The 57,671-nt window shown below is 51.1% G+C and carries 49 protein-coding genes and 2 pseudogenes (2 of these 51 cut by a window edge); 30 read left to right on the forward strand and 21 right to left on the reverse strand.

Features of this window, described 5'->3' with window-relative positions; translation table 11 throughout:
* Both KB236_11450 and KB236_11455 read left to right on the forward strand, forming a co-directional pair.
* Nucleotides 1-1,284, forward strand: the 3' portion of a protein-coding gene (locus KB236_11450) for a MucBP domain-containing protein (protein UIF29112.1). 1,356 nt of this gene lie to the left of the window's left edge; the window shows 1,284 of its 2,640 coding nt (coding positions 1,357-2,640); the start codon falls outside the window, past its left edge; it ends in the stop codon at nt 1,282-1,284.
* Between the two features lie 231 nt (nt 1,285-1,515).
* Nucleotides 1,516-3,612 carry a MucBP domain-containing protein gene (locus KB236_11455; GenBank protein UIF30369.1) on the forward strand — a complete coding sequence of 699 codons (2,097 nt, stop codon included), beginning with the start codon at nt 1,516-1,518 and terminating at the stop codon, nt 3,610-3,612.
* 92 nt (nt 3,613-3,704) lie between these two features.
* Here the strand turns inward: KB236_11455 and KB236_11460 are convergent, their stop codons facing one another.
* On the reverse strand, nt 3,705-4,703 hold the full coding sequence (locus KB236_11460) for an IS30 family transposase (GenBank protein UIF29113.1): 999 nt from the start codon (nt 4,701-4,703) through the stop codon (nt 3,705-3,707).
* Between the two features lie 456 nt (nt 4,704-5,159).
* On the opposite strand from KB236_11460, the gene KB236_11465 reads away from it, so the two are divergent.
* The 4 genes and pseudogenes from KB236_11465 to KB236_11480 all read left to right on the forward strand — a co-directional run bounded on the left by KB236_11465 (nt 5,160) and on the right by KB236_11480 (nt 11,130).
* Nucleotides 5,160-7,517, forward strand: a complete 2,358-nt coding sequence (locus KB236_11465; protein UIF29114.1) for a MucBP domain-containing protein — start codon at nt 5,160-5,162, stop codon at nt 7,515-7,517.
* A gap of 244 nt (nt 7,518-7,761) precedes the next feature.
* Nucleotides 7,762-8,124 carry a KxYKxGKxW signal peptide domain-containing protein gene (locus tag KB236_11470; GenBank protein UIF29115.1) on the forward strand — a complete coding sequence of 121 codons (363 nt, stop codon included), beginning with the start codon at nt 7,762-7,764 and terminating at the stop codon, nt 8,122-8,124.
* Between the two features lie 68 nt (nt 8,125-8,192).
* Nucleotides 8,193-9,182, forward strand: a pseudogene (locus KB236_11475) (IS30 family transposase).
* Nucleotides 9,183-9,387: 205 nt separating this feature from the next.
* On the forward strand, nt 9,388-11,130 hold the full coding sequence (locus KB236_11480; protein ID UIF30370.1) for a choice-of-anchor A family protein: 1,743 nt from the start codon (nt 9,388-9,390) through the stop codon (nt 11,128-11,130).
* 74 nt (nt 11,131-11,204) lie between these two features.
* Here KB236_11480 and KB236_11485 read toward each other — a convergent pair whose 3' ends face one another.
* Entirely contained in the window at nt 11,205-11,948 is a 744-nt protein-coding gene (locus tag KB236_11485; protein UIF29116.1) for a sulfite exporter TauE/SafE family protein, read from the reverse strand.
* Between the two features lie 133 nt (nt 11,949-12,081).
* On the opposite strand from KB236_11485, the gene KB236_11490 reads away from it, so the two are divergent.
* Nucleotides 12,082-12,804: an SDR family oxidoreductase gene (locus KB236_11490; GenBank protein UIF29117.1), complete on the forward strand. Its 723-nt coding sequence runs from the start codon at nt 12,082-12,084 to the stop codon at nt 12,802-12,804.
* A gap of 87 nt (nt 12,805-12,891) precedes the next feature.
* Here the strand turns inward: KB236_11490 and KB236_11495 are convergent, their stop codons facing one another.
* Together KB236_11495 and KB236_11500 are read right to left on the reverse strand one after the other, a co-directional pair.
* Nucleotides 12,892-13,593 carry an SDR family NAD(P)-dependent oxidoreductase gene (locus tag KB236_11495; protein UIF29118.1) on the reverse strand — a complete coding sequence of 234 codons (702 nt, stop codon included), beginning with the start codon at nt 13,591-13,593 and terminating at the stop codon, nt 12,892-12,894.
* Between the two features lies 1 nt (nt 13,594).
* A complete protein-coding gene (locus tag KB236_11500; GenBank protein ID UIF29119.1) occupies nt 13,595-13,825 on the reverse strand; it encodes a hypothetical protein in 231 nt (76 codons plus the stop codon).
* Here KB236_11500 and KB236_11505 point away from each other — a divergent pair.
* A complete protein-coding gene (locus KB236_11505; GenBank protein UIF29120.1) occupies nt 13,824-14,687 on the forward strand; it encodes an SDR family oxidoreductase in 864 nt (287 codons plus the stop codon). The two genes, KB236_11500 and KB236_11505, sit on opposite strands and share 2 nt — an antisense overlap.
* 68 nt (nt 14,688-14,755) lie before the next feature.
* Here KB236_11505 and KB236_11510 read toward each other — a convergent pair whose 3' ends face one another.
* The 3 genes from KB236_11510 to KB236_11520 form a co-directional block, all read right to left on the reverse strand.
* Nucleotides 14,756-17,071 (reverse strand): bifunctional glycosyltransferase family 2 protein/CDP-glycerol:glycerophosphate glycerophosphotransferase, encoded by a 2,316-nt coding sequence (locus KB236_11510; protein UIF29121.1) that lies wholly within the window; start codon nt 17,069-17,071, stop codon nt 14,756-14,758.
* Between the two features lie 10 nt (nt 17,072-17,081).
* Nucleotides 17,082-18,014 (reverse strand): hypothetical protein, encoded by a 933-nt coding sequence (locus KB236_11515; protein UIF29122.1) that lies wholly within the window; start codon nt 18,012-18,014, stop codon nt 17,082-17,084.
* Between the two features lie 417 nt (nt 18,015-18,431).
* Nucleotides 18,432-18,794 (reverse strand): helix-turn-helix transcriptional regulator, encoded by a 363-nt coding sequence (locus KB236_11520; protein UIF29123.1) that lies wholly within the window; start codon nt 18,792-18,794, stop codon nt 18,432-18,434.
* Nucleotides 18,795-18,917: 123 nt separating this feature from the next.
* Between KB236_11520 and KB236_11525 the strand changes: the two genes are divergently transcribed.
* Together KB236_11525 and KB236_11530 are read left to right on the forward strand one after the other, a co-directional pair.
* Nucleotides 18,918-20,123 (forward strand): MFS transporter, encoded by a 1,206-nt coding sequence (locus KB236_11525; protein UIF29124.1) that lies wholly within the window; start codon nt 18,918-18,920, stop codon nt 20,121-20,123.
* 175 nt (nt 20,124-20,298) lie between these two features.
* Entirely contained in the window at nt 20,299-22,425 is a 2,127-nt protein-coding gene (locus KB236_11530; GenBank protein ID UIF29125.1) for a hypothetical protein, read from the forward strand.
* 194 nt (nt 22,426-22,619) lie between these two features.
* On the opposite strand, the gene KB236_11535 is transcribed toward KB236_11530, so the two are convergent.
* On the reverse strand, nt 22,620-23,177 hold the full coding sequence (locus tag KB236_11535; GenBank protein UIF29126.1) for a TetR/AcrR family transcriptional regulator C-terminal domain-containing protein: 558 nt from the start codon (nt 23,175-23,177) through the stop codon (nt 22,620-22,622).
* Nucleotides 23,178-23,270: 93 nt separating this feature from the next.
* Here KB236_11535 and KB236_11540 point away from each other — a divergent pair, with 93 nt between their 5' ends.
* The 5 genes and pseudogenes from KB236_11540 (at nt 23,271) to KB236_11560 (ending at nt 26,465) form a co-directional block, all read left to right on the forward strand.
* Complete coding sequence (locus KB236_11540) at nt 23,271-24,983, forward strand: MFS transporter (protein UIF29127.1); 1,713 nt, start codon at nt 23,271-23,273, stop codon at nt 24,981-24,983.
* A pseudogene (locus KB236_11545) lies at nt 24,950-25,039 on the forward strand (transposase). Before KB236_11540 ends, KB236_11545 begins: the two are co-directional and overlap by 34 nt.
* Before the next feature lie 21 nt (nt 25,040-25,060).
* A complete protein-coding gene (locus KB236_11550) occupies nt 25,061-25,204 on the forward strand; it encodes a hypothetical protein (protein ID UIF29128.1) in 144 nt (47 codons plus the stop codon).
* Nucleotides 25,173-25,409 (forward strand): hypothetical protein, encoded by a 237-nt coding sequence (locus KB236_11555; GenBank protein ID UIF29129.1) that lies wholly within the window; start codon nt 25,173-25,175, stop codon nt 25,407-25,409. Before KB236_11550 ends, KB236_11555 begins: the two co-directional genes overlap by 32 nt.
* A 12-nt stretch (nt 25,410-25,421) precedes the next feature.
* The gene (locus KB236_11560; protein ID UIF29130.1) at nt 25,422-26,465 is read left to right on the forward strand and encodes a transposase; all 1,044 of its coding nucleotides are present in this window, start codon (nt 25,422-25,424) and stop codon (nt 26,463-26,465) included.
* 27 nt (nt 26,466-26,492) lie between these two features.
* On the opposite strand, the gene KB236_11565 is transcribed toward KB236_11560, so the two are convergent.
* From KB236_11565 to KB236_11575, 3 genes are all read right to left on the reverse strand, one after another.
* Nucleotides 26,493-27,146, reverse strand: coding sequence for a TetR/AcrR family transcriptional regulator (locus KB236_11565; GenBank protein ID UIF29131.1), 654 nt, complete (start codon nt 27,144-27,146; stop codon nt 26,493-26,495).
* A gap of 306 nt (nt 27,147-27,452) precedes the next feature.
* Entirely contained in the window at nt 27,453-27,719 is a 267-nt protein-coding gene (locus KB236_11570; protein UIF29132.1) for a hypothetical protein, read from the reverse strand.
* Between the two features lie 436 nt (nt 27,720-28,155).
* Nucleotides 28,156-29,106, reverse strand: a complete 951-nt coding sequence (locus KB236_11575) for an aldo/keto reductase (protein ID UIF29133.1) — start codon at nt 29,104-29,106, stop codon at nt 28,156-28,158.
* A gap of 367 nt (nt 29,107-29,473) precedes the next feature.
* On the opposite strand from KB236_11575, the gene KB236_11580 reads away from it, so the two are divergent.
* From KB236_11580 to KB236_11610, 7 genes are all read left to right on the forward strand, one after another.
* The gene (locus tag KB236_11580) at nt 29,474-30,232 is read left to right on the forward strand and encodes an ABC transporter ATP-binding protein (GenBank protein ID UIF29134.1); all 759 of its coding nucleotides are present in this window, start codon (nt 29,474-29,476) and stop codon (nt 30,230-30,232) included.
* An 11-nt stretch (nt 30,233-30,243) separates the two neighbouring features.
* Nucleotides 30,244-32,064: an FtsX-like permease family protein gene (locus KB236_11585; GenBank protein ID UIF29135.1), complete on the forward strand. Its 1,821-nt coding sequence runs from the start codon at nt 30,244-30,246 to the stop codon at nt 32,062-32,064.
* Between the two features lie 38 nt (nt 32,065-32,102).
* Nucleotides 32,103-32,474, forward strand: coding sequence for a GntR family transcriptional regulator (locus tag KB236_11590; protein UIF29136.1), 372 nt, complete (start codon nt 32,103-32,105; stop codon nt 32,472-32,474).
* Between the two features lie 477 nt (nt 32,475-32,951).
* On the forward strand, nt 32,952-33,356 hold the full coding sequence (locus KB236_11595) for an iron-sulfur cluster biosynthesis family protein (protein ID UIF30371.1): 405 nt from the start codon (nt 32,952-32,954) through the stop codon (nt 33,354-33,356).
* A gap of 208 nt (nt 33,357-33,564) precedes the next feature.
* On the forward strand, nt 33,565-34,917 hold the full coding sequence (locus KB236_11600; GenBank protein ID UIF29137.1) for an LPXTG cell wall anchor domain-containing protein: 1,353 nt from the start codon (nt 33,565-33,567) through the stop codon (nt 34,915-34,917).
* Nucleotides 34,918-35,052: 135 nt separating this feature from the next.
* Nucleotides 35,053-36,846, forward strand: a complete 1,794-nt coding sequence (gene cadA / locus KB236_11605) for a cadmium-translocating P-type ATPase (GenBank protein ID UIF29138.1) — start codon at nt 35,053-35,055, stop codon at nt 36,844-36,846.
* Nucleotides 36,847-36,981: 135 nt separating this feature from the next.
* A complete protein-coding gene (locus KB236_11610) occupies nt 36,982-38,517 on the forward strand; it encodes a multicopper oxidase domain-containing protein (GenBank protein ID UIF29139.1) in 1,536 nt (511 codons plus the stop codon).
* 272 nt (nt 38,518-38,789) lie between these two features.
* Here KB236_11610 and KB236_11615 read toward each other — a convergent pair whose 3' ends face one another.
* Nucleotides 38,790-39,128 carry a metalloregulator ArsR/SmtB family transcription factor gene (locus KB236_11615; protein ID UIF29140.1) on the reverse strand — a complete coding sequence of 113 codons (339 nt, stop codon included), beginning with the start codon at nt 39,126-39,128 and terminating at the stop codon, nt 38,790-38,792.
* A 70-nt stretch (nt 39,129-39,198) separates the two neighbouring features.
* Between KB236_11615 and KB236_11620 the strand changes: the two genes are divergently transcribed.
* On the forward strand, nt 39,199-39,816 hold the full coding sequence (locus KB236_11620; protein UIF29141.1) for a cadmium resistance transporter: 618 nt from the start codon (nt 39,199-39,201) through the stop codon (nt 39,814-39,816).
* Between the two features lie 701 nt (nt 39,817-40,517).
* Here the strand turns inward: KB236_11620 and KB236_11625 are convergent.
* Nucleotides 40,518-41,561, reverse strand: coding sequence for a putative sulfate exporter family transporter (locus tag KB236_11625; protein ID UIF29142.1), 1,044 nt, complete (start codon nt 41,559-41,561; stop codon nt 40,518-40,520).
* Between the two features lie 113 nt (nt 41,562-41,674).
* On the opposite strand from KB236_11625, the gene KB236_11630 reads away from it, so the two are divergent.
* The 5 genes from KB236_11630 (at nt 41,675) to KB236_11650 (ending at nt 47,204) form a co-directional block, all read left to right on the forward strand.
* Nucleotides 41,675-42,550, forward strand: coding sequence for a LysR family transcriptional regulator (locus KB236_11630; protein UIF29143.1), 876 nt, complete (start codon nt 41,675-41,677; stop codon nt 42,548-42,550).
* Between the two features lie 101 nt (nt 42,551-42,651).
* Nucleotides 42,652-43,857: an MFS transporter gene (locus tag KB236_11635; protein UIF29144.1), complete on the forward strand. Its 1,206-nt coding sequence runs from the start codon at nt 42,652-42,654 to the stop codon at nt 43,855-43,857.
* A gap of 294 nt (nt 43,858-44,151) precedes the next feature.
* Nucleotides 44,152-44,346, forward strand: coding sequence for a hypothetical protein (locus tag KB236_11640; protein UIF29145.1), 195 nt, complete (start codon nt 44,152-44,154; stop codon nt 44,344-44,346).
* A gap of 241 nt (nt 44,347-44,587) precedes the next feature.
* A complete protein-coding gene (locus KB236_11645) occupies nt 44,588-45,448 on the forward strand; it encodes an AraC family transcriptional regulator (GenBank protein UIF29146.1) in 861 nt (286 codons plus the stop codon).
* 130 nt (nt 45,449-45,578) lie between these two features.
* On the forward strand, nt 45,579-47,204 hold the full coding sequence (locus KB236_11650; protein UIF29147.1) for an ATP-binding cassette domain-containing protein: 1,626 nt from the start codon (nt 45,579-45,581) through the stop codon (nt 47,202-47,204).
* Nucleotides 47,205-47,470: 266 nt separating this feature from the next.
* On the opposite strand, the gene KB236_11655 is transcribed toward KB236_11650, so the two are convergent.
* Both KB236_11655 and KB236_11660 read right to left on the reverse strand, forming a co-directional pair.
* Nucleotides 47,471-48,415, reverse strand: coding sequence for a DMT family transporter (locus tag KB236_11655; GenBank protein ID UIF29148.1), 945 nt, complete (start codon nt 48,413-48,415; stop codon nt 47,471-47,473).
* A 101-nt stretch (nt 48,416-48,516) separates the two neighbouring features.
* Nucleotides 48,517-49,458 (reverse strand): nucleoside hydrolase, encoded by a 942-nt coding sequence (locus tag KB236_11660; protein ID UIF29149.1) that lies wholly within the window; start codon nt 49,456-49,458, stop codon nt 48,517-48,519.
* A gap of 181 nt (nt 49,459-49,639) precedes the next feature.
* Here KB236_11660 and KB236_11665 point away from each other — a divergent pair, with 181 nt between their 5' ends.
* Nucleotides 49,640-49,858, forward strand: a complete 219-nt coding sequence (locus KB236_11665; GenBank protein UIF29150.1) for a hypothetical protein — start codon at nt 49,640-49,642, stop codon at nt 49,856-49,858.
* Nucleotides 49,859-50,518: 660 nt separating this feature from the next.
* On the opposite strand, the gene KB236_11670 is transcribed toward KB236_11665, so the two are convergent.
* The 6 genes from KB236_11670 to KB236_11695 all read right to left on the reverse strand — a co-directional run bounded on the left by KB236_11670 (nt 50,519) and on the right by KB236_11695 (nt 57,013).
* Nucleotides 50,519-51,412, reverse strand: coding sequence for an IS3 family transposase (locus tag KB236_11670; protein ID UIF29151.1), 894 nt, complete (start codon nt 51,410-51,412; stop codon nt 50,519-50,521).
* On the reverse strand, nt 51,409-52,086 hold the full coding sequence (locus KB236_11675; GenBank protein ID UIF29152.1) for a transposase: 678 nt from the start codon (nt 52,084-52,086) through the stop codon (nt 51,409-51,411). The genes KB236_11670 and KB236_11675 overlap by 4 nt, the downstream gene beginning before the upstream one ends.
* Before the next feature lie 205 nt (nt 52,087-52,291).
* Nucleotides 52,292-54,010: an aryl-sulfate sulfotransferase gene (locus tag KB236_11680; GenBank protein ID UIF29153.1), complete on the reverse strand. Its 1,719-nt coding sequence runs from the start codon at nt 54,008-54,010 to the stop codon at nt 52,292-52,294.
* Between the two features lie 319 nt (nt 54,011-54,329).
* On the reverse strand, nt 54,330-54,605 hold the full coding sequence (locus KB236_11685; GenBank protein ID UIF29154.1) for a helix-turn-helix domain-containing protein: 276 nt from the start codon (nt 54,603-54,605) through the stop codon (nt 54,330-54,332).
* Nucleotides 54,592-54,951 (reverse strand): type II toxin-antitoxin system RelE/ParE family toxin, encoded by a 360-nt coding sequence (locus KB236_11690; protein UIF29155.1) that lies wholly within the window; start codon nt 54,949-54,951, stop codon nt 54,592-54,594. The genes KB236_11685 and KB236_11690 overlap by 14 nt, the downstream gene beginning before the upstream one ends.
* A gap of 346 nt (nt 54,952-55,297) precedes the next feature.
* Nucleotides 55,298-57,013, reverse strand: a complete 1,716-nt coding sequence (locus KB236_11695; protein ID UIF29156.1) for an aryl-sulfate sulfotransferase — start codon at nt 57,011-57,013, stop codon at nt 55,298-55,300.
* A 239-nt stretch (nt 57,014-57,252) separates the two neighbouring features.
* Between KB236_11695 and KB236_11700 the strand changes: the two genes are divergently transcribed.
* Nucleotides 57,253-57,671 carry the 5' portion of a DUF975 family protein gene (locus KB236_11700; protein ID UIF29157.1) on the forward strand. 295 nt of this gene lie beyond the right edge of the window, so only the first 419 of its 714 coding nucleotides appear in the window; its start codon is at nt 57,253-57,255; its stop codon lies beyond the right edge, outside the window.

Consider the following 57,671-nt stretch of genomic DNA (forward strand, 5'->3'; position numbering starts at 1 on the left):
CTGGATCCCCTGATGGTCAACGATGATGACCGGAAAGGCCACTTGCAAATCCAATGCGTGACGATCACGGGAGAAGTGGTGACGTTAACGACGGGGATGGCGATCGCTGAGCCGATGTTCTATACCACTGAAGCGGGGCATACGTACCATATTTACTATACGGGCGGGAACCCGAAGCCGGATGGTCAAGGTGGGGTTTACTTTACCAACATTCAAGACCAGAAGCCGGGGGCAACGAGTTTCCCAGGTGCACCGAACGTGGATGTTTTACAGGATTACTACTACCTGACCGGGTCGTATAAGCCGAGTGCCGGCGTGGTGGACTTCGCCGTGGTTCAGCCTTACGTGATCTCTCACGCGGCGAACAGCGTGACGGTCCATTACAATGATCTGGATGGTAATGCGATTGCGGATGATGTGGTCCTAGCGCCGGGCATGGTCGGTGAACACTACACGACGACGGCGCCTGAGATTCCGGGCTACACGTTGATGGTGACACCAGAAAATGCCAACGGAACGTACGGTGATGCGGCCATTGACGTGACTTACGTTTACACCCAGTCAGAATCCGACAGTGGTGACAGCGATGGGAACGGGGAAAATCCAGATGGTGGTGGCAACACGGAAAATCCTGGCGGCGGTCACCCAGGTGAGACCCCAGATGGTGGCGGCAACACGGAAAATCCTGGCGGCGGTCACCCAGGTGAAAATCCAGATGGCGGCGGCAATACGGAAAATCCTGGCGGCGGTCACCCAGGTGAGACCCCAGATGGTGGCGGCAACACGGAAAATCCTGACGATGGTCATCCGGGTGAAACGCCAGGTGGTAGTGGAGAACAGCCAGGAACCGGTAACCCAGATGGCAACGGCTCTGAAGGTGACGGCGCTAATCCAGGAACGCCGGGAGGTAACCAGCCTGGCACGCAACCGGGTACGAGCCAACCGGAAGCTCCGGTGGAAGATGATGAATCGACCGAAACGGGGACTGAAGGCGATACGGCTGCGTCTGAAACTGGTACGACAGGTTCAGGTAGTACGGGTGCGGCAACGACAACGACTCAGGCAACTGGTGGACATCCCGTTCAGTTGACGATGAACCACGAGGCGGCAACGGCTGCTTCCGAGTCAACAGATGGTGATCAACCAGTCAAGGTCTTGGCCAGTGGTCTGGCACCGGCTGCATTACCGCAAACCGACGAACAGATGACCTCACCGGCATTAGGCTTGGCACTGTTAGCTGGATTATTCGGACTCTTTGGCTTTAAGTTGAAACGTAAACGGTAATTGATACTTTGAAATCGCCTCTCCGGGAAACTGGAGGGGCGATTTTTGTTTAGAAATCAGACAGCTAATAAAAATAATAAGATATAGAATTGAGCAAAATCAGATTTTAAACAATTAATATCGCTTTTTGACTTTTCGCCTAATCAGTAAAGTCTTTTGCTTATACTGAATTTAGGTGGTTAACCACCTTGGATCATTTCCGAAAACAACGATAACTTGGGGAGTTTGGATATGTCAAAGAAAATGAGACACCATGTTCAGTATAAGAATGGTAAGAAATGGGTAATTGCCGGTGCCGTAGGGGGCTGTTTGGCGTTGACCTTCGATGGTTCGACGGCTCAGGCCAGTGATGATGGGGAAGCACGAGTGAAAACGGCGGTTGTGGCGAATTCATCAGTCACACCAACTAACACTGTGTCGTTATCCGGGCAATCTGATGGTGGGACTGACGATGCCAAGGTACCCGTTGAAGTGCCGCCCACAGTGGCTGAACCAGTCGACCTCACTATTCAGAATGCGGAAAAGCCAGTAGTGCCACAGTCAAATGAGCCGGTATCAACAGATACTTCGTCCCAGACCTCGGGGACGTTTTCTTCGGAGTCAGCTGAGCGACCAACCGTGGATTCGGAGTCTACAGCATCTGCCGAAGGCGTGACGGAGCAGCCTATTCGGCCAGATCACGCTAAAGAGACTACCACAATGGGCGCCAGCCATGCAGTTCCCGCCGTGGCCTTGGTCCAAACCGAAGTGACTAAACCGATGACGGTGGCTGTCGCAACCGCACCGGTTATCTCGGATATTGACCAGTGGATGCCGAATAAACGGTTGCAGGAGGTGATGTTGCTGGCGTTACAGAGTTTTCGTTTAGAGAACTTAAGTAATGTGACAAAAAATTGGCAGAGTGTCGCGGATATCACAAAAGAAGACTTAGGTTTGCTCAGCGAAGTTATAGCAGTTAATTATAGAAAGGATACCTATATTGACGGCCACACTACTTATTCACTAGAAGGGTTGCAATACGCGGTTAACCTCGAGAAACTGATATTGAGAACCTCGACAGATAATTTTTCACATCATACGTATGGTGATATTGTTGATATTACGCCCTTGGCCCATTTGCAGAAGTTAAATGAAGTCGACCTTACGGGTAATCGAATTGAAGACGTGACGTCCTTAGCTAATTTAAAAAATATAACGATACTGGATCTTACATCCAATTATATTCGTGATTTCTCACCACTCAAAGATTTGGAATTATCCCAAAATTATTGGACTAATCAACTAGTGATGTTGGATCCGATTATCGTTGATGTGGCTAAGCGAGAATATCATATGCAAGTTCAATGTATTAACCGGAATGGCGAAGTCCTAGACCTATGGGCTAATGATGACGATGAAGTCTCTCCGCTGGTCTATACTGAGGGTAACGAATTTAGATATCGTATCCATTTTACCGGTGGTGTTGCAAAGTCTGATGGTCATGGTGGCCTTTACTATACGCGTATTCGTGATCAGAAGGAAGGCGCCAAAACGTATCCGTGGCCGGAGGAAAATACGGTCGAGTGTTTTAAAACAATAGAACCAGAACCATATAAGTATTATTTAACTGGTATATATGGGAATAATGATGCCACCGTTCTCCAGCCCTACACACTGTCGCATACAGCCGGCCCAATCACCGTTCACTATCAAGACCAGCAGGGCAAACCGGTCGCTGACGATGTTACCTTGCCGCAAGGTTTGGTGGGGGCGCCCTACACCGCCCATGCGATCGATATTCCGGGTTATACGTTAGTCACCACGCCGAAGAACGCAACGGGAACTTACGGCGATACAGCAATTGACGTGACCTACGTCTACACGTTAACAGAAGCGCCGGGTGGTCATCAGCCCGGAAAACCTGGAACGCCAGGTAATTCTGGAAACACCAGCAATCCGGGGAATCCCGGAAATCCTGGCACACCAGACGTTAGTAAACAAGATACGGGCTCGGATCATGCTGGCGGTAATAACACCGCGACGCCCGATGTCCCATCGACCAGCGATCAATCAGGCACGTCAGAAACGGAGGAGGGTGAACAGCCAACTGTTTCCCCTGAACTGATTGTGAGCGACACAGACGATACGGCGGTGCCCCCGACGCAGCTGACTGATGGGCAACCGGCCCAATTAGCCACTACCATTCACCCAGTTGAGGAATCCACGTCAACTACGCGGGCTAAGCGAACACTGCCACAGACCAATGAACGGTCCACCTCATCATTATGGGGCCTGGCCTTATTAACGGGGCTGCTAGGTTGGGTAAGTATCCGAAAGAGACGTGAGTAAACGACTTGTTCGATAGTTGCCTGAACAAACCAAAATCCTGGTAAACTAGGAACGATCCGTCTTCGATGGGTCGTTTTTTAAGGGACGAATTGTCAAGTCAAGCGCAACTTTATTCCAAAGAAAATTTCTGATGGACTCTTCCAGCCTAAGACCTTACGTGGTCGGTTATTTAATGTTTCAATGAACTGACAAATATCTTGGTCAGTGAGTTGATCTAAATCAGTTCCTTTTGGGAAATACTCACGAATAAGACCATTTGTATTCTCGTTAGTTCCCCGTTGCTGTGGTGCGTGTGGATCTGGAAAATAGACCGGAATACCTAGCTCTTGACTAACTTCACGATATCTTGCGAATTCAGTCCCACGATCCGGCGTAAGCGTACGAACTCGTTTGGGCGTCACAGTATGCAATAAGTCAATCATAGCTTGTGTAACGTTCTTGGCGTTTACTTTGGAAACTCGTTGAGATAGTAAGTAACGTGATTTACGGTCCACCAACGTAACTAAAGCTGAACGTCCAGTCTTACCTCGAACGGTGTCACCTTCCCAATGGCCAAACCAGCTCCGGTTATCACACGACACTGGCCGCTCATGGACTGAAGGAACATCATTAAACCGCCCCCGTCGTTCATTGATTGTTCCTTTGACCTTGCGAGTTTTGCCACGATGGCGGAGTTTACGGGCAAAACCACGAGCGCCACGACTCTTACGTTTAATTCCCAAATTATCACGTTCAATTCCGCGATAAATGGTGTTGTAACTAATTCGCCATCCACTATTTTCGTGAAGTAAACGCCCTGAGATTTGTTCGGGAGACCATTGGTATTGAACGATGCAGCGAAGGACAAAATCTCGTAATTTCAGGTCAGTTAGGAGTCTAGGACGGCGGCTCTTCAGTCGGCGCCTTTGGTAGCTCTCTTGTGCTTTGACAGCTGAGTATGCATCACGACCGCCATTGCGTGTAACTTCACGTGATACAGTGGCTTTAGAACAGCCAATTTTCTCCGCAATAACTTGATAGCTATCGTTTAAAGTGACGCCTAACAGTATGCATTCTCGGTCTTTTAAGGTAAGATGTTTGTACGAACTCATAGCCTAAAATCTCCTTTAAATGATTGTTGTGGTGACTTCATTTTACAGGACTCAGGCTATGAGTTCCTTTTTTATCTTCTTACTTGTTGCACTTCAATTGTAAATTCGTCGGTCATAAAGTGACGGATTTAGTAATGTGAAACAGTAATATTGGCATAAGTGGTAGTTAATTAATGTTTTCCCCGGTGAAATAACTGACGGGTAAAACAATATTGTGGTTATGAATAGTTGCGAATTGGCGAGGCTTACAACGTTTTACCAGAATAGACGCGCCCTAACCTTTTTAGGCACTCAACATGTTCTTTAGTCAACTGGTCAGGAAACAACCTATCATTTCCGAATGAATCCGGTTACAATGAACTTGTATATAAATATACTCATATTAAAAGATGTGTAACATAAAAAGTAACTGATAAATAAATCAGTAAGGTTATAAAAAATTGGGGAGAAAATAGCATGCGTAACTGGGTAGGCGACACGAAAGTTCATTACAAGAGCTATAAGGCAGGCAAGCACTGGGTCGTTGCCAGCATTACGGTGGCGACACTAGGTTTAGGCATGATGGGGGCTACCGGCACGGCGCAAGCGGATACGACAACGACCGATGCGGCAGCTGAAGAAACATCGTCTCAACAACCGGCAACACCGGCGGGGCAGGCGACTTTGAAGGAGCAGCCGAGTCAAGTTGAAAATGTTAAGGACGAAAAGACAACGACACCGCAGAATGATGAAAATGAATCGCCCGCTAACGGCGAAATAGAAGATTCCGAGGAACCGGGTACACCGTCTGGCGAAGAAAATACGTCTGACGTCAATGAAAACGCCGTGAATCAACCAGCATCGGACGATACGTCAGATGGCACTGGGAATACACCTCAGCCGCAAGTCCCAAGAACACCACAGACTGAAATGGAAGATCTCGGGAATGATGACACTGACACGCCAACTCCAGGACCAGAAAAAGCACCGGCACCACAGCCTTTAGTAGCACCGGCAGCAAACGTCAAGTCATCGCCGATTGACGGGGTCGATGCTAGCGTATGGCTTCCGGATGCCTTGTTACGCACTGCGATTATCAATCAGCTCAATCGAGAAACACATGTTACGCACTATATTGCCGATGAAAGCAATCTTTACCAACATGTTGGGGACTTAACGACTCTATATGATTACAATATGTCGGGGACGGTGAATAGTCTTGAAGGCTTATCCTACTTCACGAATCTCCATTCAATTACTTTCATGAATATGAAGGTGTCCTCTACCGGCCTCATTGATTTATCAGCGTTGCCATTGCTCCGTGACATCCAAATGAGTTTAGCCGCTGATAACGGTAATCATGACTTTGCAACAATTATGGATACCTATTTTAGTCAGAACCTGAATCTGGGGTTCATCCGGATGGGAGATAGTCATTTAACGGGGAACATTCCCGACTTGAGTAAGTATTCCAAGTTGGAAATGGTCTATTTGGCGAACAACGACTTGACCGGCAGCATTCCCGACTTGAGTAGTATTCCTGGTCTGTGGTCCCTCATGCTCAGCAATAACCAGCTGACCGGTTCACTGCCTGACCTTGCGCACTGGCCGGCTCTTAAAGATCTCGATGTCTCTCACAACCAGCTGTCCGGGAATTTACCAGATATTGGTAATTGGCCACTAATCGAAGATCTCAACGTTTCTTATAACAATTTCACTGGCGCTCTGCCCGACATGAGTCATTTCCGTGGTATATTCACCTACATGTTCAATCACTTCACCAATGGGGTAGTCACGTTACTGAATAAAGGTGACCAACCTATCGTAAATTATGGCGTCTACCAACGTTTGAACGGTAAGACTATCAAACTCAGCAAGGACAGTCCGACCTTTGATCCCGTAAGCGGCGTGGTCATGCGGATGCAAGACATGACCACTGGCCAACCGGATGAGAATGAAGGTGTGAAGGTAGCACAGTTAGGTGGCAACGTTTCCGTGGCTTATGGTAACCTAGATCCAAACCTGCCGACGACGGACATCCCAACCTGGGCCGCTAACACGGCCGAAGACGCCACGGGTTGGTTTGAGATTAAGCGTTACAGTGACAAATGGGGGCTGACGTTTACGCCGAAGCAAGATGTTCCGGATGGTATGTACACCATTCAAGTGATGAACCAGAGCTTTGGGGCCAACTGGGGGTACAGTGCCTACATCACCTTCAAGATTGAAAACGAAGTGCCCGTTGATCCCGGTAATCCCGACCCTGGCAATCCGGATCCCGGCGTGACGACGGGGACCGTCACGGTTGTTAATGTCGATCAAGACGGCAACGTCATCAGTCAATCGCAACAGACCGGGAATGTTGGCGACGCCTTCACCATCAATGCGCCAACGCTTGATGGGTATCGGCTAGTCGGCGATAGCGTAGCCAATGGTACCTACACGGCGGCCAATCAGACGGTTACCTTCACGTACCAAGCCGTTGAATCTGGCGGTGATGGCGACGCGGTCGATCCCGATCAACCAACCGTTGATGATACGGACAACGGTGGAAACGGTAATGTCGTTTCCGGTGGCGATGGCGACCAGATTGCGACGGGTGATACGACCGCACAGACTGGCAAGCACGTCACGGCTACACCATTGGTAGCCAAGACGGGGACAGCTGCTAATCAGGCCAAGACTGACTCTCAGCGGACCAATGCCACTGCCAAGTCAGCGACGACCCTGCCACAGACGGACGAAGCCACGGTTGCCCCTTGGGCTGGCTTGGCCTTACTTGTTGGTAGTCTCTTAACTGGATTAGGTTTGAAACGTAAGCGCAACCATGAATAAATTAATTTAACGCAGCGGTGTCGACGATCAGTCGGCACCGTTTTTTTGTGCTGAAATTATGGGGTGGTAGGGAAATTTTGAGGCGAGGCGTGTTGACTTTTTGACCAAACTATTGTCGTAACTGAACGGTATCTGCGTTAATTTGTTAATTTAAAAAATAATTTCAAAATAACGTTGAATGTTGACTTCCAGAGGACGAAAATAGAGATGGATTCTTTAGATGAAAGGTAGGGATTTAGTCGATATGGAATTGAAACGGACGCATTTTAAAATGTATAAAGTTGGGCGTAAGTGGGTCTTCGCCTGTGCGGTCGTGCTCGCCATGGGGAGCGGCGCAACGCTAACGGCTAATGCCGATGCTGCTAACAGTAGTAGTAACAGCCAGCCACGGGTTTCGCAGTCGAGTCAGAGTGGTAGCGGCAGTGAGTCGGGGCAATCCGGGAAATTAGGTTCGGATACTCAGGATTCTGTGGCAGACAAGACGATTCAGAAGACTGGAACCAGTGATAATGGCGAATCGTCTGGTAGCAACGTAAACAGCGATTCAAATAGCAATTCAAACAGCGCCCGATTTAAAATTGAAGTGCAACACCCCTTAAGACATTAAGGGTAAACAAATAGGCCATGGAGACCTATACTTTTAAGCGACCAAACCAAAAAGAAAGAGGTATCTCCATGACCCAGTCAAATCATACCACTACCATTACTTACCAACAACTCTCTGCCGAAGAGCGTGGCCAAATTGAAGCGTTCTTGAAGGACCACCAATCTGTTCGCCAAATTGCTCGTAATCTTCATCGAAATCCCAGTACTATCTCACGCGAAATCAAGCGTGGCACGGTTCGCCAGCTTAACTCCGACTATCTGCCATACTATCAATATTTTGCTGAAGCAGGACAGGCTGTCTATGAAAAAGACCGCCTTAAATGCCATTCTAAGGGTTTACTAAAGCGTTGCTGGCTCTTCTTCAAGCTGTTAGTCCAAGCACTCAAAACCAAGATTAGAGTCGATAGTGTCGATAGCTTCGTCCACCGATTCCATCAACTTTATCCGGACAAGCCGTGTCCATCGACCCCCACGGTTTATCGGTACATTGATTTAGGTTATCTCGACCTCTGTAACGCTGATTTACCAGTCAAGCTTCGTCGCCGAGTAAAGAGCACTCGTCGAACTCGCTCCCGAAAGAATAAGAAGATATTGGGTAGCTCAATCGATGAGCGACCAGCTATCGTCGACCAACGCATCTTGGTGGGTGACTGGGAAGGAGACCTAGTTAAGGGCAAGCGGGTTGCTAGCGAGCCCGCACTGATGACATTAACCGAGCGTGTCAGTCGTTTTGAAATCATCGTTAAGATTCCTGACTACCACGCTGACACTTGCCGCCAGGCACTTCAAGGGGTCATTACGGCCTATGGTCCTAAGAACTTCCAGTCAATCACATTTGACAATGGCAGTGAATTTGCCGAGCTAGATCAGGTCCAAGGAACCAAAGTTTACTTCGCTCATCCTTATACGCCCTCTGAACGAGGGTCTAATGAGAATCTCAACGGTCTCATCCGTGAGTACATTCCGAAGGGCATCTCTCTCAAGAACTTTGATCTACCAACGATCCAAGCCATTCAAAACGCACTTAACCATCGCTTACGTAAATCCCTGGGCTATGCTAGCGCCGCCCAGGTCTTCAAAACACAGGTCTTCAAGAACATGCATCCGGTTATGCTTACGCCTTACTGTCCTGTGTTGCACTTGATTTGACAATTGGGGCAATTCAAACAGCGGTTCAAACAGTGATTCAAATAGTGATTCAAGCAATGAATCGACCAGCAGCGAGAATAGCAATCGCTCAGGTGATTCGAACGGCCAAAAGAAAATTGTTGCCGAAAATGAATCGCTCACGGATGATTCGTCTTCTGTCAATAACAACAAGACGAAGAAGCTGGGTAAACAGTCAATTAAGACCAAGAAGCTTGCCAAAAGCTACCGACACACACCGTCTAGCGCAGCGGCTTTGCTCGCCAACCAAGCTGCCAAGAAATTGACTAGTGAACAACTCAAGTCTAAGGTCAATGCCTTGATTGAAAAGGCCCAAGCCAAGCTACCAGCGACCACCACGGCGCTGGAGCCACTGGCCGAAGCTGAAATCCAATCTGGCGGGACCGTTTACGATGACTTTCCAGATCTGGACAACCTACTGGGCGTCTCCTCTGTCTTCCACATCTTCGCGCGGGAAGCTGAGTTGAATGCGCATACCAACGGAAACGTTGCCGTTCAGAACCTGATTGGAAACGTGAACTTTGGGACCAATGTGATTGAGGAACTACTGGACAAGGATATTTCTTACATACAAAATATCACCAACATTGCGGGAAGTTCCTTCGTGTCTAAGGGTGATACGCGTGAAAACAAGGTCGTCTTCGGCGATGGCATTACCATCGACATCAGCAATCCAAACCGGCCAATGGTCAATGGCGTTTACATCGACCATTTGCTGGCTTCCGAAGTCTATCAAGACCAGAATGGCCAGACGTACATCGACTTTGACGCTGAATTTGCCAAATTAAAGGCCTTAAACGAATCACTCGCGGGTAAGCCAAGCGAAGCGACCTACAGCAACAGTGACTTCGCCGACCAAAATAGTCGGGTCATTGACATCAGCGATATGACGCCGAATGCCAACAACCAGATTGTGTTGAACCTGTCGCCCGACGTTCTGAACGGCAATACACCGCTGACGATCAAGGGCTTGTCGCCTGACGCTGAGGGTACCACGGTTATCATCAATGTCGATACCGGTGGTCAAGCGGACTACGACGTTAATTCGCAGATCAAGCTGATTTACAGTGATGGTAGCGAACGGGATAACCAAGAAACCGAACACTTCGGGGACAACCACTTGCTGTGGAACTTCTACGACAGCACTGCCAGTGACAAGCAATACGGCGGGACCATCAACGTCAACGCGCCATTCCAAGGCAGCATGCTGGCACCGTCTGCCACGATTGTTGCTAACCAGAATATCGATGGGAACCTGATTGCCGATAAGGTTATCGTCAAGGCCGAAACCCACCGCTGGGACCTGCAAGGCAACGGCGATGAAGACATCGAGGAAGAGGAATTCGAAAAGCCAATCCATCCCGGTATCGACGTTGAAATGCCAAACATTGAAGAGCCCGATACGGAAGAGCCCGACACGGAGAACCCCGGAACTGAAGAGCCTGGAACCGAGGAACCTGATGGGGAACTACCTGACGAGGGTGGTGACGAGGACTTGACCTACGAGCATGAACACCCGGATTATGCTGAGGATGAAGAGACCGCAGACTTGTGGGATGATCTGATTGACGCCGAATCCGAGTCACCAGCCGCAGCGCACGCCGATGAACAAGCGCTGTTGAACCGGGTTGACCAAGCGATTACCAACGCCAAGGCGCAGGGCAATACCGCTTTGGTTGCCAAGTTAGAAGCTATCCGGAGCCGCATCTTAGGTGACTTGGGTGGCCTGCCACAGACTGGTGAAGCTCAGAATAACTGGGCACCGGCCGTGGGAGCAGCCCTCTTGGCTAGCCTATTGGGAACCTTGGGCGCGGTGAAGATTAAGAAACGCCGGAACTAATTCTTTCTAAAATAAAAGCATGACTCAACCGATTGTGGTGGGTCATGCTTTTTTGCGGTCAGTTAGAGGGAGACTTAGAGGACCATTTTTACCGCCATCACCATGATGAGGAGCCCCATGAAAGGCTTGAGGTAGGCGTTGAGCTTCTGCGGGTCGGCATGCATCAGCAGGCGGGGCGCATAGAAAGCCCCCAGCATGGCGCCAACCATCAGGCTGATACCGATGTTCCAGTTGACGCTGTTGGCTGACATGTGGAAGATTAGCCCGATCAGCGTGGTGCCAACCAGCACGTAGGCGGAGGTCGCCGCGGCCGGAATCATGTCCAGCCCCAGGACCAGAAGTCCCGCGATGATCGGCCCTCCGCCGGACAATCCGGCAACGCCGACCATTAGGCCGCTGATGATGCCGTAGCAGGCCGCCTGGAGTCCTTGGTGCCGAGCTGGCTTGGCTTGACGGTGGCTAAATCGTTTAACCAGGATTTGAGTGCCCAGTAAAAATAAAATAATAGCCACCAACCAGGTGTAGATCCTGATGGGAATATACGGCGAAATCAGTGCGCCGACGATGGTTGCGGGGATGGCCGGAATCAGCATTTGATTGCCGACCTTAAATTGAATCTGGCCGGTTCGGTAGTGGCCATAAGCCCCGACCAGTAGTGAGGGAAATGCCGTGAATAGTGACGTGGCGGCGGCCGATCCCGGGGCGAGGTGGAAGACGGTGGTCAGCAGTCCCAGATAGATGGCGGCTCCGCCACCCCCGGTCGAAATGACCAGTAGCCCAACGATAAACCCCGTAATTAGTAAAATTAACCATGTCATTAACTGACACATCTCCTTAGCCGATAAATAGTCTGATTTCAGTGTACAAGTTGACGTTCAGGGCGTCAATTTTTCCGGCGCCGCGGCGATCTTGCGGTATGATAAGGACTAGATGAAGGTAGGAGGTCCTCATATGAAGTTAGCACAACAACGTTTGGCCATTGTCGGTGGGACATCTGGATTCGGTGCGGCGGTGGCGGCACAAGCCCTTACTCAGGGCGCCAGGGTTCACGTGATTGGCTACAGTCAGACCCACGTGGACGCCGCGGTGACGCAGCTTAGTCAAGTCAGCGATACGGTGGCTGGTACGGCGCTGGACGCCCAAGATGGTCAGCAACTCACCGACTTTTTCGCGCGGCAGGGCCAGTTCGACCATGTCCTGTCATTTCTCGGCGGGGCCATGGGTGGCGGCTTCTTAGACAACTCGGTAGCGGCAATTCGCCAAGCGGTTGAAGATAAATTCTTCGCCAATCTTCAGTTGGCCCAGATTGCAGCCAAGCAGCTGAAGCCCCATGGGTCGCTGATCTTTACGTCGGGTGCGGGTGGTCATCCCCACGATGCCTCCGGTGCCATCGTGGGCAATCAGGCGATTAATACGATGGTGGCCGGTCTGGCGGTCGAGCTGGCGCCAGATTTTCGGGTGAACGCGGTCGCCCCCACCTGGACACCCACCGGTCTCTGGCGGCATTTAACGTCCGAACAGGTCCAGCAACAAGCCGCTGACTTTGCGCAGGGTGTCCCGTTGAACCGGGTGGCCACGCGAGATGAGGTGGCCTCGGCCTACCTTTACCTGATGCAAAATGACTTTGTCACCGGACAAGTGCTACACGTGGATGGCGGCGTGGACTTGGCGTAGGGGTGATAAGTTAAGCGCGACGAAAAAGCTCCCCGCCATCAACGACACCGTTGATGGCGGGGAGCTTTGTCATGACAGACGAATTGTTTAAAATTTTACTGGAACTACCACGCCGTTGACGTAGCTGGCGGCATCGGAGCACAGGAACAGCGCTGTCTGGGCGATCTTATTGCCACTTGGTGAGGTTGGAACCGTAATGCCTAGCGGCGACTCGGTATCCTTACTGCCGGGGGCGATGGCGTTGGTCCGAATTCCGGCGTTCTGGTACATGAAGGCCGTGTTCTTGGTCAAACCAACGACGGCATGCTTGGACGCCGCGTAGGCCGCACTGGCCCGGTCGCTGGTGTCACCTTCGACGGACGCGATGTTGAGAATAACGCCGGCATCCTGTTGGGTGAACTGCTTGAGGGCTTCTCGCGTGGCCAACATGACGCTGGTCGTATTGACCGTCATCACGCGATCCCACAGCTCATTGGTTAACGTATCGGCGGGCGCCAATTTATCCAGCATGCCGGCATTGTTGACCAGAATGTCGAGGTGGCCGAAGTGGTCAACTGCGAGTTGAACCATGGCCGTGACGTCCGCGTCCTTGGTGACGTCGGTCACGGCGGCAATGGCCGTCCCACCGGCCGTCGCGATGCCATCAACTACGGCATTTACCGCCTCGGCATTACTGTCGGCGGCGACGACTTGGGCGCCTTCCTTGGCAAACAGTTCGGCGATGGCTTGGCCCTTACCAGATCCGGCCCCCGTGACGATTGCAACTTTTTTCGATAATTGTTGTACCACGTTACTCACTCCTCATAGCAACTAATTTAGGAGGTTGAAAGGTTGGTGGGTCAGCCACGATGTCGATGATTTCCGGCACGCGGGTCACCACGCCTTCCCGTCTCCTCATCTTCATTATAGGCGTTTGCCGAGCGGCCGCGGCGATTTTTTTCAAGCCGTGACGAAATGAATTGACGGGAGTCATAGCTGGTGTTACTTTTAAAGCAACAACAAATAAAGGAGTTTTTGCCATGAAATATGTCGTTACCGGAGCCACGGGTCATTTAGGAACCCAAATTGTTGAGGCCTTAGCCCAATTGGTGACACCGAGCACCATCACGCTGGGCGTTCACACGCCAGCCAAGGCTACGGCGTTTGCCCAGCAGGGGATGACCGTTCTGCCATTGGACTATCGTCAGCCGGCGACGGTGACGGCAGTGTTGGACGCGGCCGATGTCGTGATTTACGTCCCCAGCAAGAGCCATGACAGTTTTAGTCGGGTCATGGAGTTTGAAAATGTCCTGACTGCCGCGAAACAGGCGCGGATTGGCCATCTGGTGGTGATGGGATTTATTGCCGATCAGGTGAATAATCCGTTTGACCTATCGGCATTTTACGCCTACGTGCCGCGGCGTCTGGCGGCTAGTGGCTTGTCCTACACGATTTTACGCAATGCGTTGTATGCCGATCCATTGGTGCCTTACCTGCCAGAATTGATTGAACGGCACAACGTCATCTATCCGATGGGGGATGCCTCGCTCAGCTTCATTAGCTTAGCAGATAGTGCGGCAGCCTTTGCTAAAGTTGCGGTGAACCCGGCACTGTGGCGGCAACCCAGCTACACGTTGACCCAAGAGCACTCCTACACGATGCCAGCGCTGGCTGAGGTCTTGAGTCAGGTGTCCGGTCAGTCGATCGGGTATGCCCCGGTCACACTGAGCAAATTCGCTGAGCTGTATAACCAGGGCAATGAGGGCCACATGCTGGCGTCCATGTATGATGCCGGTGCGCGGGGATTATTGGCCACCGTGACGGACGATTACCAGACGATCATGGGCCATCCCGCCCAGAGTCTCCCAGACTTCTTGACCGCGCAACTGGCCAGTTCAAACTAGATTGTAAAAAAGCCCCTGTAGCGACCATTTGGCCGTTACAGGGGCTTTCACATTGTCATTTAAATGTGTTACTTCAGGTCATCCTGATCGAAGAAGGCGTCGACCACCCGTTGCGTGGCGTGGCCGTCTTCCCAGGCGTTGAAGCGCTGACTGAAACGGTCGTAGGCCGCCACGTAATCCTGCGTGACCTGCGGCAGGTGATGTAGCGCGGCCAAGACATCGTCATTGGTTTTCAGTAAGGGGCCCGGCAAGTCCTTTTCCATATCGAGATAGAAGCCTCGCAGCACGCTGCCGTATTTCTCGTAATCGTAAACGAAGTATAGAATCGGCCGCTTGAGGATGGCGTAGTCGAAGAAAACGCTGGAGTAGTCGGTAATCAGGACGTCCGAGATCAGGTATAGCTCGGCGATGTCGTCGTAGCTGGATTCGTTATAAACGAAATCGCCGAAGCCGGTAGTGTCCAGATGTTCGGTGATAAAGTAGTGGGTCCGTAAGACCAGCACGTACTCGTCGCCCAGTTCGCGTTTCAACCGGTTAATGTCCAGCTTCAACGTGAACTTGTAATCGCCCACGCCGTAGTAGTCATCGTCTCGCCAAGTGGGGGCGTAGAGGATAATCTTCTTATCTTGGGGAATGCCCAGTTTCTCCTTAATCTGGCGGGCACGAGCATCACGGTTCGGCGCGCTGAGGATGTCGTTACGCGGATAGCCGGACTTCAACATCTTCGCGACTGGGTACATGAAGGCGTGTTCAAACACGTCGACGGAGAACTGGTTGGCCGTGACCAAGTAGTCCCATTGCCGGGATTGTTGGAAGAAGATCTGCTTGTACAGCGGATTGGCACTGGCGACGTTGTCCATGTCGAAGACCAGGTGCTTGAGGGGGGTTCCGTGCCAGGTCGCGAGAAACTTGGTCCCCGGCCGCTTCACGAACCACTTGGGTTGCCGCATGTTAATCACTTGAAATTTCGAGGTGGCGAGGTAGTACATGTACCGCCAGCCAAACCGTTTTACCACTTTGGTATCCGGCTGGTTGGTCGGCATTCCCGTCACGCCGGGATTGGAGATCCAGACGTGTTTAAATTGTCCAGGATAGGTCGCCTGCAGGTAGTTGTAGACGGCCTTGGGACTGTCTGAAAAGTTCCGGCCAAGGAAGGATTCGTAGAGAATCGTCTTAGGCTTAATCGGCAACTTGGTGAACCACCACAGATACGAGAGACGGGTAATGCCACGACCGTGGTGCTTGATGACCCGGCCCAGCTGTCGTAAGTGAACAATTCGGTTGATCGCGCGTTGGGGACGAGTGGGATGTTGCCGGATGTGCTTGAGAATTCGCCGACTAAGCAGTGAAATTTCACCGAGAGCCGTCTCGTCGACCTGCTGTAAGAAGACGTGGAGCTGGTCCATTAAGCTGGGAACATCGTGCACCGAGGCATCCTCGGCGGTCGCACCGGTGGCTAAGGCCATGTAAAGAAACCGGTGGAGTCGATGGAGACAGTAACGGCTGAACGCCAGATGTAGGTCGGGCGTCGTGATGGCGGTGAGACTAGTCTGCCAAGCGGCGATCCGTTGTTGCCAGCGATCGGCCACAGCCAGTTGATGTAACGACGGCTGGTTCACGGGATCGTTGTGTTTGACCCGGATGTAGGTCGGGTCGGCCAGACGTAGGTAGCGGCTGGTCCGCGCCATGACCTGCGTTAAGAACGTGTAGTCAGGATACAGTGCGTTGGTTTCGTCAAATTTCAGCTGGTTACTTTGGACCAACTGGCGGTTAATGACCTTTCCCGTGATCTTGAGTTGGCGGTTGAATTGGTCCCAGCGCGCATCGCCCGATAGGCTAATGTACTTGTGTTGGAGCCAGCTATCAACGGCCGGCGTTACGGTTAGTTCCGGCGATAATTGACCGAGAATTGCCGTGCTGAGATTGACTGCACGGTTCTTGGGTCGCCGTCGCTTGGCACCGCCCCATTTTGGCAGATCGTCTTGGACCACGGTCTGGGTTGCACTCGCCACAAACGAGGTGTGGGGTTCGTAGGTCGGATACTGGTAGAGGTCTCCCAGAGTGTCGGCGGGAAACGGCGTAATCGCGGCCATATTGGCCAACGCGTCGGCGGTCAGGTAGTCGTCGCTGTCGACGAAGACCAACCAGTCTCCGTGCGCCGCAGCCACGGCGGCGTTGCGTGCGGCACCCGCGGTACTTCCGGTAAAAGGAACTTGACGCACGGTAAAGGGGAGCTGCCAGTCGGCACTGGTGAGGTCGAGCGGTGCGTTACGGGCAATCACCCATTCGAGGTCCTGATAGCGTTGTGCTAATAGGTTGTGTCGCAGCTCTAATAGTTGCGGCAATTCTTCATTTTGACAAGGCGTAATTAAACTGTATTTCATGGTGGGCCTCCTAGTAGAACAGCTGATGGGCTACGCTGGGCGACAACAGTTGCAGCAATCCAAGACGTGACCAGTGGTGGGTCGGTCGCGTCGTATTGCGCTTGATCCGGGCTAACAACTCGGTGTGGGCTTCCTTGGACAAGCGCTTGCGGTCCGCGGCCTTCAGCAAGGCGTTGAGCTGCCGTTGGAAGTAGTCTTGGTAAACGGGTTGCCACATGACGTCTAGCTGTTGAACGTCGATCTGTGTGAGTTCATTGAGCCAGGCAAGCGGCGTGACTTCGACCCACATGGCCCGTTGCAGGGTTGGCACGTGCAGGCGAAGAATGTCTGGACTCTGTCGTAAGACAGCAAAGGCCTGCGCTGCCGAAACGAGGGGCAACGTGGTGTCTAGCAATTCAGTCGGCAAGAGCACGCCAGTCGGACGAATCCGCTGAGTCAACTGGCTAAGACTCTGCAGGTTCGTCTGGACCGAGTAACTCTGAAGACTCCAGAGGGTGCGTAACTGTTCGTTCGGGTCGTCTAGGCTGTCCGCTGCCAGCTGACGGTAAGTCTGTTGGAGCGCGGCCTCCTGATGGTCCATAACGTAGGCGGCGATCTGATCGGCTAGCGATTGGTGCAAGTCAAAAGCCGCCAAACTGATCGGACTGCCAGGGTGTTTAGCCATGACTTGGGCCCATTGCTGGAGTGCGCCGGGTAAGACGTGATCAGTTTCGCGGAGATTAATCAGATAATTGTGTGGTGCCAAGGGTGCTTGGAGCTGATTAAGGGTCAGTCCCCAGTCCTTCGCCTGTTGCTGTTGTGCTGATGTTAAAACTTGGGTCGCACTTAATTGTAAGTTAAAGGATGCGGCTGCAAAGTGTTGGCTGGTGAGCTCCCCGACGAGCGTCTCTAGACACGGCCAGTCCAACGTGGTTTGCGGCACGATATTGATGAATACGTGCATGATTTTTCCCTTCTCCGATGAAGTATGTAGCAAATAAATGAGATGACAGAGTTATAACGAGACTATTATACAGAGTTTGTATGTTGGGTGCACGAACTGTTTGCAAATAAGGCAAAAATTTAAGGATTCTCAACCTTTGTGGGAGTGAAACTTCAACGTGGTTTGGGGGAGATTGTCGGGGTTGACCGCGTTACCGTTCGCACCAGCTGAGCTTCTTCATAAAGGTTTAGTGCGCTTTTAAAATGGTGTGGTGTCAGCGTAGATGATGTGACGTGTCCAGCTGAATTTAGTCAATGTCGTGGGTGATATTGGATGTAGCCGAGAGTGAAGCGAAAGATGAGCTCATCTTTCGCGAACGGCAAGGCGGCAATGTTAAACCGTGTTGCCCAAGCTACAACCAATTAAAAAGCCGGACGATTAAACATCGTCGCGGCTTAGTAAGGTAATCGCTTCTCCCGCGGCTTCCCGTCGGTCGATATTGTCCTCGCCCCAGACACAGAGTTCGTGGAGAATCCCGGAGAGTGACTGGCCGTAGTCGGTCAGCGCGTAGTCGACCCGTGGCGGTACCTGCTGGTAGACGTGGCGGGAAACGATGTCGGCGGCTTCGAGTTCACGTAGTTGCTGGGTCAACATCTTCTGCGAGATTTGGGGGATGGCGCGGGCGAGTTCACCCGTCCGCATGGTGTGGTGGCGTAGGTGACAGAGAATAATTGATTTCCATTTGCCGCCGATGATTTCCATCGTGGCTTCTACACCAATGTGATATGTTTTTGTGGGCATGAAACGGCCTCCTGACTGATGGTTACTTTTTGGTGCGTAGGGCACTTTAAAGTGGGTTCTTGTTCTAAAGTTCTTAGCCAGTATAATCAATAACTATCGCATTAGCAATTCAAGGAGGTCATTATGACAAAAAAATTCTCACCAACTTTTACCTTACTCGCGTTGGCCGTGAGCGCCTTCGCCATCGGATCTACCGAATTTATTAGCGTAGGGCTGATTCCCCTGTTGATTCAAAGCTTTCACGTGAGCCTGGCGCAGGCCGGCTTGACGGTCTCGGTCTACGCGTTGGGCATCACGCTGGGAGCCCCTATCATGACGTTGTTGACCGGTCAGATTAACCGGCATACGTTGATGGTTATTATCATGCTGCTCTTTATCACGGGGAATCTCGTTGCTGCCTTTGCCCCGACGTTTACGGTCCTACTGGCCGGTCGGGTCGTGGCCGCACTGGCCCACGGCGTCTTCATGACGGTGGGGTCCGTGATTGCGGCGGACGTTGTGTCCCCGTCCAAACGGGCGTCGGCGATTGCCGTGATGTTTACCGGCCTCACGGTGGCGACGGTGACCGGCGTACCATTGGGCACGATGATTGGCCAACTGGGTGGTTGGCGGTGGTCCTTTATCTTTATCAGTCTGATTGGACTGATCGGTCTGGTCGCCGACTATATTCTAGTTCCGCGGCACTTACCTCTGCCAAGTAAGGCCACCGCACGGGGAATTCTCCGTGTTCTGGGTAATCCACAATTAGGCTTGGCCCTACTGGTCACGGCGCTGGGTTACGGCGGCACCTTCGTCGCTTACACCTACCTCTCCCCATTATTAGAGCAGCAAATGGGCTGGTCCAGCAGCGCGGTCGTCGTCATTCTGGTAATTTACGGTTTGATGGTGGCGATCGGCAACACACTGGGCGGCCGGTGGGCCAATGCCAAGCCGTTAGCGGCGTTACTGAAGATGTTTACGGGGCTATTCGTGACCTTGCTGGTTCTAACGGTGACCACGAATAGTCAGTGGCTCGGCCTACTAACGGTGCTGGCCATGGGGTTCTTCGCGTTTATGAACGTTCCGGGGCTACAACTCTACATCGTCCAACTCGCCGAGACCTACACGCCGGCCGATATTACGATGGCTTCGGCGCTTAACATTTCGGCCTTCAACGTCGGGATTGCGTTGGGGTCTGGCATCGGTGGTCAGGTGACCCGGCAGTTGGGTCTGGCCTGGACGCCACTCTTTGGGGCCATCATGGTGGCCATCAGTATCGGGTTAACTTGGGGCCTCATTCGTTTGGCGCGGCCCTCGAAGCGGTTAGTTAATAAATTCAATCATAATTAGGCAAAATGACACGGCAGGGAGGAAAACTCGCTGTCGTTTTGTTTTAACGCGAAATGTAATCGCTAACACATATTATGAAATAACTAATTATTTATATTAAGGAAATTACATAGGATTAACGATAAATTTCTGTATAATTTAGTATTAGTAAAAAAATATAAAGGGAGAGACCACAGTGAAAAGAACGGGACGATTACTGATATTACTAGGACTAGCCTTATTTTGGTGGTCCCCAGTAGACGCACGGGCCGCGGGGGGCGACCTTGATTTGGCGCACGCCATCGCCACGGCACCACGAGGCATTCCGTTGGAACGGGAGTTTACGACCAAAATTCCAGGTTCGGCGACGAAACTGTTGGATAGCCCCACGGTTCCTAAATCCATCGCGCAGATGACACCGGACGCGCCTAATCAGGTGGGGGCAGTGTGGTCGCGGATGGGGAGTGGCGGTCAACAGAATCAATTTGACCTCACGCAGGATATGGAGATGGGTTTCTGGCTCTACTTCGGAGATAAACAAGCAGACGCCGGCGAAGGACTGGCCTTTGTCGTCCAGAACTCACCGCAGGGGGACCAGGCGTTAGGAACCGGCGGGCAATCGCTGGGGGCCTGGGGTCAGGTGACCGCGCCGAAAGATGGTCATGCGGCGGAGATTGCCCAGACGGCGATTCAGAATAGCTGGGCATTGGAATTTGACACCCACGTGAATGCCGATATCAAGGATGTGACGGGCTACTTCGATGGGGCCGAGGCCACGAATAAGCACCCCCATATTGCCTACGCTTCACCAGCCGATCCGGAATACTATAAATGGACGCCGGAGCTGGTCAATGGTGAGTGGCAATCGGGTTATCTCCTGCGGCATTGGCATGCGAATCCGTTGAAGCACGGTGCCGACGGAAATTGGCACCATTTCTCGTTGTTCTGGCAGGCGCAGCGCAACCTACTGACCTACTACTATGATGACCGCGACCCGGCGACGAATCAAGAACGTGAGATCTTTGACTCCGATGAATTTGCCGTTAAGCCAGAGGACCTCGCCAACGGGGTCACGGCGCCCACCAAGGCCTACTGGGGTATCACGGGAGCCACTGGGCCGACGAATAGTGCCAATCAACTGGTGATGATCGACCACGCCTCGTCGTTGGGGAAAGTCGCCACGAGTATTCACCTCGACAACGAGACGACCAAGCAGGCGGTTCAGCCCGATACGCCGGTGGCCGCTGGGGACCAGCTCACCTACCGGTACGAGTTTGACTACCAGCCGACCGCCGACGAACAGGCGCTGGCGCCGCTGACCATGACCATGCCAGTGCCGGAGGGCCTCGATGTGAGTGGCGGGCGTGTGACCTACGGCGACCAGAGCCAAGACCAGATTGCCAAGCCCAAAGGTAAGCAGATCACGTTCACCTGGTCGAAGGGGTTGACTAAGCAGCGGCACCACGCCACGGTGACCGTGACGGGCCACGCCTTGCCGTCCAAGCAGACTGTGACCCGGCCGAGCGTGACCGCTAACTTCTATGGCGCCAATTATCAGACCAGTCTTGTATCCTCTACTTATCAGGTGAAAGGTGGATTGTATCTACATCTAGCCAATCTTGGAGATGACGTGGTTATGGTGAAGCAACACGAGACGGCGACGATCAACGTGCGCCTGCAGAATGGCGACTTGCCGCTGGATGCCACCGAGATTGCCAAATATCCCTTGCGGATTCAACTGAACCAGCATGCTTATCAGTTGACCGAGCTGGATGGTCGCCTACTGGCAGACGGGACATATCAGCTTCAGATTCCCGGGAAACTGCTAGAGGTTGGCGACAATTCGCTGAAGTTGCAAGCCGAAGACGATCAGCATGCGTCCAACGTCTTGGCCATCTCGTTGGTCCGGTCGCCGGGCACTCTCAGTTTTGAAAGAATTCCGGCACAGGCGTCGTTTGAGTCGTATAGCCTCACGGGCCGACATCTTCTGTTGCATCGCAATGATGACTGGCAACTGGCGGTTCGTGATGAGCGGGGGGCGCACAAACGTTGGCGACTAGAAGTCGCGTTGCAGGGCGCTTTTCACACGGATACCGGGCGTCTTCTCAGCGGTCAGCCGTTGTTGGTTGGAACGGCCGGTCAGGCACCGATCGATGCGCACGGCGCCACCGTCGTAGATAAGGTCAGCCAGTCCGACGACGAGGTGACGGCGGTCAATCAAGCGTGGACCACGAATACGGGAATTCTCCTGGATGTCGCGCCGAGTGCGGTCGCGGGTGAGTATCACGGCACTTTGCAGTGGTCGCTGGTGAATGCCGAATAGTGTACACAAGAGTCTGGGACAAAACCCCGGACTCTTTTTTTATTTCCAAACTTTTATAGTCGAAACGTGCGATAAAAGACTGCTTCCTTCGCTTAGGGACGAAATACGAACGATTGAAAGTGCACAATCATTCGTATTCCTAGGCTATGCTCGGTAGCAAACCGTCTTTTGTCCCACTCTCGTGCGGTTGAAGGTCATTGCTGCGGCTTGTGGGGATGCAGCGTTGCTAGGCGTTCAATTTGTTGGCCGAGGTATGCGGGCGGTTCCACCATCCCGCGCCGCATCCAGTTAATGGCAACGTTGACGACCGCGCCGGAAAAGAATTCCACGTAGTACGGCTCGTTAAAGATGGCTAAACCACTGGCGCTACTAATTCGGTTCTGTTTAATGAGTAATTGAAAGACGGTCTGAAACGTTTGCACGAAAATATCGTACTTATCGTTTTTGATTAATAGCCGGTTGGTGTCAGCCGCTTGTTGGACGACTTGGAAGTACCGGGTCATGAGTTCAGCAAGCCCAATTTGTGTCTGATTGGGCAGACGTCGCAAGTAGTGCAGCATGTATTGTTCTTGAAAGGCACCAATAATCTGATCAAAGTTCGCGTAATTGCGATAAAAGTAAGTTCGGGAAACACCGGCTTGTTGACAGAGTTCGGTGATGGAAATGGTGGCTAGTGGTTTTTGAGTCATCAGTTGCAGTAAGGCTTGGTAGATGGCGACTAAGTTTTGCCGTTTGCGTTCTTGTGGACTCATTGGGTAACAACCTCCCATATTTTGTAACCTAAATATTTATTTGTGTACGAACGTCCCCGTATACTGTGCATACACAGATAGGGGGAGCTTAAAATGCAAAAATCAACTAAGATTGTAACGACGATGGCGATGGGGACGTTTCTATGTATGTTGGATACGACGGTCATGAATATCGCACTACCCGCAATCCAAACGGGTTTGGCGACTAACTTAGCCCAATTATCCTGGGCGCTCAATATTTATACCATACTATTTGCTAGTTTGACCATTCCTTTGGGCCGGCTGGCGGATATTTATGGCCGGGCACGCCTGTATTTAATTGGTTTAGCCCTATTCTTAGGCGGTTCACTGTTTTCCGGCTTAGCTGGTCATGTCAGTTGGTTAATCGTTGGTCGTGGCGTCCAAAGTCTGGGAGCGGCGATCGTTTTCCCTGCCAGCATGACGATTGGGATTCAAAGTGTCCCGGCCGCTAAACGAACGGGTGCGATTGGGATTCTTGGGACCACTCAGGGATTAGCCGCAGCGTTAGGACCGACGATTGGGGGTGCGGTGACGCAATTTTTTGGTTGGCGCGGTATTTTTTTAATCAACGTGCCGTTAGTCTTAATCATGTTAGGGCTATGCTGGTGGTTACTGGATCGCCAAACTACTGAAACGGTGACTGAAAAGATCGATTGGGTAGGCAGTTTATGTTCGATGGGAACATTATTTAGCTTAACGCTGATGCTAGTCAAGGGGAGTGACTGGGGCTGGACGAGTTCAGTCGTCATTGGGCTCGGTGTCTTCAGTCTGGTCGCATTAGTCAGCTTTATTGTGGTGGAGGCCCACGTTGAACAGCCGATGATGCCGTTAGCGCTATTCCACAACCGTCAATTCACGGGCGCAGCGCTTATCACCATCATTTCCGGCGTATTCATGGTGGCGCTGTTAGTCCTGTTGCCGAATTTTTTCACCAAAGTCCAAGGTAAAACGGAACTTATGGCGGCGCTGATGATTTCACCGGCGTCAATGATGATTTTCCTATTTTCACCCATCAGTGGATTTGTGCTGGCCAAAGTTGGTCCCCGGGCGGTGATTCTCAGTGGCATCCTCGCAATTATTGCGGGTTACGTCGGTCTCAGTCGACTGAATCCGGATCATTATTGGCAACTCCTGATTGTCTTGCTGTTAGTCGGTGCGGGATACGGGATGATCATTGGGCCGATTACGGTCTTAGCCGCTGGTGACTTCACGGGGAAACTGCTGACGGCCTCGCAGAGCGTGATTGGGGTTTTTCGGCAAATCGGGACGTCGCTAGCGGTCGCGATTTTTGTGTCAGCGTTATCGACTAACCTGGTTACCGCTAAGCACCAGGTTTGGCAAACGGCGCAGGGCGCAGTGGCGAATTTGACGGTCTCAGCTAAGGTCAAGCAGGATACGTTAGCGGCGGTACGGGCGCAGCTAGCCACGAAAAAAGTCGCGTCCGGCACATCAAAGCACTTCATTACCCCGGCAAAGACCCGGCATCTGATTCGGCAAAACTATGCGCAAGTGATTAAGCAACAACGGCTTGCATTAGCGCCCGTCCCGGTTCGTAGGGTGGTTTATCGACGGGTTCAGCGGACCGTCATTGCAACGGTTGTACATGACAATCAACAGATTGCGACCGTGGTGACTAAGGTTAAGGCTACGAGCAAGACGGCGTTGACCGGAGCATTTATGCGGCCTTACCAGGTTGCGATGCCGGTTACATTCAGCATGTTGCCGTTGCTGATCAGTTTTAAACGGCGACGGGACGCCCGTCGTATCCCCCACAGTTACTCTTAAAGCTTTTCTTATTTGGCTACTTGCGACGTACTTTTTCAGGCCGTAAGCTCGTCTAACTGGCCAATGAAAATCTTGTAATGCAGTGGTTTATTGGTAATCGTTATCCCATTCCGAGTTATCGGACGCTCAATCGTTTTCGGAGTAATTCTAAAACCAAGCCGCTAATTACCGGACTTTTCAAGGCCTTCCGTGATTACCTATACTATGCTTGGCCTTTTTGATGAATCCGCACTATTCATCGATGGAACCAAAATTTTAGCTGATGCCAATAAATATACTTTTGTTTGGCGTAGAGCTGTTGAAAAGGCCGAAACTGGACTCGATGGTAAAACCGCACGGCTTTACCATGAACTAATTGATTATCAAGTTGTTGTTCCACAGTTGTCACCTAAAGAACAAGCAATCAATGCCAAAGAATTAATTTAACTAACGACTGCTTTGACTATCGCTATCAACGATTTAAATCAGCGGGTTAAACAAGAAAAGCCTAAACGTGGTGGTTCAGCTCTCAAACGTCGTCGCCGTAAATTGAAACACTTTCTTCATCAATTAACGACTGATTATTTACCACGTAAACAAAGATATGAGTTTGATGAAGCAACTTTTGGTGACCGCAATAGTTTCTCAAAGACTGATTTGGATGCCACTTTTATGCGAATGAAAGAAGATCCGATGCGGAATGGGCAATTAAAACCAGGCTATAACTTACAGGTCGCTAGTCAAAATCAATTTGCGCTTTATTATCAACTGTATCAACGACCAATCGATACCCGGACCTTGGTTCCATTTGTAACTCATATCTTTAAACAAACACCTAATGCTGTCCACTGGATAGTTGCTGATGCTGGTTATGGAAGTGAAGCTAATTATCAAAAACTCACCGATGATTTCCAATTACATTATGCAATTCCTTATGGAATGTATGAGAAAGAACAAACACGTGCGTATCATAAAGACCGACGTAAGGTCGCTAACTGGCAGTATGATGAAGTGAACGACTCTTACACAGATTTGGACGGTATCACTTTTACGTTTCACAACTATAGTACCCGTCATGATCGCTACGGTTATAAAAAGCAGTTCAAAATCTATCGCACTGTCGAGTACTTTGAAGACCCTAAACGAGAAGCTTTTGCGACGACTAAGAAAGGTAATCGTCGTCAAATAGGCATTAATTACAATTGGTTATATTTTAAAAATAAAGCTAAAGAACAACTGACTAGTAAAATTGGGCATGATTTGTACGCTCGCCGTAAAATTGAAATTGAACCAATCTTTGCTGACCTCAAGACTTACTTGAAGTTCAAACGCTTTTCGGTACGTGGTCTAGCTGCCGTAGATAATGAAATGGGAATCGCTTTAATGGCTGAGAATTTATCAAAACTGTCTAAAATCATTAAACAACCAACCCTAAGACCAAAGAAAAGTGGTGTCAATCGCCACAAACCAGCAATTGACACCACTTTTCTATTTAAGCTCTAGAGTTTTGTCCCAGACTCTTGCTTTGATTTATTCAGGTTGTAAGACTTTTTCCAATTCGGCGACCATGTATTTCGCCTCGTCAGCGTCCTGCCAATCGCGATGGGGGAAGAGGACGTAGCGGTCGAGAATATACCCGGCGATGATTGACGCGATGTAACGAAAGATCATGGTGAAAGGCCAGTCGATAATCAGGTGGTGCTGCTGGAGCTTGGTGACGGTCCCCTCGAAGGACCCGATGAATTGGGCGCGGGCAACCTCGATAAATTCCTGTCGTAAGTCTTCGTTATAGAGTAGTTCGCTGAAGAAGACCTTGATGGCGTCCTGGTTCGCCGCCGCGAATGCCATGCGATTCTGCACGAAGATAACCAGAAAGTCGTGCAGGTTAGTGAAGGGTTTACTCAGGGTATCTTTCTTGAGTTCGGCAGCGACGTCGGGAATAATCTGTTGAATCACGGGTTCCAAGGCGACCCCCAAGATATTGGCCTTGGACTTGAAATGTTTAAACATGGTGCCCTCGGATTGGTGGGCCGCAACGGCAATCTGATGGGTGCTGGTGTTGGCATAGCCCTGCTTGGCAAAGAGCTGGATGCTGGCGATCAGCACGTCCTTTTGCTTTTGCGTGAGGTCTTTCGTCGCTTGAATTGTGGCGGGAAATTGGTCCAAAATTTTATTAATTGACATGACGTGACCACCTTTATATTGGGTTAGGGATGACCGACCGCAGAGATAGCGCGGTTGGTGTGAATTTTTAGGGATAAAACCTACTAGTCTTAATCTTACCAGCTTATGGGGGAAATGTCAGCCAAGTGAGGGGGACGGCATTTGGCCCGTCCTCCCCACCGCGTTCCAGACCAAATTTGGCGAACGGTAAGGCGGCCAGTAAAGAAGACAGTCGCTATCAACCTTTAGCTTAAAACTGATGGCATTAAAAATCGGGCATGCTCGCAGTCATCCCCGGTTTTTAAGTAAAGTGCTCGTTTCATTCAATTAATGTGCCTGAGCCGTCGTCTTTCTGTAAGCGAAGTAGAACTGGGTGATGGCTAAGATAACGTTGACCCAGTTGACCGCCGTGAACCAACCTGTCAGACCAGCAACACCGGCAACACCATAGAATACCCAGAAGCCGGCAATAATAGCAACCACGTTGATCCAGCCGAACCACTTCATTAATTCCCGGTTTGTCGTTGCGGTGCAAGTCCAAATGCCGTTGATAACTAACCAAATAGCAAGAATCCAAAATGTTGTGGTAAACATATTAAAATCCCCTTTCTAGTTATCGAGCGAGTAATCACTCGCCCTTGATTACACCTATAGTTTAACACCATCTTCGAAAAGTACAACCCCTTTATGACACTTTTTTAGCGCAGGGGAGAATGTGAAAAGTAATAGGCTATAAATCGTTGCTATAAAGGGAATCTTTGCCTCATTTACACAAACAATAAATAATGATTTTCAATGATTTTTGCCTCAACGATCCGATTGTCGTCAGCAACTTCCGCAGTGGTGCCGCTGAAGTCTTAAGTTTTTTCAGCATTTGACGATTGGATGAGATCTAAGTGGCCTGTCTTATCGGTAATTACGGATTTAAAGGTGCCTCTGCATTTCGTTTAGGGGGTGTTGCAAATAAGGATGCCACGAACCGCAAAAAAAGCGCCCGAACAGGTCGAGCGCTTTCGTCAGTTGTTATGCGTTAAGGTAAAACGTTCCCCGCAGCCAAGTAGATATCGTACCATTCCTGCTTGGTCAAGTTCACGTCGGCACCGGCCGCGCTATCCTTGATGTGGGTCGGGTTCATGGTGCCTAGCAACACTTGGACGTTTGCCGGATGACGGAGAATCCAAGCCACGGCAATCCCGTTCTTTGATACGCCATACTTGTCGGCTAACTTCTGCAGCACCTTGTTCAGGTCGGCATACTTAGGATCGTTGATGAACATGCCGGCGAAGAGGCCGTACTGGAATGGGGACCAGGCTTGAATCGTTACGTGCTTACGCCGGGCGAATTCAATCATCCCGAAGTCGTTGTGGGTTGGGACGTCGCCCATGTTGACGTGCAGGCCTTCCGTAATCATGCCGGCATGGGCCGCGCTGAATTGTAGCTGGTCAAACATCAGCTTCTGGTCGACGGCCTCTTGAACCAACAGGTATTGTTGGACGTTGAAGTTGGAAACCCCGAAGTGGCGAACTTTACCCTCGCGTTGCAACGTGTTGAAGGCGTCGGCGATTTCTGCCGGGTCCATCAGAGGGTCTGGCCGGTGAAGGAGGAAGGCGTCCAGGTAATCAATGCCCATCCGCGAAAGAATGCCGTCAACGGCGTCAATCAGATGTTGCTTGCCGAAGTCGTAGCGTGACCCAAAGACAAGGTCGTCGTGACTTCTGTTCGGGTCGAGGATGATGCCACCCTTGGATTGGATGTAGAAATCATCACGGGACAGGCCGGAAGCCTTCAATGCGTCGCCGAAGACTTCTTCGGACTTCCCATTGACGTAGATATCCGCGGAGTCGATGTAAGTGATGCCGGCTTCGTGGGCAGCTTGGAGCGCTTTAACGGCGTCCGCTTGGTCCAGGACACCCATCCGCATGATGCCCAGCGCAACGGCGGATGCTTGCCAGTTACTGCCACCTAATTGCAGTTGTTTCATCAAGAAAAACCCCTTTATTTTGAGATTTAAAACTTACAAGTTTAATTGTACAACGAATAGGCTGAAATATCTCGTGACGACATCCATGAGGGGGGCATGGATGGTTTGGCTGCGCGTGGTCGGTAGGTAAAAGGTGATAGGGACGGGATCGCCATCGGGTAAGGAACTTCTGGAAGTGAACGAACCAAGCGTTGGGCGATTCGATCCGGATTAAGGGCGTGTTGCAAAATAAAATCGCTTGTTAGCCGCACGGTGGGTTCATTTCCAGCGAGTCGTCAAAATAAAACGGTTGACAATTCCGGCTGAACCATTATAGTTAATTACACAAGTAACTAACCAATACACTAAAGAGCGGGGGATTTTTAACATGACAATGAAAACTGTGGTCGACGTTCACGACCTGGAGAAAACGTACGGTAAAGCCAATGAACGTCAGTATCAAGCCTTGAAGGGACTGAACTTTACGGTGGCCGCCGGTGAGTTTGTCGGCATTATGGGGGCTTCCGGTTCCGGGAAGACCACGCTATTGAATATGCTGTCGACGCTGGACGTGCCCACCAAGGGAGATGTCGTGGTAAACGGCCACGACGTCACCAAGATGCGGGGCAACCAGCTGGCGGATTTTCGGGCGCAAGAGGTCGGCTTTATTTTCCAAGACTTCAACTTGTTGGAGAGCCTGACGGCCGAAGAAAATATCGGCTTACCACTGGCCTTGAAGGGGACGTCCTCCCGAGTGATGGACCAGGCCATTCATGAAGTCGCTGAGACGCTGTCGATTGCCGACCTCTTGCCGAAGTATCCTGCCGAGTTATCCGGGGGTCAAAAGCAGCGGGTCGCCGCGGCTCGGGCCATCGTTCACCATCCGTCGATTCTGATGGGGGATGAACCGACGGGGGCTTTGGATTCCACGAGTGCGCGGGAATTACTGGACCTATTGACCACGATTAATCAGAAACAGCAGATGTCGGTGTTACTGGTGACCCACGATCCTTTCTCCGCCAGCTTCTGTCAGCGGATTTTGTTTATCAAGGATGGCCAGATTGGTTCTGAGATTAAGCGCGGTGATCAGGATCGCAGTGCCTTTTACCAACAGATTTTGACTGAACTCGGCACGTTCAACGAGTAGGGGGCGACGAAATGTTAGGAAAATTAGCACTGGCTGGGATTAAGAACCGGCGACGAGACTACCTCGTCTTATTGGTGGGACTGACCATGTCGGCCGCCATCTTCTATATGTTTGCCAATCTCGCGACCAACCAGGCCTTCATTAAGGCCAATGCGGTCGTGAGCCAGGCGTCGTTAATCTTTGGCTTCGGCGCCGTTTTATTGATTTTGATTACGGTTGTCTACATTATGTATGCCAACAGTTTTCTCCTGAGCATGCGCCAGCACGACTACGGCTTGTTTATGATGCTGGGAGCCACCCGCAAGCGCGTGGGTGAACTGGTCTTCTTGGAAACCTTGATTCTAGGGAGTGTGGCGACCGCCGTGGGAATTGTCCTGGGGTTGGCCATGAGTCAATTCCTCGTTGGCTTTTTGCTGGACATGCTGGGGTTACATCTGGCCCATCTATCGGCCGTGTACCTGCCAGCCATCGTGGTCACGGCGGTACTGTACGTGGGGCTGTTTATCTTAGCCTCGCTGTTTAACCTGGTGCGCTTGACCCGGACGACGGTGCTGAAACTACTTCACACCGATGAACAAGCTAACCAGCCCAAAGTGCATCCTTTCCGGCAAATGGTGGCGGCCGTCTTGGGCGTGATCTTCCTGGCGATTGGATACTGGGCGCTGGCGGCCATCATGGATCTGCAGGTGACGGCCATTCCTGTAGCCTTGGTCACCATTACCATCGGGACCTACCTTCTCTTCCGGGCAACGATTCTGGTGATTATCCAGGGGTTGCGGCGAACCAAGTGGGCTAAGAAACATCTAAATGGTTTCTTGTTGGGACAGCTGAACTTCCGGGTATACAACTACACGCGGATGTTGACCATTGTTTCCTTACTATTTGCAATGGCTCTGGGTGCGATTACGGTCGGGTCTGGCTACCACCGGCAATTGCCGATGATGGCCAACAGTCTAGGGACGTACACGGTGGCTATTCACAACAAGACCGCGCAGGAGCAGCACTTGATCGACCAGTTGAACGTCAAACACCAAACCACCTACACGCAGAAACGTCAGGGGAAAGTGGTCTACTACAAAGCCGCTGATCTACAGCGTCAACCGTTTGAGCTGAATCGTGGGACCACGGAAGCCAAGTATGCGACCCATCCGAAATACTATACGGAGTCCCTGAAGCAGTTTAAGCAAAAGGGCAGCCAGAGCCTGGACTTTCTGAGCCTGGCCATTCGTAGCGAGCAAGGCTTCTACGCACCACAATTTCTGAGTGCCCGGCAGTTTGCCCGCCAACCGGGAAAGACGGTGACGGTCACCACGGTGCGGGTCAAAGATATGATTCAAGACCGGCACGTGCTGAAGCGGTTGAACAAGCTGGAACTACAACGGTTCCCCCAGCCAGCAGCCATGACGGTCGGCAATTACCAGTCATATGAACTGATGAGTGGCTTCTTCGGTGGCCTGGAATTCATGGGCTATTTCTTAGGAATTGCCTTTCTAGCCATGTTGGCCTCGTGCCTGATGTTTAAGATTCTCTCGGGAGCACCCGGGGACAAACGGCGCTACCAGATGCTCTACAAAGTTGGGGTACGCTACCGGTTGATGCGTACCGGGATTGCGAAAGAAATCGGGATTTTATTCTTAATTCCTGGTATCATGGGAGTAATCGATGTTCTGTTCGGTCTTCAGATGTTTAAGCCGTTGATGCAGAGTCCCATGAGTCCCTATCTGGGGATTGGCGGAATCTTCGCCATCTTCATTGGACTGTACGCGATTTACTACATGATTACACTGACACTGTATTGGCGAATCGTTTTACCGAAGGCACCGAATGATTAGTTAGCAGAACGAGTTCACAAAGAATGTGGGAAAGTAAAATGAAATTTAATTTCGATAGTCCGGAGCCCATCTACCTGCAGGTGGCCGAGCAAGTGGAAGAGGCAATCTTCACGGGCATCTATCGCGCGGGAGAACAGGTACCGTCAACGACAGAAATGTCCAAAGAATTTCATATTAATCCGGCCACGGTGCTCAAAGGCATCAACCGACTCGTGGCGGCTGGCGTGATTGAGAAGCGCCGCGGCGTGGGGATGTTCGTCACGGCCACGGCCGCCACGACGATTCGTGAGAAGCGCCGAGCGGAGTTCTACGACCGCTACGTGAGCAACTTTACCAGTGAAGCTAAGAAGCTTAACCTGTCCGAAGACGAGCTCATCGCGCTGATTAAACGGGGGTACGAGCCGGAGTGACAGCGGCCTGTGGTTACTAGTAATTCCGTCTGTTGTGAGACCGATTTGAGTTGGCAGGTGGCCTTGCTGCTTGCGGTATTTAGGCTACGGTAGCGTATATCTGTAGCGCTTGGCTGCAGGGATGCCGTCAGCTGTTTGTCGGTTTACTATTGCAAAATTTAATAGGAGACTGGGTCTTCACCATTGATGGTGGCGATTCAGTCTTTTCTGTTTGGGATAATTTGATTGAAAGGACGACCATGCCGGAGATCATCAGGGGCACCTCTGATAGGCGTAAGCTACGAGCTAAAACTAAAGTTATTTTCCTTGCTTAAGGTTGAAAGTTTGCGAACACGCGCCAGTTTCTAGCTGTTAACCTTCAATTCCTTAGTAAAATAACTGTTGAGGCGAAATGTTTTACAAAAGGTGCGAATCACGTTATAGTAGGTTGTGCACAATTGAGTACGTCTGAATTGGCAGGAAAGAAGGAAATGAATGATGGAAATCACGATTAAAGATGCAGCCAAGGCTTACCTGACTGAGAACATTCAACCGGGTAGCGTTCTGTTACTGACCACGGATGACGGGTCCAACCGGTATTCAACGGTGGGTGGCACCTGTGCTATTGGTGATAAATTTCAATTTGTCGCGCTGACCGCTGATGACCCCGACTACGATATTTCCTTAGAAAATAACGCCGGCCTGAACATTAAGACCAATGCCGATACCGAACTCTACTTGAGTAATGGATTGGTCTTAGATCGCGTCTTCAACCAGCTATCTCTTCGCGATGACAGTGGGATTTTGGACAGCGCAGTGGGCTTAATTACCTATACGGCCGAAGAAAAGTCCGAGTTAGACTTGAAGAAAGAAATGCAAACACTGGGCACACGGATCTGCTAGTTAGCGGAACCACACATCACTAAAACAAGGTTTGAGGGTTCGGATTGTCGTCCGGACCCTTTTATTTTGGTCATTTGGCTGTATCCGGTTTCTTAACCAATCCTAAGGACTTTTCGCCCATTTTGAACAACTTGTCCGGGACCTATTGCCAAGCGGTTGCACAGGCGCGTATACTTTGGATATGTAAAAGTTCTGGGAGGGGATATTTTTGAAAATTAACAGTAAAGTTTGGCGACTGCTGATCGGACTCTTTAGTTTAGTGTTTTTATTAGTTGTTAGCCAAATGGCCACACCGGTTAAAGCCGCAACCAACCACAACGGCGCGGACTTTACGACTTCAGCGAGTGTGACGAACGGACCGGATTTTAAGCACGCCGATACGATTGACGTGCAGTATCATCTGAACTTTGGCGATACGCCGATTCATAATGGTGATACGATTACGCTGGACTTTCCAGAGAACCTAAAGGGAAAGACGCCGGGCGATACGTTCAAGGTTTATGACGAGGACGGGACGGTGATTGGTGAGGCTGTGATCTCCGATAAGGGGGTCGTGATTACCATGAACGACGCGTTGGAAGGCAAGACCAATGCCAAGTTAACCCTGAATATGATGACCAAGTACCGCTACGAAGATACCGGTGAAAAGGACGTCGTGTTCCCGCTGGAAAATGGCAAGACCAGCACGTCTGAAATCAACATCGTGGCCAGCGAGGCCAACCTTTCCAAGAAGGGAACCCTGCAGGATAACGGGACCATCAAGTGGACGATCCTGGTCAACCGGCGTGAGATGACACTGAAGAACTTGGATATCAAGGATACGATTGGTGCCAATCAAGAATTGATCCACGGCTTGACCGTCAGCAATGGGCATTGGGAGAGTACCACGAGCTACAAGCGGGAAAAGCCAGCCATGACCGAGGGCACGGATTACAACGTTACATATAACAGCGATGGGTTTGATTTAACCTTTAATGATACGGTCGATAACTTAGTGGTGATTGACTACTACACCAAGGTGACCGACCCATCCCTGATTGATTCTGGCTACAAATTTAGAAATAACGCCCTCATGACTTGGGGTGGCGGGACTTCCGGTACGAAGAACTCCGAAGAGGCCAACGGTAAGGTTTCCTCCTCAAATGGGAACAGTGGCTCCGGTAGTGGTGATACCAACGAAACCGATGAACCGGGCATTGACACGGATGGTGATACGGGCACTGGAACCACCGATGTCGATGAAGGCACTGAAACCGATGAGGAAGAGGCTGCCCGCGAAGAGGAAGAAGCCAAGAATGAGGCAGCTAAGGAAGAGGCTGCTAAGAAACAAGCCGCTAAGAAGGCCAAAGCGGCTAAGGCGGCCGCAGCCAAAGCTAAGACTGCTAAGGGCCAAACGCCTGTAGCTCAGGCCACCGCCACGGAGAATCCGGGGAGCACGACCAAGACGACCAATACCAAATTGCCACAAACCAGCGACCAATCTGGTTTGACTGCAGTGATGGGTGGGGTCATCGCGTTAGCAACGCTGGGCCTCGGCGTGATTGGTCGGCGGCACTTTTAAAGCTTGATAGGTTGACGGAAAAGTTCGGCTGCGGTCGAGCTTTTTCTTGTGGAAAAGAACGTCCCTGAATGTGTCAAAAATCACAAGCTCTGGTATACTCAGGGTAACTAATCTGATTCTCGGGGAGGGACCGTGATGCAACGTTTGCGGCAGTATCGACAATTCTGGTTTGTGATTATTTTAGGGGCGCTGGCCCTGTGGCTTCAATTTGTGAGTCATCAAGCGAAATGGGCACAGATTCTGATTACGGGTTTGGGCCTGTTGCTGGCAATAATTATGTTTATTGAGATGGTGCGGACCCTGCGTTCGGGGAAGTTTGGCGTTGATTTGCTAGCCATTACCGCGGTGCTAGCCACCTTGGCCGTGGGGGAATACTGGGCGGCTTTAATCGTTCTGTTGATGTTGACCGGGGGCGATGCCCTGGAAGACTTTGCGGCTAGTCGGGCCAACAGTGAACTTCAAGAACTGCTAAATAATTCTCCGCAGACGGCGCATCGAGCGGACGGTGAAACGCTGACGGATATTGCGGTGAGTCTGGTCGCGGTTGGCAATCGCTTGCTGGTCAAACCGGGTGAGGTCATGCCCGTCGATGGGACGCTACTGACGGGTCCCACCACGGTCAACGAGGCGTCGCTGACCGGTGAAGCGCGGCCCATTGAGAAACAGGTCGGGGACGCGGTCATGTCCGGGAGTGTGAACGGCGAGGCGTCCGTTTATTTACGGGCGGACCAGACGGCCGAGAACAGCCAGTACCAAAATATTGTGCGCTTGGTGAAGCAGGCCGAGGCGCAGCCGGCCAAATTTGTGCGGATGGCGGACCGCTATGCCGTCCCGTTTACGTTGCTAGCCTACGTCATCGCCGGGGTAGCCTGGTACTTCTCCGGTGACCCGGTGCGGTTGGCTGAAGTCTTGGTTGTCGCGTCGCCTTGTCCGTTGATTCTGGCGGCGCCGATTGCGTTAATCTCTGGGATGAGTCGGGCTAGTCGTAACGGGATTATCGTCAAGACGGGGACGACGCTAGAGAAGTTGGCGCAGGTCAAGACGTTTGCCTTCGATAAGACCGGGACCATCACCCAGGGGCGGTTGGTCGTGGATCAGGTGGTGCCGGTCACGGCGCTTCCTGCCGAAAAGTTACTACAGTTGGCGGCCAGTACCGAGCAACACTCCGGTCACGTGCTGGCCCAATCCCTGGTGGCGGCAACACAAGACCCATTGCTACCGGCGACGGCCGTCAACGAGACCACCGCACAAGGGGTGGCCGCGGAAGTGGATGGTCAAGAAGTCCGCGTGGGGAAGAGTTCATTTGTGACTACCGAACCGGTCGAAGAGTCCAATCAGACGGCGGTCTACGTGTCCGTTGCCGGTATCTATCAAGGATACATTAGCTTCAACGACCGCGTGCGGCCGGAAGCCAGTGAAACCATGAGTGCCCTGCGCGCAGCTGGTGCCCAACACCTGGTCATGATTTCCGGGGATCGGCGGCCGATTGCCGAGACCATCGCCGGAGAGGTGGGGATCGACCAGGTTCACGCCGAATGCTTACCGGCCGACAAGATTAAGGTGTTAGCGGACTTGCCCGCCGAACAGCGGCCGGTCGCAATGGTGGGGGACGGCATTAACGATGCGCCTTCGCTGGCGACGGCTGACGTGGGAATTGCCATGGGGGCGCACGGTGCCACGGCGGCCAGCGAATCGGCCGATGCGGTGGTGCTCAAGGATGATTTAACTCGGGTGAGTGCGGCCCGGCGCATTGCCCACGATACCATGCGGGTGGCCAAGCAGGCCGTTTTGATCGGTATCTTTATCTGTACGGGGTTGATGTTGATCGCCAGCTTTGGTGTGATTCCCGCCATCATTGGGGCGGTTTTCCAGGAAGTCGTGGACACGGTCACCATCCTCTACGCGCTGCGGGCGCGGACGGATCGCTAATCATGTTAAGACATCAGAGTTTGGGCGTCTTTGCCAAACTCTTTTTTTACTGCGCGATACATTTCTTTCAGTTAGTGAATGCGTTATCATGGAACTGGACAGTGTGCCCAATCTAATCGAAGAGGAGCCTGAAAAATGACAAAATCAATCAACACCGATTATTTCTTTGATGAACCGGCTTTTAATACGCACGATGGGGGTTACGTTCCACTGGAGGAACCCAAGACGCCGCAACAACCGCTACGGATTCCACCGTTATTGAAACCTGATAAGGAGACCGCGACCGACACGTACTACACGGTTGAAGCGCAGGCGGGGGAGACCCAACTGTTGCCGGGAAAGAAGACCAAGACCTGGGGCTACAACGGCAGTTTATTGGGGCAAACCATTGTTTTTCCTAAGGGGAAGACCATGCATATTGACCTGAAGAATAGTTTGCCCGAGTTAACTACGTTCCACTGGCACGGGCTAAACGTCCCCGGTCCTTACACGGATGGTGGCTGTCACGCCCCCGTTTATCCCGGGCAGACGCGGCACATTGACTTTAAGGTCGACCAGCCGGCCGCAACGCTGTGGCTGCACGCCCATCCGTGCCCATCAACGGCCGAACAGGTTTGGCGTGGCCTAGCGGGTTTGGCACTGGTCACCGACGATCAGGAGGCCCGGTTGCCATTTCCACGGAACTACGGTGTTGATGATATTCCATTAGTTCTGCAGGATCGGCGGTTCCATGAGGACAATCAGTGGGATTACGACGCTGATTACGATCCAGATGGCGTTCAGGGGCCAACACCGATGATTAACGGGACGATCAATCCGTACTTCGATGTTTCCACGCAACGGGTTCGGCTACGCATCTTAGACGGTGCGAACCGGCGCGAGTGGCGGCTTCACTTCAGTGACGACTTGCCATTTACGCAGATTGCCTCGGACGGTGGCGTGATGCCAGAGCCCGTCGAGTTCACCCACCTCATGTTGACCTGTGCTGAACGGGCCGAAGTGATCGTGGACTTCAGCAAGGTCACGCCGGGCCGCACGGTAACGCTGTATTCGGACGATGTGCCGTTGGTCCGGTTCCGAGTTCATGATTTTCAAACGGACGAGGCGACGTTGCCCGACCATCTCGTGGATATTCCCGATCCAGAGGTTACACCGGATACGCCAATCCGTAAGGTTGTGATGTCTGGGATGGACGAGCAGGTCATGATTGATGGCAAGAAATTCGAAATGCAGCGGATCGACGCCAAGCAAAAGGTTGGTAACGTTGAGTTGTGGGATGTAACCAACACCAACGATATGGACGGCGGCATGGTCCACCCATTCCACATGCACGGGACCCAATTCCTGGTGGTCTCGCGGAACGGTCACGCACCGTATCCTAACGAGCACGGCTTCAAGGATACGGTCGGGGTCAACCCGGGTGAAACGGTACGGTTGAAGGTTTGGTTTGACCACACAGGTGTTTACATGTACCATTGCCACATCATCGAACACGAAGATGGCGGTATGATGGCTCAGATTGAAGCATACGACCCAGACCACCCACAAACGTACAAGCTGATGGATATGGATACACTGATGAATGCGGTAGCTAAAGAGCGGGGAATTGATGTGAAGGACCTCCATCTCGCGGGGATGAGCTCGTATGAGAAGATGGGGATGAAGATGTAAGAGAGTGGAGCAAGGCGCTTAGGTTCTAAGCGCAGGAACCTGCCTTGCGTAACTTGTTTCGGAGGCCGCCAGGACCGGGATATCCGGGATAACAACCAGTCCAAGGGTTCAAACCGATATCTTTGGCAACGGTCAACCCCGGTGCTTATCTTTGCTAAGCGGAGGGGTCTGCCTAAGCGAGGTCACCGGTCAAACCGAATCAGCTCTGCTACAATCTCCTTAATGACAAAACAAAAATGACTTCGGAATATCCAAAATTCCGAAGTCATTTTTTAATGCCCGTGGGTCTGACCACGTAGCACGTGGTCGACGTGCGCCAACGTTTCATTGACGATATCTAAAATGTGAGGATCATCCAAGCGGTAAAAGTTTTGCTTGCCAACGTGGCGAACGGCCACCAGTTGTTCCTTTTTCAACATGGCCAGTTGGTGGGAAATCACCGACTGTTCCACGGTTAGAAGCTCGCTGAGTTCACTAACGTTGAGCTCCTTTTGTTCGAGAAGATAAAGGAGCTGTAGGCGCGTGGGGTTACTCAGTAGCTTGAAGATGGCCTGAGAAGCTTCGACCATTTTGGGCGCGATTAACGTGACTTTTTCGATAGAATCCGGCATAAAAAGCTTGCTCCTTTCATATGTAGATGATAACATATGTTATAGATAACATTCATGGGGAGAGGATAACGTGATCAAGACAATTTTAACGGGGGTCACGGCGTATATTTCTACCGGGCTCGACTACTTAATTATTTTAATGGTAATCTTTGGCCGCGTAAAGCGTCAAGATAGATGGCTCGTGCTAGCAGGGGATTTTCTGGGGACGATTGTTCTGGTCGGTAGTTCATTGGCCGTGGCTTTCTTTCTGGGATTTGTGCCGGCACCGTGGCTCCTGGGATTGCTGGGGTTGATTCCCATTTACTTAGGAATCAAGCTTTGGGTGCAGGGTGATGACGACGATACGGCCGCGATTGCCAATAAGGTCGCCAATCCCAAGGGACTGATTGGTAGCGTGGCCCTGATTACCATGGCGACTTGTGGCGCGGATAATGTGGGAATTTACGTCCCCATCTTTACTACGGTTGCGCCGAGCACGATTCCACTGATTTTGGCGACGTTTGCCGTGATGGTCGTGATCTTCTGGGAGATTGGTTACCGGTTGGCCTGCATTCCCCGCGTGGCCGCTGTACTGGAAAAGCAGGGACGCTACATCACGATTGGTGTGTACATCCTGATTGGCCTGTACATTATGGCTGACAGTGGGACATTTCAGCACTTACTGCAACTGACTGTGGGGCTCATTTAAAACACTAACGGCTAAAACGTGTGAAGAAAAATGTAATCATTGCTACTAGTGAAGCAGTCATGCCAATCTCGTAGAACCACTTGGCTGGTCTGTAAAGACAAGGCTCAACTGGTACCTAATTTGCTAACCAGAACGTTCTCTTCCCCTGAACATGGGGACCGCCTGCGGCCTGAGAAGCGGCCCTCCGGCTTGGTTTGAAGCCTAGCAAAAGTCGCCAGTCTCCAAACACATCCCGCGCTGTAAGCTGACGCAGAACTTCAGCTAACACCTCCATCTCTGACTACCTCCGGTTACGATGGTTGAAGACCACTGAACGTGCGGTGACATCGATTGAGTGGCCACGTTCAGCCAGCTTAACTGGATACCCCCATGTAGCCGTGAGTGAGTCAAATTTGGTCTCAGCCGTGGGATTTTCCAAGTGTTCTATCTTGGAAAATGGCGTCTTTGAGACGCGGGCTACCGGCTCAAAGTGAGGGAAAAGACCGCCTTTTGGCATGGCTCGTCCTACCCACAGCGCTCCAGACCAAATTTGGCGAACGGTAAGGCGGCCAGTACGCGACTAGCCTATTATAGTGGATGGCGTCCTTGTCACACGACAATTTCTAGATGTTTTCTAGCTTTCAGCCTTTAGTAAATGAAAAAAGCACGGGCAACTTTCCGGAAGTGGGAAAGCTACGCGTGCTTTTCGTTTAGCTTTAAAATTAGAAGAATAATTTGCTGGCAATCGTCACGCAGGTCATCAGGATAACTGATGAAATGGTGGCGGCGAGAAAGACGTTACCGCCTCGCTGGAAGATCACCCGGAAGTTAACGCTCATGCCCAGAGCGGCCATGGCCATGCCGAGGAAGATGTAAGCCAATTTGACCAATCCGGCCAGAGCGACATTGCCGAGTGGTAGGAAGGTTCCGATGATGCTGGTCAGGATGAAACCGGCCATGAACCAAGGGATCGGCAACTTAGCAGGGCCCTGATCGGTTGTGGCGGCCGAGCTGGTCTTACGGGATTGATGTTGGTACCACCAGCCAATGATGAGAGCGGCTGGGGCCAGCAATAGGACCCGCGAGAGCTTGGTGATGATGGCGGTATCCAGACTGACCGGACCGCCCGCACTCCCGGCGGCAACGGCATGGGCGATTTCGTGGAGGGAACCACCAGTTAAGACACCGAATTGAACGGCAGTTAAATGCAGAAGGGGCTTCAGGCCAATTTCAACCAGCGTGAAGACCGTTCCGAGAATAGCGACGATGGCGACAGCCAAGACTTCGTTTTCGCGTTGCCGTTCGGCCTTGTCGGCGGGGACCTTAATCTGTGGGGAAACGCCCATCACAGCGGCAGCCCCGCAGATGCTGGTCCCGGTAGCCGTCAGAATGGCGAGTTCCTTTTCCACACCGAGCTTGCGGCTAAGGTTGTAGGTCAACAGGACCATCCCGGTCACCACGAAGGCGGCCAACGTAATCGTCTTGACCCCGGCTTGGGCCAGTTGAATCAAGTTGAGCTTGAAGCCTAAAAGAATAATGCCTAATCGTAAGAATTTATTGCTGATGAATCCAATACCGGCGCGGTTCGCGTTGATGACTTGGGGCTGTACCTGACACGCCATCCCTAGAAGTAAGGCGATGACTAAAGCGCCTACCAAGTTTAAATACGGCAGTTGCGCCAGGAAACTACCGGCAACGGCGCAGACTAAAGTTAAGAGTGACGCCAGCCAAAAGCCGCGGCTCACCACAGTGGTCCGAATATCCAAATGAATCTCCTCCTCAAAAATGTCTACGCCTAGTTTACCGGAAGTTGATTATAAGTTAAAATTGGAATGAATAATAAAACTATAATGACAGCTTATAACGAGGAGGCTCAAGTATGCTCGATCACCGGTATCAAACGTTTCTGGTCTTAGCGACAACGAAGTCCTATACGCAAACGGCGCAACAACTTTACATCAGTCAACCCGCCGTTTCCCAGCAGATTAAGAACTTGGAGGCAGAGTTGGGGTTGGAATTGGTGCACTATGAGCGGCCGCACCTCACCATCACGCCGGCGGGGCAGGAGTTGGCAGCCTTTATTCAGCGGGTGCAGGTTCAGGCGGACAAGGTCGTCACGACGCTCCAGCATCCCCAGAAGACACGGCAGGTCACGTTTAGCACCACGTTGTCGTTGAGCGAATTTTTGGCGCCTCAGCTGATTACGTTGTTGCAGGGCCAAGATTATCGCGACATTAATTGTCGGGTGACCAATACCCAGGCGGCGTTGCGAGCCATCGAAGCCGGCAACAGTGATTTTGCGTTGATTGAGGGCAACTTTAACAAGCAGCGGTACGGCTACGAGATTGTTCGGCAGGAGCCGTTCGTCGGTGTGGTGGCTACCGACCATCCGTTGGCGCAACAGGACGCCGTGAGTTGGGCGGATCTGACGGCTTATCCCTTAATTGTCCGAGAAATTGGGTCCGGGAGCCGCGAAATCTTGGAAAACTTGGCGCACGCGGCGAACGTGACCTTTGCGGAATTTCCTCAGGTGGTGACTGTCAATAATTTAGCCGCCATCCGTGAGGTCCTGTTGCGCGGTAGTGGCGTCAGCTTCGTCTACCGATCGGTGGTGGCGGATGCGTTGCGGGCGGGACGATTAAAGGTACTGCCGCTCCAGGCCGGCCAGCTACGGCATGATCTGGATCTGGTCTATCCCAAAGAGAGCTATTTAACGCCGATCTATCAAGAATGGGCGGCAGCATTACGAAATTGATAATTTTAGTGCGTGGCTGAGCGGATGATTAGACAAACACCCCTAAATATTGATATATTTATCGTACTGTTGTAAAAAATATCGAGAAGGGGTGAGCCATCGTGACGAAGAAAACGAGACGGGCCATTTTTATCTTAGTGTTTAGTGAATTTTTAGTGTGTTTAGGAATTAGTTTAGTCATTCCGGTCATGCCGTTTCTGAAGAACCAATTGCATTTAACGGCGACGGATATGGGAATCATGAGTGCTTTGTTTGCCTTCGCTCAGTTTGTGGCGTCACCTCTGATTGGGCGGCTGTCCGATAAGATTGGGCGGAAGCCGGTCTTGACCGCTGGACTGTTTCTGTTCATGGCCTCCGAAGTGCTGTTTGCCCTGACTAACCAGTTAATGGTCTTCAACATTTCACGGGTTATTGGTGGCCTGTCGGCAGCCATGGTCGTTCCCACGGCGATGGCGCTGGCAGCCGATATCACCACGAAGCGGCAGCGGGCCAGAGTCATTGGCTGGTTGTCGGCGGCCTTCAGCGGTGGGTTGATTCTGGGACCCGGTATCGGCGGAATCTTGGCCGGTATCAGCTACAAGACGCCGTTTTGGGCGGCCGGGGCGCTGGGCTTAATCAGTGCGATTGTGCTGATTAGCCTATTACCAAGTGATGCCGAAACCAGCAAAATTCGCGACGCCGAGGCACCATCGGACATGGTGGTCAAGCCAACGGCACATCCGATGACCCGCGAGTTCTGGACGGTGCCCATCATTATTCTGTTTACAATGATTTTGGTCTCGTCGTTTGGTCTCCAGGGCTTCGAGAGCATCTACAGTATCTACGTGAACGAGGTCTTCCACTTTAGCCTCAGCAACATCGCATTAGTGTTGACCCTCAACGGCTTAATCTCATTATTCTTGCAAGTGGCGATGTTTGATACCCTGGTCAGCAAGTGGGGCGAGCGCCGCGTCATCCGCGCCTGCTTCTTCCTGGCGGCCATCTGTGTGGTCTGGATTACCCAGGCACACGGCAAGATTGCGGTGATGATTGCCACGCTGATTATCTTCTCGGCCTTTGACCTATTGCGGCCAGCCATCACGACGCTATTGACGAAGGCCAGCGAATCCAACCAAGGTCTGATTAACGGTCTGAACATGTCATTGACCAGTGTGGGGAACATTGTGGGGCCAATCATGTCGGGGATGTTGCTGGATATGAATCCGCACTACCCATACTTGGTGGTCTCGGTCTTCCTGATCGTTTCCTACCTGATGGCCTTCCTGTTGAAACGCCCAGATCAATTGCAATCGGCGGCGGAAAAATAGTTTTCGTGGGACTGTCCGCCTTAGCATTCGCTTTGCCGTTCGCCAAATTTGGTCTGGATCGCGGTGGGCAGGCGCTTGGTTTCACTAAATACGGTTGTCTCGAGAAGCAACGCGTTGATTTTTACTTTCAACCTTCAGAATTCAATTGAAAAGAGTACCAGTTAAGCGGTTCGGGAGAAATTCCGGCCGCTTTTTTGGGTTCGAATTTTGGACCACGGGTGAAAATTGGCCGAAAAAAACAGCCAGACAAAGTCTAGCTGTCCCCCCAAAAGCCTCCGATGGCCGTTTCTGTTTGTGATTCCGCACAATATCGTGGCTGACTTCCCCCAAAGTTCAGTCGCGGGTCGAGCGCTCCCCCAAGCGGTCGACCAGATTGTGCGGGCATCTGATTGGTCAGAATTCATCGGATTATGGATTCGACCGTTACCCCCCAGTAGCGGTGAATCCCACAGTGCCGATAACTTTCCTGAGATTATCAGTGGTTGGTGATAAGGATCATGTCCACTTACGGTGGTGCTCCTTATCGGATGATACAAGTACATTATACCGGGGATTGAGCGCTTCGATAATCCCGTAATTTAATAATTGCGTTACTTATTTTAACCACCTTGGTTGTTTACGTGGTATGCTATTGATACGAACGATTTAGGATAATTGGTCTACACGGGGGTAATGCGTAAGAATTCGGTTTCTTTTGGGAATTGTGGTTTGTAGAAATGGGGGAACAAATATGCCACAGCCGTATCATGAACGTTTAAACTTTACCATGCAGTTGCCATTGCGCGTGATTAGTCATGGGACGGGTGGTCCAAAATTGGTATTGCCACACTGGCACCAAGCTGTCGAATTGGCCTATCCGTATTGTGGACATCCAGGAACCGCCCATATTGGGAGCTCAAGCTTCGAGATGACCGCGGGCCACATCTATGTGATTAATTCCGAGGTGGTTCACAGCTACGAGACCTTGTTGGACGAAGACAATCAGATTATCACGTTGCTGATGCCTTCGGCTTGGCTGCGAAATGTCGTCGATAACGAACAATTGCCGATCTGGGGCCCGGTCGATCTGGACCTTCACGATGAGGCCTACCGAGGAATTGGCCAGGCCGTCGGGACGCTGGTGGACAATGCAATTCACGAACGGGATGGTCAGGCTGACTATCTCGCCAGCCTTGGTGCGGAATATCAATTGGTGGGTCAGATGTTAAAACAGTTGAAAGTTAATGGACAGGTCGATAATGATCAGCTCCCGTTGCCGGAACCCTTGCGCCAAGCCGTTAGTGAGATTCAGAAGAACTATGGTGAGCCGATGTCGATTGCCGATTTGGCAGGTAAACTGAACTATTCTAGCGTCTATTTTTCCCGGTACTTTAAAGAATATATGGGCATCTCGCCCAAGGCTTATCTGGGTCAGATTCGGCTAGAACGGGCGACGGAATTGTTGATGACGTCGGATGATTCTATCCAGACGATTGCCACCAAGACGGGCTTTCGGACCGAGAAGAACTTCTTCGTCACGTTTAAGCAGCATTTCCTGATGACGCCCAAGACCTATCGTGAACGTTACGCGGCCCAGCGAGCCTGGTCATAGCGTAACCGTTGCTTGTGGCGGTTATTTATGTTAGACTAAGCCAACATAACACAACGAATATGCGTGGAAACCAACGTTGCCGTTAAATGACACGTTGGTTTTTTATGCCAAAATCCAGGAGGTATCGTTAATGTTAACCGTCAATAATGTCAGTATGCAGTTCTCCGACCGGAAGCTCTACGACGAAGTCAATCTCAAGTTCACCCCGGGGAATTGCTACGGGGTCATTGGCGCTAACGGCGCTGGTAAGTCAACTTTTCTCAAGATTATTGAAAACAAACTCAAGCCAACGACCGGGACCGTCTCCATGGGCCCTAACGAGCGGATGTCCAGCCTGAACCAAGATCACTTTGCGTTTGAAGACGAATTGGTCTTGAACACGGTCATTCAGGGACACAAGAAGCTGTACGATATCATGACCGAGAAGAACGCCATTTACATGAAAGCCGACTTTAGCGACGCCGATGGGATTCGCGCCGCGGAACTCGAAGGCGAATTTGGTGAAATGGGTGGTTGGGAAGCCGAAGCCGAGGCCAGCCAAATGCTCCAAGCGCTGGGGATCGACGAATCTCTCCACCAAGTTAAAATGAGTGAACTGACCGAACCTCAAAAGGTGAAAGTCTTACTGGGTCAAGCACTGTTCGGTCATCCCGACGTCTTACTACTAGACGAACCGACCAACGGGTTGGACGTACAATCCATTAGTTGGCTGGAAAACTTCCTGGCCGATTACGAAAACACCGTCATTGTGGTTTCCCATGACCGGCATTTCTTGAATCAGGTCTGCACGCACATGTGTGACGTGGACTTCGGTAAGATTACGCTGTTCGTTGGGAACTATGATTTCTGGATGGAATCCAGTGAGTTGGCCGCGCAGTTAAAGGCTAATGCCAACGCGAAAAAGGCCGATCAGATCAAGCAACTTCAAGAGTTCGTGGCGCGGTTCAGTGCCAACGCCTCCAAGTCCAAGCAAGCGACTTCCCGGAAGAAGCAATTGGAGAAGATCACTTTGGACGACATCAAGCCGTCATCCCGAAAGTATCCGTTCATTAAGTTCAATCCGGAACGGGAATTAGGGAATGACTTGGTGCGGGTAGAACATCTGTCCAAGGCCATTGACGGCGTTACCATTTTAGACGATGTCAGCTTTACGTTGCGGCCCGACGAGAAGACGGCGTTTATCAGCCGTAATGACCTGACGACCACGGTCTTGATGCAGATCATCGCTGGGGAAATGGAACCGGATAGTGGAACCGTAACCTGGGGTCAAACGACCAGCACGACTTATTTGCCTAAGAACGTCAACGATTACTTTGCCAACAATGAGTTGACGGTAATCGACTGGCTGCGGCAATTCGCTTCCAAGGAAGAAAGTGACAACACCTTCCTACGGGGCTTCTTGGGTAAGATGCTGTTCTCAGGGGATGACGTTAACCGCGAAGTCGACGTGATGTCCGGGGGCGAAAAGGTCCGGGCCATGCTCTCTAAGATGATGTTGAGTAAGGCCAACGTGCTGTTGCTGGATGATCCGACGAATCACTTGGATCTGGAATCCATTACGGCTTTGAACGACAGTCTGGTTGGGTTCAGCGGGAGTATTCTGTTTACCTCACATGACCACGAGTTCATCCAAACGATTGCTAACCGGATCATCGAAGTGAGTTCGAACGGGATTGTTGACCGTGCGGACACCACGTACGATGAGTTCTTGAATCACGAACAGGTGCAGGCCAAGGTAGCTGCACTGTACGAATAAGCCTTTCCGTTAATCAATGAAAAGGGACGCCGATGTTGGGTGTCCCTTTTTTGCTATTGTGATATCATCCATCTTGCCAAGGGGGAAGTTCGTCCTGACCGCCTTGCCGTTCGCGAAATCTAGGCTGGAACGCAGGAGGACGGGCCGATTCAAAGGCCGGTCGCGGACTTTGCGTTGAGCCAAAAGCCCATCATCTCAAAGTCACCACTTTACCAGTAGGACCCACTGGTAAAGTGTCCGGCTGAGTCTAGCCTTCAACCTTCAATTTAAAAGAGGCGAATCATGACCACGCCGATAATCAGCACGAGGAGGCCGAACAGCTGGACCGGTACCACCGGTTTGCGGCGGGCACCGAGCAAACCAAATTGGTCAACCAACAATCCCCCGGTGATCTGTCCCAGAAGGGCGAAGACCACTGTCTGGCCGGTGCCGATGATGGGTGCCAGGTAGGCATTTCCCAGAACAAAGATGGCCCCCAGCATCCCGCCAATCCACAACCACCACGGCTTGCCGTGGCCAGTTGCTCGCCGAATCTCGCGGAAACTGCGATTGACGGTGAGAACAATAATGAATAGGCCAATGGTACCAATCAGAAAGGAAATGAAGGCGGCGTGAACGGCCGAGTGAAGCACCAGTCCGAGACGCCCGTTGATGGTGGTCTGGGTAGCGCCCAAAGCCCCGGTAAAGACCCCGATTAAGCGCCAGACAAGGGGATTGCCCGCTGTGGATTCGGTAGCGAGCTGACGGTGCTGCCGGCGTCGGAGAACTTCCGGGAGGGCCACCGTGATGAGGATCCCAATCAAAGCGAGCAGGAGCCCCGTCAGTTTAATTAGCGTCAGCGGTTGTTGGTCGGCATGAAACCAGCCAAAGTTGTCGATGATGGACCCCATCACCACCTGTCCCAGAATCGGCATGATCGCGGTCTGCACGGCCCCGATATGTGGGAACAACAGAATGTTGGCCGTCAGAAAGATGACCCCCAGTAATCCGCCAATCCAGATCCACCACGGTTGGGTGGCCATGACCCGGGGCGCGACCAGCAGCGTATGTTGGTCAATCAACGTCATGACGGCGAGAAAGAGCGTTCCCACCGTAAACGAAACGAACGACGCTTGATACGGCGAGCCAATGAAATGGCGTAAGCGCGAGTTGACGGCGGTTTGGAATGAAACAATGATACCGATAACAATGCCGATGGTGATCGGAAGCATGGCGGATGACTCCTTATGGTCGAATTTTACGTGGAGAACGTAAGGGCGTGGTGGTCAGTTAGAAAAGAAAACGGTTTCCCAGACACTACCTTTAGTATAACTTATTTGTCGGCTAAAATGGCGAGGTCATCCACCCGTTTGAAGAAGGCATCGTGATCGACGTGAGTGACCAGTGTGACGGGACGCCCGTCCGGCGTCTCGAAGGTGCGGCCACGACCGGGACCGCTGGTGAGAACGTCGCTACGCAGGTCACGGGTGGTCACGATGGTTGGCGTCTCACTCGCGACCGTGGTTAGGACGTCCCACAAGAAATAGGTCGAGTTGGTCTCGAAGTGCTGCAGGGCGGGGACCAGCGCGTAGCCTTGGCCGATGAAGTCCAGAGCCGGGTGTTGCCGCAACGTCGCCCAATGCTGACGAATGGTCGGGGTTAACGGCACTTGCCGCGTGCTCTCTAAGCCCACCATTTGGATGGGAATCGTGCTGTCCCAAACGGTCTTGACGGCGGCTGGGTCCCAGAAGGCGTTCCACTCGGTGGTGCCGTCCTGTTCGGGCTCGGCCACGTTACCCCGGCCGTCGAAGGTGCCACCCATCCAGTAAAGTCGTTCAATCTTTGCGGTGAGCGTGGGGTCGACATCCAGCGCGCGGGCAAGGTCGGTTAGCGGCCCAGTCATAATCAGAGTCGTTTTGCCCGGGGTATCCTGAATCTTTTCCAGCAGGTCTAGGTGGGCCGGCTGGGGCGCGACGGGGGTCGTCACCGTTCCGGCTTCATTTAGGATCGGCAGCGCGTCCAGGCTAAAGGCGTCCAGACGCCATTCCTTGGGAAAGGGGTGTACCCCGCGTGAATCGGAGGCGGCTACTTCTAGTTGCGCCCCATGACCGAAGCGATCGATAATCTTACGACTCGCGGACAAGGCCGGTTCCAGATAGCAATCCGCGCCAATCACGCCGACGCCGGTGAGGTGGACATCGGGCATTTGCAGCAGGAGCAATAGGGAAACGAGGTCGTCGACGCCACCATCGTGATTAAAGTAAACATTTTTCATGAGTCTCTTCCTCCAATTTACGAACTTTTATCTATGATCTGTTCTTGATAATTCACATATTACTGAAAAGTACGACAAAACACAAGCAAAGCTTTCGGCGAGGTTTAGCCGCGGTTAAGGAAAGCCTGGTATACTCCCCTTTATGCGATTGAAAGTTGTTTTGAGAAAGGATGATCGTGTCATGAAACCAACTAATTATGGTCCCAAACGGTGGCTAGCCTTAGTCGTTGCTGGCTTCATACTTTTTGCCGGCGGCGGGGGTACGGGCTATATGTTAGGCCAGCAGCAGGCCAAGTCGGCGCAGACCACGCAGATGAAGAAGGCGCCCGGTGGTCCGAAAAATCGGCCGTCGGGTAAGCCGAGTGAGCTACCGACACAGAGTAGCTCTAGTGGCAATTAACGAACATTAAGCCGATTTATTCGGAACGGGGCTGTGAACGGCTTTCGGCAGAGACGACAATGACTGAATGCAAAAGGACCCGGATGAACCAGTGTTTACTGACTCATCCGGGTCCTTTTTAACTGTCCGTTTTAAGGTTGAAAGGTTACGAACACGCTCCAGTCCCCTGCTGGCAAGGTGTGCCACCATTAAACTTGGCATCAACACCACCCCACCTGCGACTGTCAGAGATTCCGGTGCTGTAGGGACCGCCTGCGGCCTGAGAAGCGGTCCTCCGGCTCGGTTTGAAGCCTGACTAAGATCGTCAGTCTCCAAACACGTCCCGCGCTGTAAGCTGACCCAGAACGTCAGCTAACACCGCTGTCACGGCTACCTCCATCTCTGTCTGCCTCCGGTTACGATGGTTGAAAACCACTGAACGCACAACGACATCGCTGGAGTGGCAACGCTCGTCGGTTTTGGGTCCACCTCGTTTAGCCGTAAGTGAGTCAAATTTGGTCTCAGCCGTGGGATTTTCCAAGTGGGTTGCTTGGAAAATGGCGTCTTTGAGACGCGGGTTGACGGCTCAAAGCGAGAGACAAGACCGCCCTTTGGCTTTTCCCGTCCTGTACTAGTCCCTGTCAAGTTGTCATTCGAAATAATATAAAATGGATATTTACTCTAAGCGGCTTCATTCCAGTATTCTACTGGGGTGAGGCCGTTTCTTTCTGGGGAACGATCCAAGTAATTAAAGTAGTGGATGCCTTCGTTTACCAGCTCCACAAACTCTCGATACGTTTTTGGCATTGGATGACGTTCCATCCAATGCGCTTTAAATTCATTCCACCAACGCTCCATTGGCGCGTTGTCGTAAGGTGTTCCTGGTCGGGACATACTGCGCATCACTTTATGTTCTGACAGAAAGTTATTGAAAGCTTTAGCGGTGTAAGCAGCTCCACGGTCCGTATGGATCAGTGGGTGTACATCGCCAGCCTGTTCAAAAGCCTGTTTAAAAACCTGGATCTCTGCCACAGCTGTTTCTGTAGTGCTCAAAAATGAGGCGATCAGTCTCCGGCCGCATAGATCTAAAACACCACTCAGTCGGATTTTGAATTGACCCTTTGGTCCGTAAGACAACTCAGTCGAATCCGCAAGCCAAACCTGGTTGGGACCGGCGACTTTAAAGTTACGATTCAAAACATTGTCCTGAATGTATTGTTCCTGTTCCTTGATACGTTGGCGCTTCTTAACCCGAATCTGACACTTGATATTCAAGTTACGCATAATTCGTTTAACACGCTTGATTGTTACCTTAAACGTCACCTGTTCATCATGCTGTAGATTGGACAAGATCTTGCCAGCTCCGATTGCTTGATGATGTTGATTGAACCAATAAGTGATTCGCTTTTCTAGAAGCCGCTCTTGAGTCTCCCACGGCGTTTCTTGCCGATGAAAAGACTTGTTATAAGCTTGCCGACTAACTCCGATATGCGTCAATAATGTCTTAATGGCGCCTCGCTTTCCTTGACTGACCTCACTGATTGCCTGATATGCCAGTCGATGTTGCTGATTCACCCCTTGTGCTGAATTTCTTGAAATTTTTTTACGAATTCTTTCAGTAATTCCATGTCGGCGACTTGACCTTCTAGTTGCTTAATCCGCAAATTGGCCTTATCTAAGTCGATTAATTCTCGTTGTGGCTTACGGTGTCCGCGTCGATCCTCTAAGGCGTTGTAACCACCTTTCTTAGCTCTAAGCACCCACGAACGGGCTTGTTGGTAGGAGACGCTGTAATGTTCAGCTGCTTCGTTATATGAGTGGTTCTGCTTGGTAATGTACTCAACCACTTCAATACGCTCTGCCAGAGTAGTTTTTCGGCTCATCGTTGGGACCTGCTTTCTAGACGGGGTTGCCGTCACAGTTTTGTCCCTATTATACCTGGAAACCCAGTAATTTACCTGCGTAGCTGAGCGCAAACCATACTTCATTGCTACTTCTCGTTGTGAACCTTCGCCGTTCAAAAAAGCATACACGACTCTTAGCTTAAAGACCTCACTGTATCTGCGACAACCTTTAGATTCTTTAAGCCCATCAAAGCCATCTCGTTTGTACAACGCCCGCCACCGAATGACCGCCTCCTTGTCTGCCAAACCATGTTCTCTGGCAAAGCCAATATTAGTTTGACCTGATGCTTCAAACTCATTAATCAACTCCAGCTTCTCCACGGCACTATACTTGATCTTCGACATGTCATATTCCCTCTGTTGATTGTCAGATGAATTATATTATTTCATTTGACAACCCCAAAGGGATCATAACATCCTGCCCACAGCGATCCAGACCAAATTTGGCGAACGGCAAGGCGGCCAACGCGACTATCATGTGATGATGGACGTTATCCTTGTCACACTACGAATTCTGGTTTTCAATCTTCAGTCGTTCATTCAAAGAGGGTTACTTCGTCTGGATAGCCTGTAAGTTCAGGTTAGCTGAGCCGGGGTATAACGTCATGCGTTGTGCCCGATAACTCCAATCTCCCGACTTGAAGCCGGTTCGGTCAACGTCGAAGACAATCTGTTTGGTCTTGCGGTTGACCTCGACAAACTCGCTGCGTTTCCCACTATCAGCGTAGCCAAAGCCAATCAGCGTGTTGCCCTTACCGACGGCGTAACTACTGCCGACAATATTGGTGAAGTTACGCTTGCCCAGCGTGCGGCCGAAGCTCCAGGTCTTGGTGACCGTCTTCTTCAGTTGGTTGATCGACACGATCTCGCCGGCTGACCACTGCTTAGACTGCTGGGTCTTGCCCCGTGTGACCGGAACGTTGTTGTCGTAGAATTCCAGTTCAATCTTATCACCGGTATTCTTCTGGGTGTTGATCAACATGACCGCGTGTTGGCCGCCGTTGTACCGGTAATGCTTTGTCGTGGGCTTCAGTAGGTATTTGTGATAGCGCTGCGGCAGCTTCTGAGGAGCGGCCAGAATCCACTTGAGCTTGGTGGTCTTGTAGTTAATGGCCAACATCATATCCTGATTTCTCCCGGAAATAATCAGTTCGCCGTTGTGCCGGTTATAGTACATAGAGTTTTGGTGGAACCAGTCAATCTTACCGTCAGCGCGGTGGGTGCCGTCGTATTTCTCGTACGCTGACTTGGGTAAGATACGTTTGAGGTCAATAACCTTCTTGATCTTCCCGGAGTTGCGGTCGATTTCAATCATGGTATCCTCAACGAACTTCTTGCTCCCATCATCTACTGTCAGCAGGAGATTGTGGTTCGGTAGTTCAATGGCGTCGTGGTGAATCACGGTGTTGTTTGCGAGTTTGGACGGATCATCCTTTGAAGGGAAGAGGCCGTTCATGTTGTACTGGTGGTAAACGCGGCCGTAGAAATCGGTCTCTTGTAGGGCGTTGGATTTGGAATCACTGGTCTTAATCTTGGTGTTAATCAGCAGGTGATTGTTGGCCAACTGCTTGAAGACGTGGGAAATGGGCTTGGTCGAGTACCAGCGAATCTGTCCGTGAGCGTCCAGCCCATAGGTGTAGCCGAGACTGCTGACGGCAAAGGTCAAGCGGGTATTGCCAGTTCCCAAGGCCATCTGTTTAGGCTTACTGGTCTTGAGCGTGTTTTTCCCGATGGCCTTCGGTGCCGCTCCCGTCTTTAAAGTGTAGGTTGTGCGGGTAGTCGTCCCATTCTTGCGGGCAAAGGTTAACGTGACGCGATTGGTCCGGTCGGCGTAAAGCCCCAGTACACCCACGGCATGTTGGGTACGATAGCCCTTGAGATGCTTGGTGATGGTCGTGGCCGGCGTATCGCCGTGGACGGTCAGGGTGACCTTAGTGGCCGCCGGTGTCTTGACCAGAATCAATCCCGTCAATGGGGAGGTCTTGTAAGGATTGACGATGACCTTGGCGTGCGTCGATCCGGGCTTGACCTGTTTAAGGTCGTGACGGTAGGTCTTGCTTAACTTGTTGGTTGTCGTCGTGTTGGCCGTTGACAGCGCCGGGCGGATGTTAAGTTTAATCTGGTTGGTCGTCAGAATATCCTTTTTGGCGTAGTGCTGGTGAACCAGCAGGTAGCGGCGAATATTGTGGCGCTCGTGATAAGCCGCGGCACCACCGACCACGATAAGCGCAAGTAACACGCCGATCGTGATTTTCCAAAACTTCTTCATAACTATGTAACTCCCTTTGTCTAAATTCCCGTGGTGATCAGGTATTCTCATTCATTGTAGCAAGCCGTTCTGGTTGCGTGCAAGTTAATATTTTGTGACGGAATTAGTTTATACGTCATATAGATGGTGTGGTGATGGGTTTTTGGTGATTCGATTGGCGGGAGAATCTTGCTGGAAATTGGTCACTGACAAACGTTGATGGTGGATGAAGTACGTTGGAAAAATGAACAAATCCCCGTAAGATTTACTGGCCAATCTTACGGGGATTATCTGTTTTAAGTTTTAGAGAAAGGCGTTGCGCTAATCGAAGTAGCTACGTTTATGAAAACTGAAAATTAATTTTTCGTTGCGTTTTTTCTGCGATTTGGGCTAACTCTTTGACGGTTAGTTCCTTACTGCCGTCTTCCATGGCGCTAACTTCTTGTTCAGTTTGACCGATCTTTACGGCAAAGTCTTTTACCGATAGACCCATGTCATTGCGTAGTTGCCAAACAGCATAGCCAAGTTGTTGATTGAGTTTGGCCTGTTTATAATCACTAGCGAATTCAGGATCTTGCTGACTGCGGGTTCGTAAATACTTTTCAGCGTCGTCCATGGTGGTCCCTCCTTGTGTTATAAATTGCACGGATCTGTTTTGCGTGCTTGATTTCTTTTTTAGGGGTTTTCTGTTGCTTTTTAGTGAAGCCGTGAGTGATGACGTAATGGGAACCTTCGACTCTAAAATAAATGGCACGCTGAATGTTGTTGGAAAACTTAGAACGGATTTCGTATAAATTATTTTCTAGTTTTTTGACCAATTGACGCTTCTCGGCTGATGGTAATCCACGTTCCTTTATGTCATCAAGAACAGCTAAAAATTTAGCAGCATCTTTGGCCGGAAGATTGTCCAAGAATGCTGTGAATTCATTTTTATTAAAAAAATCGAACCGAATTGGTTTCATTTAGAGTATGGTAACGCATGCATTACCATATGTCATCTCTTTTCACACAATCAGTTGAGAAAAGCAAAATTACAGGTCCTTACTTGCACCGGACTCATCGTAGCATATTCGATTTATAAATCCAATTTAGATGCATTGTATTTGTTCTAACTGTTGGTTAGAACGGATGACTTGAGATGGATTTCAAACGCAAGCCAGCTAGTTTGAAATTGATATTCGAAAAATTTGTTGGGTCATCGTCAGCGGAAAAATAAGTATACCAATAAAAAACACCCACCCAAGCCAACACTTCGGTAGGTGCCTGCACGCTACAGTGAATGCAGTCGTGCACTGTTAGTTCAGTTACTTAATTAAGATCAAACGTGTAGTTGCTAGGGAATAGCGGTTGCCGGTAGGCCCGGTAAACGTAGCCCTTGTCTGGAATATTATCGACATGGAGGTTGAAGACTTGTTGGTCACCAGCTACTTCGATAATGTTACTACCCGTTCCGTTCTTGGCGTTCAGATAACCAAAGTCAATCAGGTGATTGCCGTTGGCGAGGCGTTGGCTGTTACCGATTCGGTCGGTGTAGTTAGCCTTGCCCAAACTCTTGCCGTAAGCCCAATTCTGCTTGATGGTCATATGCTTTTCGTTAACCGTATATTGAACGGCCTGCGAGAACTTGCCGCTGGTCTTCTTGTTTCCATTCGTGACAGCGTAGTTGTTGTCGTAGAGCAGAAGATCTCTCGTATTGGCATTGCCATCGTGGTCGTCTAGAAGATAGGCGGCGTGTTGACCACCGGTGATCGTCGTGCCCTTGGCGGCTTTCAGAACGAATGGTCGGTAAGCCTTAGGCCAGCTCTTCACTTTCTTTCCGGAGAAGAGCCACTTGATATTCCCCGTCTTGTAGTCCATCTTCATCACGAGATCTTGGTGTCGACTGGAAATGACCAAGCTCTTGTCGGACTTGTCGTAATACAGGGCGTTGTTGTGCAGCCAATCGACCTTGCCATCGGACCGCGTAGAGGAGTCGTACTTCTTCCACATGTTCTTCGGCAGAATCCGCTTCATGTCGAGAACCTTCACGACTTTCCCCGTCTTGTGGGAAAGCTCAACGATGGTGTCTTCGACGTATTTACTCCCGTCGGAAACGGTGGCCAACAGGTTGTGGTTCGGCAATTCGATGACGTCATGGTGAATAACCGTCGTCTCTTGCTTGTTTTCCGACTTGGCCGTGGCCTTGATATTCTCGGTACTCTTGGTCTTATTGCTGATGTGATATTGCTTGTAAACACGGCCCAGATAGTCGGTCTCAATCAGGTCGTTGTAGACCATGTGGGCGTTATCTTTCTTATTCATCAGAATAATGTGACCGTTGCTGAGTTGTTTATAAATGTGTTGCGCGTAGTTATCGGAATACCACCGGACAGCGCCATCGGCATCGACCGCGAACGGCCGCTGGGTGGAGCGAATCAGGAAGGTCATCTGGTTATTGCCCAACTTCATCTTTGTCTTATCATTCTTGGTCACGCTTAACTTCAGATGGGCGAGGTTTTTGGCCAGTGCTTTGGTCTGAATGTTGAGTGTTTTAGTCGTTACCTTGCCGGCTTTCGTGGTCAAATGAACCTTGACCGTGTTGTTATAGTCGGCGTATAGGCCAACGATTGGCAGACTGTGCTTGGTCGTATAACCAGCGATCGTGTTGGTGACTGAAGTCTTGTCGGTCTTCCCCACGACCGTGTAGCTGACCTTGACCGCCTCATCCGTCTGGAACAAGGCGATCGCCGATAGTGGGGATGTCTTGTAAGGATTAAGTTGAACGTACATGTTATCCGCGGTATATTTACCGGAGTTCAACTTGGCTTTCAGACTGGCCGTGGTTCCGGCTTGCTGATCCTTGAGCGTCGAAACGAGATCACTGCCAATATTACTTTTAATTTTGGCGGTTGATAAGATCGCCGAATCTTTTACGCGTTGTGGTTGCTTCGGTGGATCAGCCTTAGTAGACTGGGCGCAACCAGTTAATGCGAGGACGACGAAGGCTGCCCCAATCAGCCAACCAAAGCGTCTATGTTTTATCAAAATGACACCACTTTCTTTAAGTATTGATCCGATCGGATGATAGTCGGTTGAGACAGCCAATCGCACCTGTTTATTAATTATAGGATGCGTTTTCAATGGAACTATAAGAATTCTGTGAAGATACTATGAATTTTAAGGTAATTTAAAGGTCGGCTGGTCGTGGTTAATTTAGGACGCTATCCGCAACTATGGTACAATTAAACAATCATGGGTAGACACGATTAGAGGAGGAGTTTGACATGGATTCGCAAGATCGTATTAATTTTAAACTGGGAGCTAAACGCCAGATTCTGGACCACCTGAGCTTTTTCATTCTGCTGTCCATTCTATGGATTGCGCTGAACGCGATTGGGGGTATGGTCTACGAACGCAGTCTCAATGGGGTTACGGATACCATGACGGGGACCGGTTGGAGTTTTGCGACCAACGTCTTTTCGTTCGGCTGGTTGCTGATCATTGCCGGTCAAATGCTGCGGGCGGGGACCCGCCTGACAATGATCGACATTGACCGGGGGAATGCCGAGCTAGACAATCCCATTCAACGGAGTTTCAAGTTGTTCGATAACGGTCGGTACTTCTTGGGATGGCTGTTCATCGGTATCTTGGTCAGCATTTTTACGTTCTTGTGGAGCCTGTTGCTAGTGGTTCCGGGAATCAT

Origin of the sequence: Levilactobacillus brevis (assembly GCA_021383565.1) — a bacterium.
Taxonomy (GTDB): Bacteria; Bacillota; Bacilli; order Lactobacillales; family Lactobacillaceae; genus Levilactobacillus; species Levilactobacillus brevis_B.

Coding starts and splice junctions, on each gene's coding strand:
- KB236_11675 (UIF29152.1), bottom strand. CDS start 52,086: ATGTCGAAGATCAAGTATAGTGCCGTGGAGAAGCTGGAGTTGATTAAT.
- KB236_11665 (UIF29150.1), top strand. CDS start 49,640: ATGAAACCAACTAATTATGGTCCCAAACGGTGGCTAGCCTTAGTCGTT.
- KB236_11455 (UIF30369.1), top strand. CDS start 1,516: ATGTCAAAGAAAATGAGACACCATGTTCAGTATAAGAATGGTAAGAAA.
- KB236_11465 (UIF29114.1), top strand. CDS start 5,160: ATGCGTAACTGGGTAGGCGACACGAAAGTTCATTACAAGAGCTATAAG.
- KB236_11565 (UIF29131.1), bottom strand. CDS start 27,146: ATGTCAATTAATAAAATTTTGGACCAATTTCCCGCCACAATTCAAGCG.
- cadA (UIF29138.1), top strand. CDS start 35,053: ATGCAACGTTTGCGGCAGTATCGACAATTCTGGTTTGTGATTATTTTA.
- KB236_11585 (UIF29135.1), top strand. CDS start 30,244: ATGTTAGGAAAATTAGCACTGGCTGGGATTAAGAACCGGCGACGAGAC.
- KB236_11510 (UIF29121.1), bottom strand. CDS start 17,071: ATGAAATACAGTTTAATTACGCCTTGTCAAAATGAAGAATTGCCGCAA.
- KB236_11655 (UIF29148.1), bottom strand. CDS start 48,415: ATGCTTCCGATCACCATCGGCATTGTTATCGGTATCATTGTTTCATTC.
- KB236_11645 (UIF29146.1), top strand. CDS start 44,588: ATGCCACAGCCGTATCATGAACGTTTAAACTTTACCATGCAGTTGCCA.
- KB236_11540 (UIF29127.1), top strand. CDS start 23,271: ATGCAAAAATCAACTAAGATTGTAACGACGATGGCGATGGGGACGTTT.
- KB236_11525 (UIF29124.1), top strand. CDS start 18,918: ATGACAAAAAAATTCTCACCAACTTTTACCTTACTCGCGTTGGCCGTG.
- KB236_11690 (UIF29155.1), bottom strand. CDS start 54,951: ATGAAACCAATTCGGTTCGATTTTTTTAATAAAAATGAATTCACAGCA.
- KB236_11685 (UIF29154.1), bottom strand. CDS start 54,605: ATGGACGACGCTGAAAAGTATTTACGAACCCGCAGTCAGCAAGATCCT.
- KB236_11490 (UIF29117.1), top strand. CDS start 12,082: ATGAAGTTAGCACAACAACGTTTGGCCATTGTCGGTGGGACATCTGGA.
- KB236_11505 (UIF29120.1), top strand. CDS start 13,824: ATGAAATATGTCGTTACCGGAGCCACGGGTCATTTAGGAACCCAAATT.
- KB236_11660 (UIF29149.1), bottom strand. CDS start 49,458: ATGAAAAATGTTTACTTTAATCACGATGGTGGCGTCGACGACCTCGTT.
- KB236_11535 (UIF29126.1), bottom strand. CDS start 23,177: ATGAGTCCACAAGAACGCAAACGGCAAAACTTAGTCGCCATCTACCAA.
- KB236_11595 (UIF30371.1), top strand. CDS start 32,952: ATGGAAATCACGATTAAAGATGCAGCCAAGGCTTACCTGACTGAGAAC.
- KB236_11575 (UIF29133.1), bottom strand. CDS start 29,106: ATGAAACAACTGCAATTAGGTGGCAGTAACTGGCAAGCATCCGCCGTT.
- KB236_11500 (UIF29119.1), bottom strand. CDS start 13,825: ATGGCAAAAACTCCTTTATTTGTTGTTGCTTTAAAAGTAACACCAGCT.
- KB236_11460 (UIF29113.1), bottom strand. CDS start 4,703: ATGAGTTCGTACAAACATCTTACCTTAAAAGACCGAGAATGCATACTG.
- KB236_11590 (UIF29136.1), top strand. CDS start 32,103: ATGAAATTTAATTTCGATAGTCCGGAGCCCATCTACCTGCAGGTGGCC.
- KB236_11630 (UIF29143.1), top strand. CDS start 41,675: ATGCTCGATCACCGGTATCAAACGTTTCTGGTCTTAGCGACAACGAAG.
- KB236_11615 (UIF29140.1), bottom strand. CDS start 39,128: ATGCCGGATTCTATCGAAAAAGTCACGTTAATCGCGCCCAAAATGGTC.
- KB236_11485 (UIF29116.1), bottom strand. CDS start 11,948: ATGACATGGTTAATTTTACTAATTACGGGGTTTATCGTTGGGCTACTG.
- KB236_11650 (UIF29147.1), top strand. CDS start 45,579: ATGTTAACCGTCAATAATGTCAGTATGCAGTTCTCCGACCGGAAGCTC.
- KB236_11610 (UIF29139.1), top strand. CDS start 36,982: ATGACAAAATCAATCAACACCGATTATTTCTTTGATGAACCGGCTTTT.
- KB236_11570 (UIF29132.1), bottom strand. CDS start 27,719: ATGTTTACCACAACATTTTGGATTCTTGCTATTTGGTTAGTTATCAAC.
- KB236_11515 (UIF29122.1), bottom strand. CDS start 18,014: ATGCACGTATTCATCAATATCGTGCCGCAAACCACGTTGGACTGGCCG.
- KB236_11520 (UIF29123.1), bottom strand. CDS start 18,794: ATGCCCACAAAAACATATCACATTGGTGTAGAAGCCACGATGGAAATC.
- KB236_11580 (UIF29134.1), top strand. CDS start 29,474: ATGACAATGAAAACTGTGGTCGACGTTCACGACCTGGAGAAAACGTAC.
- KB236_11680 (UIF29153.1), bottom strand. CDS start 54,010: ATGAAGAAGTTTTGGAAAATCACGATCGGCGTGTTACTTGCGCTTATC.
- KB236_11550 (UIF29128.1), top strand. CDS start 25,061: ATGCAGTGGTTTATTGGTAATCGTTATCCCATTCCGAGTTATCGGACG.
- KB236_11470 (UIF29115.1), top strand. CDS start 7,762: ATGGAATTGAAACGGACGCATTTTAAAATGTATAAAGTTGGGCGTAAG.